The 55,004-nt window shown below is 70.1% G+C and carries 56 protein-coding genes (1 of these 56 running past the window's edge); 27 read left to right on the top strand and 29 right to left on the bottom strand.

Going from position 1 to position 55,004, the window contains the following annotated elements; translation table 11 throughout:
• Positions 1-203: 203 nt before the first annotated feature.
• From dnaE to CBQ26_RS22140, 3 genes are read right to left on the bottom strand one after another with little or no spacing between them, the layout of a single operon-like run.
• Complete coding sequence (gene dnaE / locus CBQ26_RS19020; RefSeq protein WP_088250184.1) at positions 204-4,193, bottom strand: DNA polymerase III subunit alpha; 3,990 nt, start codon at positions 4,191-4,193, stop codon at positions 204-206.
• A gap of 24 nt (positions 4,194-4,217) precedes the next feature.
• The gene (locus tag CBQ26_RS19025; RefSeq protein ID WP_088250185.1) at positions 4,218-5,108 is read right to left on the bottom strand and encodes a hypothetical protein; all 891 of its coding nucleotides are present in this window, start codon (positions 5,106-5,108) and stop codon (positions 4,218-4,220) included.
• Positions 5,101-5,760: a hypothetical protein gene (locus CBQ26_RS22140; RefSeq protein WP_172418175.1), complete on the bottom strand. Its 660-nt coding sequence runs from the start codon at positions 5,758-5,760 to the stop codon at positions 5,101-5,103. The genes CBQ26_RS19025 and CBQ26_RS22140 overlap by 8 nt, the downstream gene beginning before the upstream one ends.
• 109 nt (positions 5,761-5,869) lie before the next feature.
• On the opposite strand from CBQ26_RS22140, the gene CBQ26_RS22145 reads away from it, so the two are divergent.
• The 5 genes from CBQ26_RS22145 to CBQ26_RS19055 all read left to right on the top strand — a co-directional run bounded on the left by CBQ26_RS22145 (position 5,870) and on the right by CBQ26_RS19055 (position 10,636).
• Positions 5,870-6,475: a PAS domain-containing protein gene (locus tag CBQ26_RS22145; RefSeq protein WP_172418176.1), complete on the top strand. Its 606-nt coding sequence runs from the start codon at positions 5,870-5,872 to the stop codon at positions 6,473-6,475.
• Between the two features lie 186 nt (positions 6,476-6,661).
• Positions 6,662-8,551, top strand: a complete 1,890-nt coding sequence (gene dnaK, locus CBQ26_RS19040; RefSeq protein WP_088250188.1) for a molecular chaperone DnaK — start codon at positions 6,662-6,664, stop codon at positions 8,549-8,551.
• A 184-nt stretch (positions 8,552-8,735) separates the two neighbouring features.
• Positions 8,736-9,371, top strand: coding sequence for a nucleotide exchange factor GrpE (locus CBQ26_RS19045; RefSeq protein WP_088250242.1), 636 nt, complete (start codon positions 8,736-8,738; stop codon positions 9,369-9,371).
• 13 nt (positions 9,372-9,384) lie between these two features.
• On the top strand, positions 9,385-9,663 hold the full coding sequence (locus CBQ26_RS19050; protein ID WP_088250189.1) for a VF530 family protein: 279 nt from the start codon (positions 9,385-9,387) through the stop codon (positions 9,661-9,663).
• Positions 9,664-9,727: 64 nt separating this feature from the next.
• Complete coding sequence (locus tag CBQ26_RS19055) at positions 9,728-10,636, top strand: DnaJ C-terminal domain-containing protein (RefSeq protein ID WP_088250190.1); 909 nt, start codon at positions 9,728-9,730, stop codon at positions 10,634-10,636.
• A gap of 53 nt (positions 10,637-10,689) precedes the next feature.
• On the opposite strand, the gene CBQ26_RS19060 is transcribed toward CBQ26_RS19055, so the two are convergent.
• The 5 genes from CBQ26_RS19060 to fba all read right to left on the bottom strand — a co-directional run bounded on the left by CBQ26_RS19060 (position 10,690) and on the right by fba (position 16,906).
• Positions 10,690-11,658 carry an oxidoreductase gene (locus tag CBQ26_RS19060; protein ID WP_088250191.1) on the bottom strand — a complete coding sequence of 323 codons (969 nt, stop codon included), beginning with the start codon at positions 11,656-11,658 and terminating at the stop codon, positions 10,690-10,692.
• 109 nt (positions 11,659-11,767) lie between these two features.
• The gene (locus tag CBQ26_RS19065; RefSeq protein WP_088250192.1) at positions 11,768-12,184 is read right to left on the bottom strand and encodes a CBS domain-containing protein; all 417 of its coding nucleotides are present in this window, start codon (positions 12,182-12,184) and stop codon (positions 11,768-11,770) included.
• Between the two features lie 261 nt (positions 12,185-12,445).
• Positions 12,446-14,983: a S8 family peptidase gene (locus CBQ26_RS19070; protein WP_088250193.1), complete on the bottom strand. Its 2,538-nt coding sequence runs from the start codon at positions 14,981-14,983 to the stop codon at positions 12,446-12,448.
• Between the two features lie 101 nt (positions 14,984-15,084).
• Positions 15,085-15,771, bottom strand: a complete 687-nt coding sequence (locus CBQ26_RS19075) for a hypothetical protein (RefSeq protein WP_229844276.1) — start codon at positions 15,769-15,771, stop codon at positions 15,085-15,087.
• 217 nt (positions 15,772-15,988) lie between these two features.
• The gene (fba, locus tag CBQ26_RS19080) at positions 15,989-16,906 is read right to left on the bottom strand and encodes a class II fructose-1,6-bisphosphate aldolase (RefSeq protein WP_088250195.1); all 918 of its coding nucleotides are present in this window, start codon (positions 16,904-16,906) and stop codon (positions 15,989-15,991) included.
• 132 nt (positions 16,907-17,038) lie between these two features.
• On the opposite strand from fba, the gene CBQ26_RS19085 reads away from it, so the two are divergent.
• The 5 genes from CBQ26_RS19085 to CBQ26_RS19105 all read left to right on the top strand — a co-directional run bounded on the left by CBQ26_RS19085 (position 17,039) and on the right by CBQ26_RS19105 (position 21,870).
• Positions 17,039-18,262 (top strand): aminotransferase-like domain-containing protein, encoded by a 1,224-nt coding sequence (locus CBQ26_RS19085; protein ID WP_088250196.1) that lies wholly within the window; start codon positions 17,039-17,041, stop codon positions 18,260-18,262.
• A 240-nt stretch (positions 18,263-18,502) separates the two neighbouring features.
• The gene (locus tag CBQ26_RS19090) at positions 18,503-19,765 is read left to right on the top strand and encodes an Nramp family divalent metal transporter (protein ID WP_088250243.1); all 1,263 of its coding nucleotides are present in this window, start codon (positions 18,503-18,505) and stop codon (positions 19,763-19,765) included.
• A gap of 26 nt (positions 19,766-19,791) precedes the next feature.
• A complete protein-coding gene (gene murI, locus CBQ26_RS19095) occupies positions 19,792-20,676 on the top strand; it encodes a glutamate racemase (RefSeq protein WP_088250197.1) in 885 nt (294 codons plus the stop codon).
• A complete protein-coding gene (gene rph / locus CBQ26_RS19100; protein WP_088250198.1) occupies positions 20,673-21,434 on the top strand; it encodes a ribonuclease PH in 762 nt (253 codons plus the stop codon). The genes murI and rph overlap by 4 nt, the downstream gene beginning before the upstream one ends.
• 79 nt (positions 21,435-21,513) lie before the next feature.
• A complete protein-coding gene (locus tag CBQ26_RS19105) occupies positions 21,514-21,870 on the top strand; it encodes a DoxX family protein (RefSeq protein WP_088250199.1) in 357 nt (118 codons plus the stop codon).
• Positions 21,871-21,956: 86 nt separating this feature from the next.
• Here CBQ26_RS19105 and CBQ26_RS19110 read toward each other — a convergent pair whose 3' ends face one another.
• The 6 genes from CBQ26_RS19110 to CBQ26_RS19135 all read right to left on the bottom strand — a co-directional run bounded on the left by CBQ26_RS19110 (position 21,957) and on the right by CBQ26_RS19135 (position 26,906).
• Positions 21,957-22,892: a magnesium transporter CorA family protein gene (locus CBQ26_RS19110; protein WP_088250200.1), complete on the bottom strand. Its 936-nt coding sequence runs from the start codon at positions 22,890-22,892 to the stop codon at positions 21,957-21,959.
• A gap of 368 nt (positions 22,893-23,260) precedes the next feature.
• The gene (locus CBQ26_RS19115) at positions 23,261-23,497 is read right to left on the bottom strand and encodes a ferredoxin (RefSeq protein WP_055363590.1); all 237 of its coding nucleotides are present in this window, start codon (positions 23,495-23,497) and stop codon (positions 23,261-23,263) included.
• Between the two features lie 108 nt (positions 23,498-23,605).
• On the bottom strand, positions 23,606-24,400 hold the full coding sequence (locus CBQ26_RS19120; RefSeq protein WP_088250201.1) for an NTP transferase domain-containing protein: 795 nt from the start codon (positions 24,398-24,400) through the stop codon (positions 23,606-23,608).
• Positions 24,401-24,452: 52 nt separating this feature from the next.
• On the bottom strand, positions 24,453-25,838 hold the full coding sequence (locus tag CBQ26_RS19125) for a sensor histidine kinase (protein WP_088250202.1): 1,386 nt from the start codon (positions 25,836-25,838) through the stop codon (positions 24,453-24,455).
• Positions 25,839-25,846: 8 nt separating this feature from the next.
• Positions 25,847-26,509: a response regulator transcription factor gene (locus CBQ26_RS19130; protein ID WP_088250203.1), complete on the bottom strand. Its 663-nt coding sequence runs from the start codon at positions 26,507-26,509 to the stop codon at positions 25,847-25,849.
• Positions 26,510-26,543: 34 nt separating this feature from the next.
• On the bottom strand, positions 26,544-26,906 hold the full coding sequence (locus tag CBQ26_RS19135) for a DUF1232 domain-containing protein (protein WP_088250204.1): 363 nt from the start codon (positions 26,904-26,906) through the stop codon (positions 26,544-26,546).
• Between the two features lie 443 nt (positions 26,907-27,349).
• On the opposite strand from CBQ26_RS19135, the gene rplU reads away from it, so the two are divergent.
• The 3 genes from rplU to obgE all read left to right on the top strand — a co-directional run bounded on the left by rplU (position 27,350) and on the right by obgE (position 29,461).
• The gene (gene rplU / locus CBQ26_RS19140) at positions 27,350-27,652 is read left to right on the top strand and encodes a 50S ribosomal protein L21 (RefSeq protein ID WP_088250205.1); all 303 of its coding nucleotides are present in this window, start codon (positions 27,350-27,352) and stop codon (positions 27,650-27,652) included.
• Positions 27,653-27,666: 14 nt separating this feature from the next.
• Positions 27,667-27,939 carry a 50S ribosomal protein L27 gene (gene rpmA, locus CBQ26_RS19145; RefSeq protein ID WP_055363609.1) on the top strand — a complete coding sequence of 91 codons (273 nt, stop codon included), beginning with the start codon at positions 27,667-27,669 and terminating at the stop codon, positions 27,937-27,939.
• A gap of 181 nt (positions 27,940-28,120) precedes the next feature.
• Positions 28,121-29,461, top strand: a complete 1,341-nt coding sequence (gene obgE / locus CBQ26_RS19150) for a GTPase ObgE (RefSeq protein WP_088250206.1) — start codon at positions 28,121-28,123, stop codon at positions 29,459-29,461.
• 81 nt (positions 29,462-29,542) lie between these two features.
• Here the strand turns inward: obgE and CBQ26_RS19155 are convergent, their stop codons facing one another.
• Together CBQ26_RS19155 and CBQ26_RS19160 are read right to left on the bottom strand one after the other, a co-directional pair.
• Positions 29,543-30,034, bottom strand: coding sequence for a thioredoxin-like domain-containing protein (locus CBQ26_RS19155; RefSeq protein ID WP_088250244.1), 492 nt, complete (start codon positions 30,032-30,034; stop codon positions 29,543-29,545).
• Positions 30,035-30,108: 74 nt separating this feature from the next.
• Positions 30,109-31,563: an MBL fold metallo-hydrolase RNA specificity domain-containing protein gene (locus CBQ26_RS19160; protein WP_088250207.1), complete on the bottom strand. Its 1,455-nt coding sequence runs from the start codon at positions 31,561-31,563 to the stop codon at positions 30,109-30,111.
• Positions 31,564-31,684: 121 nt separating this feature from the next.
• Between CBQ26_RS19160 and CBQ26_RS19165 the strand changes: the two genes are divergently transcribed.
• The 3 genes from CBQ26_RS19165 (at position 31,685) to CBQ26_RS19175 (ending at position 34,187) form a co-directional block, all read left to right on the top strand.
• Entirely contained in the window at positions 31,685-32,737 is a 1,053-nt protein-coding gene (locus tag CBQ26_RS19165; protein ID WP_172418177.1) for a GGDEF domain-containing protein, read from the top strand.
• A gap of 77 nt (positions 32,738-32,814) precedes the next feature.
• Positions 32,815-33,279: a universal stress protein gene (locus CBQ26_RS19170; protein WP_088250209.1), complete on the top strand. Its 465-nt coding sequence runs from the start codon at positions 32,815-32,817 to the stop codon at positions 33,277-33,279.
• On the top strand, positions 33,276-34,187 hold the full coding sequence (locus CBQ26_RS19175) for a lactate/malate family dehydrogenase (RefSeq protein WP_088250210.1): 912 nt from the start codon (positions 33,276-33,278) through the stop codon (positions 34,185-34,187). Before CBQ26_RS19170 ends, CBQ26_RS19175 begins: the two co-directional genes overlap by 4 nt.
• On the opposite strand, the gene CBQ26_RS19180 is transcribed toward CBQ26_RS19175, so the two are convergent.
• From CBQ26_RS19180 to CBQ26_RS19190, 3 genes are all read right to left on the bottom strand, one after another.
• The gene (locus CBQ26_RS19180; RefSeq protein ID WP_143342209.1) at positions 34,159-35,334 is read right to left on the bottom strand and encodes an LptA/OstA family protein; all 1,176 of its coding nucleotides are present in this window, start codon (positions 35,332-35,334) and stop codon (positions 34,159-34,161) included. The genes CBQ26_RS19175 and CBQ26_RS19180 overlap by 29 nt on opposite strands.
• A gap of 91 nt (positions 35,335-35,425) precedes the next feature.
• Positions 35,426-36,325, bottom strand: a complete 900-nt coding sequence (locus tag CBQ26_RS19185; protein WP_373297198.1) for an LptA/OstA family protein — start codon at positions 36,323-36,325, stop codon at positions 35,426-35,428.
• 24 nt (positions 36,326-36,349) lie between these two features.
• Positions 36,350-36,961, bottom strand: coding sequence for a hypothetical protein (locus CBQ26_RS19190; RefSeq protein WP_088250212.1), 612 nt, complete (start codon positions 36,959-36,961; stop codon positions 36,350-36,352).
• Between the two features lie 91 nt (positions 36,962-37,052).
• On the opposite strand from CBQ26_RS19190, the gene CBQ26_RS19195 reads away from it, so the two are divergent.
• The 7 genes from CBQ26_RS19195 to CBQ26_RS19225 are packed head-to-tail and all read left to right on the top strand — an operon-like array spanning position 37,053 to position 41,350.
• Positions 37,053-37,823: a TatD family hydrolase gene (locus CBQ26_RS19195; protein ID WP_088250213.1), complete on the top strand. Its 771-nt coding sequence runs from the start codon at positions 37,053-37,055 to the stop codon at positions 37,821-37,823.
• Positions 37,824-37,880: 57 nt separating this feature from the next.
• Positions 37,881-38,195, top strand: coding sequence for a PadR family transcriptional regulator (locus CBQ26_RS19200; protein ID WP_088250214.1), 315 nt, complete (start codon positions 37,881-37,883; stop codon positions 38,193-38,195).
• The gene (locus tag CBQ26_RS19205; RefSeq protein ID WP_088250215.1) at positions 38,192-38,872 is read left to right on the top strand and encodes a hypothetical protein; all 681 of its coding nucleotides are present in this window, start codon (positions 38,192-38,194) and stop codon (positions 38,870-38,872) included. Before CBQ26_RS19200 ends, CBQ26_RS19205 begins: the two co-directional genes overlap by 4 nt.
• Entirely contained in the window at positions 38,869-39,477 is a 609-nt protein-coding gene (locus tag CBQ26_RS19210) for an HAAS signaling domain-containing protein (protein WP_088250216.1), read from the top strand. Before CBQ26_RS19205 ends, CBQ26_RS19210 begins: the two co-directional genes overlap by 4 nt.
• Entirely contained in the window at positions 39,474-40,049 is a 576-nt protein-coding gene (locus CBQ26_RS19215) for an HAAS signaling domain-containing protein (protein ID WP_088250217.1), read from the top strand. The genes CBQ26_RS19210 and CBQ26_RS19215 overlap by 4 nt, the downstream gene beginning before the upstream one ends.
• On the top strand, positions 40,046-40,735 hold the full coding sequence (locus tag CBQ26_RS19220) for a hypothetical protein (protein ID WP_088250218.1): 690 nt from the start codon (positions 40,046-40,048) through the stop codon (positions 40,733-40,735). Before CBQ26_RS19215 ends, CBQ26_RS19220 begins: the two co-directional genes overlap by 4 nt.
• A gap of 18 nt (positions 40,736-40,753) precedes the next feature.
• Positions 40,754-41,350, top strand: a complete 597-nt coding sequence (locus tag CBQ26_RS19225; RefSeq protein WP_229844277.1) for a nitroreductase family protein — start codon at positions 40,754-40,756, stop codon at positions 41,348-41,350.
• A 15-nt stretch (positions 41,351-41,365) separates the two neighbouring features.
• On the opposite strand, the gene CBQ26_RS19230 is transcribed toward CBQ26_RS19225, so the two are convergent.
• The 3 genes from CBQ26_RS19230 to CBQ26_RS22150 all read right to left on the bottom strand — a co-directional run bounded on the left by CBQ26_RS19230 (position 41,366) and on the right by CBQ26_RS22150 (position 43,776).
• Positions 41,366-42,412, bottom strand: a complete 1,047-nt coding sequence (locus CBQ26_RS19230; RefSeq protein WP_088250219.1) for an alpha/beta hydrolase family protein — start codon at positions 42,410-42,412, stop codon at positions 41,366-41,368.
• Positions 42,413-42,416: 4 nt separating this feature from the next.
• Positions 42,417-43,415 carry an alpha/beta hydrolase family protein gene (locus CBQ26_RS19235; RefSeq protein WP_373297199.1) on the bottom strand — a complete coding sequence of 333 codons (999 nt, stop codon included), beginning with the start codon at positions 43,413-43,415 and terminating at the stop codon, positions 42,417-42,419.
• A 97-nt stretch (positions 43,416-43,512) separates the two neighbouring features.
• On the bottom strand, positions 43,513-43,776 hold the full coding sequence (locus CBQ26_RS22150; protein ID WP_172418174.1) for a hypothetical protein: 264 nt from the start codon (positions 43,774-43,776) through the stop codon (positions 43,513-43,515).
• A 70-nt stretch (positions 43,777-43,846) separates the two neighbouring features.
• Here CBQ26_RS22150 and CBQ26_RS19240 point away from each other — a divergent pair, with 70 nt between their 5' ends.
• Together CBQ26_RS19240 and CBQ26_RS22985 are read left to right on the top strand one after the other, a co-directional pair.
• Positions 43,847-44,593, top strand: a complete 747-nt coding sequence (locus CBQ26_RS19240) for an Ig-like domain-containing protein (protein ID WP_229844278.1) — start codon at positions 43,847-43,849, stop codon at positions 44,591-44,593.
• 16 nt (positions 44,594-44,609) lie between these two features.
• On the top strand, positions 44,610-47,231 hold the full coding sequence (locus CBQ26_RS22985; protein ID WP_088250221.1) for a S8 family serine peptidase: 2,622 nt from the start codon (positions 44,610-44,612) through the stop codon (positions 47,229-47,231).
• A gap of 79 nt (positions 47,232-47,310) precedes the next feature.
• Here CBQ26_RS22985 and cmk read toward each other — a convergent pair whose 3' ends face one another.
• A complete protein-coding gene (gene cmk / locus CBQ26_RS19250) occupies positions 47,311-47,928 on the bottom strand; it encodes a (d)CMP kinase (protein WP_088250222.1) in 618 nt (205 codons plus the stop codon).
• A gap of 96 nt (positions 47,929-48,024) precedes the next feature.
• Between cmk and CBQ26_RS19255 the strand changes: the two genes are divergently transcribed.
• On the top strand, positions 48,025-48,807 hold the full coding sequence (locus CBQ26_RS19255; protein ID WP_088250223.1) for a peptidylprolyl isomerase: 783 nt from the start codon (positions 48,025-48,027) through the stop codon (positions 48,805-48,807).
• Between the two features lie 43 nt (positions 48,808-48,850).
• On the opposite strand, the gene CBQ26_RS19260 is transcribed toward CBQ26_RS19255, so the two are convergent.
• Genes CBQ26_RS19260 through CBQ26_RS19270 form a run of 3 tightly spaced genes read right to left on the bottom strand, consistent with a single transcriptional unit; the run spans position 48,851 to position 51,526 of the window.
• Positions 48,851-49,735, bottom strand: a complete 885-nt coding sequence (locus CBQ26_RS19260) for a class I SAM-dependent methyltransferase (RefSeq protein ID WP_088250224.1) — start codon at positions 49,733-49,735, stop codon at positions 48,851-48,853.
• 28 nt (positions 49,736-49,763) lie between these two features.
• Positions 49,764-50,759 (bottom strand): tRNA (guanine(46)-N(7))-methyltransferase TrmB, encoded by a 996-nt coding sequence (gene trmB, locus CBQ26_RS19265; RefSeq protein ID WP_088250225.1) that lies wholly within the window; start codon positions 50,757-50,759, stop codon positions 49,764-49,766.
• A complete protein-coding gene (locus CBQ26_RS19270; protein WP_088250226.1) occupies positions 50,756-51,526 on the bottom strand; it encodes an FAD-dependent oxidoreductase in 771 nt (256 codons plus the stop codon). The genes trmB and CBQ26_RS19270 overlap by 4 nt, the downstream gene beginning before the upstream one ends.
• Positions 51,527-51,593: 67 nt before the next feature.
• Here CBQ26_RS19270 and CBQ26_RS19275 point away from each other — a divergent pair, with 67 nt between their 5' ends.
• Entirely contained in the window at positions 51,594-52,490 is an 897-nt protein-coding gene (locus CBQ26_RS19275) for an RluA family pseudouridine synthase (protein ID WP_088250227.1), read from the top strand.
• Positions 52,491-52,499: 9 nt separating this feature from the next.
• Here the strand turns inward: CBQ26_RS19275 and CBQ26_RS19280 are convergent, their stop codons facing one another.
• The 3 genes from CBQ26_RS19280 to CBQ26_RS19290 form a co-directional block, all read right to left on the bottom strand.
• Positions 52,500-53,657 (bottom strand): ComEC/Rec2 family competence protein, encoded by a 1,158-nt coding sequence (locus tag CBQ26_RS19280; protein ID WP_143342210.1) that lies wholly within the window; start codon positions 53,655-53,657, stop codon positions 52,500-52,502.
• Complete coding sequence (locus CBQ26_RS19285) at positions 53,654-54,034, bottom strand: DUF3006 domain-containing protein (protein WP_088250228.1); 381 nt, start codon at positions 54,032-54,034, stop codon at positions 53,654-53,656. The genes CBQ26_RS19280 and CBQ26_RS19285 overlap by 4 nt, the downstream gene beginning before the upstream one ends.
• A gap of 155 nt (positions 54,035-54,189) precedes the next feature.
• A protein-coding gene (locus CBQ26_RS19290; RefSeq protein WP_172418178.1) for a GGDEF domain-containing protein crosses the window boundary here: on the bottom strand, positions 54,190-55,004 show its 3' portion. It continues 211 nt past the right edge of the window; 815 of the gene's 1,026 nt are visible here — the last part of the coding sequence; its start codon lies beyond the right edge, outside the window — the gene reads right to left on this strand; it ends in the stop codon at positions 54,190-54,192.

The following is a 55,004-nucleotide window of genomic DNA, read 5'->3' on the forward strand; positions in this document are numbered from 1 at the left end:
GGGCGTCCTTCTGCGAGGAGGGCGAAGAGTTGGGCTCTGCGGCGTTCGACGGCACAGGTACTGGCCCGGTAGAGATGCCAGAAAGTGTCAGCGTCATGCGCCAGAGGGGCGGTCAGAGGGATCTGTTTGATGCCGCAATTATAATCTATTTAATCGGAGTCCGTATGAGGGGTTGCCCGCGCAGCGGAGGGGTCCGCCCGTGATTACGCCCGCATTCCTCCGCCCTGTTTGTTCATCCAGGCGGGGGGTTTGGGGGCGAAGCGGCCGAGGATGGTCTGCTGGTCGTAGGCGAGGTACGCGTCGGCCCAGGGGAAGGTGTGGTTGAGGACGCGGATGGCCTCAGGGCTGCCCATGCCGTGGTCGAGCTGGTAGATCACGAACTGCTCGGGGGTTTCCAGGCGGAGGTAGGTGGGCATGCTGCCGGCGTGTTCGTCGAGGACGCTCTGGAATTCGCCGATGGCGTCGGGGCTGGCGGTTTCGAGGTCGATGGTGACGTACATGACTTTGGGCACCTCGGCGAGCTGGTCGATGCTGACGATCTCCTCGGCGATGGCGCGCAGGCCGCCGTCTTCCGACTCGAGTTCGACGATGACGAGGGCGGGGGTGTCGTTGATGAGTTTGTCCTGGATGCGGTCGTAGGCGCGGCTGAAGGCGACGAGTTCGGTCTGGCCGCTCTCGTCGGCGAGGATGAAGCGGGCCATCATGCCGCCACTTTTGGTGGGTTTCTTGACGACGCTCTCGATCATGCCGGCCAGGACGGCCTTGATGCGTTTGCCGGGGGCGACGTTCTGCGTCTGGAACCAGCTGTCGAGGTCGCTGATGCGGCAGCTGGCGGCTTCGCGCAGGCCTTCGTGCTGTTCGAGGGGGTGGCCGCTGATGTACAGGCCCAGGGCGTCCTTCTCGATGCTGAGGCGTTCCAGGTCGGTGTAGGGGGGGATGCCGGCGCGCAGGGGGCGTTCCTTCTTGACCTCTTCCAGGCCGAACATCATGCTCATGCCGGTCTGGGCTTTGGCGTTGATGTCGGCGGTGCCGGCGGCGTCTTCGAGGGCGTCTTCGAGGCTGTGCATGAGCTGGTTGCGTTCGCCGAACTGGTCGAAGGCGCCGCTCTTGATCAGGCTTTCGAGGGCCTTGCGGTTGCAGACCTTGTTGCCCAGGCGGGAGCAGAAGTCCGCGAGGCTCTTATAACGTCCGGCGCGTTCGCGTTCCTCGAGGATTTTCAGGACGGCGCCCTCGCCCAGGCCCTTGATGGCGTACAGCCCGAACAGGATTTCTTCGCCCTGCACGGCGAAGTCGGCGGCCGAGCGGTTGATGTCGGGCGGCAGGACGTGCACGTCCATCTTGCGGGCGTCGCTGATGTACTCGGCGACCTTGTCGCTGTCCTTGCGTTCGACGGTCAGCAGGGCGGCCATGAACTCGACGGGGTAGTTCGCCTTGAGCCACGCGGTCTGGTACGTGATCACACCGTACGCGGCCGAGTGGGACTTGTTGAAGCCGTAGTTGGCGAAGGCGTCCAGCAGGTCGAACAGGCGGTTGCCCTCATCTTTCGGTACGCCGTTGCCCTCGGCGCCCTCGACGAAGATCTGCCGCTGGCGTTTCATCTCCTCGGCGTCTTTCTTGCCCATGGCGCGGCGCAGCAGGTCGGCGCCGCCCAGGGAGAAGCCGGCGACCTCGCTGGCGATCTGCATGATCTGTTCCTGGTAGACGGGGATGCCGTACGTTTCGGCCAGGATCTTTTCCAGGTACTTGGCGCTGTTCGGGAAGCCGTCGCGGACGTAGTCCACCTCTTCGAGGCCGTGGTGGCGGCGGACGTAGGTGGGGATGTTCTCCATCGGGCCGGGGCGGTACAGGGCGGACAGCGCGATGATGTCGGCCAGTCGGCGGGGTTTGAGGCGCCTGGAGGCGTCCGCGATGCCGGCCCCTTCGAGCTGGAAGACACCCTTGGTGTCGCCGCGGCTCATCAGGTCGTAGGTGATCCGGTCGTCGAAGGGGATGGTGTCGAAGTCGATCTCGACGCCCTTGGATTCGCGCATGATCCGCTTGGCCTCGTCGAGGAAGCTCAGGGTGCGCAGGCCCAGGAAGTCCATCTTGATCAGGCCGATGTCCTCGACGGCTTTCATGTCGTACTGGCAGACCATGCCCGCGCCCGAGGTGTCGCGCATGACGGGCACGAGGTCGGTCAGTTGCGTCTTGCCGATGACGACCCCGGCGGCGTGGACGCTGGCGTGGCGGGTCAGGCCTTCGAGTTTCTGCGCGAACTCGTACGCTTCGAGCAGCTGCTGGTCCTCGGCGAGCATCTGCTGGATGTCCGGTACGCTCTCGCGGGCCTGTTCGAGGCTGTAGCTCTTGCCGAACTTGATCGGGATGAGCTTCGACACCTTGTCGACCTTGGCGTACTCCAGGCCCATGACGCGCGCCACGTCCTTCAGGCACGCCTTGGAGGCCATCGTTCCGAAGGTGGCGATCTGCGCGACCTTGTCCTCGCCGTACTTGTCCTGCACGTACTGGATGACCTCGACGCGGCGGGCGTCGTTGAAGTCGATGTCGAAGTCCGGCATGGAGATGCGGTCGGGGTTCAGGAATCGCTCGAACAGCAGCTCGAATTCCAGGGGGTCGAGGTTGGTGATGCGCATCGCGTAAGCCACGAGCGACCCGGCGCCCGAGCCACGCCCAGGCCCCACGCTGATGTCCTGATCCTTGGCCCAGTTGATGTAGTCCGCGACGATCAGGAAGTAGTCGGGGAAGCCCATGTTGTTGATGACCGACAGTTCATACTCGGCGCGGCGCAGGATCACCAGCGCGTGCCGGTGGTGGCCGCGCGTGGTTTCCTCCTGCGTGTCGGGGGTCAGTTCGATGCTGGTGTCGCTGCTGTTCTGGGCGGCGCGGCGGCAGTCCTCGTGCGCGTAGGCGGGCAGCGGCCCGGATTCCACCTCGGCCTCCATGAGTTCCAGCGCGGGGTACTTGGTGTACTTCTCGCCCGCCGCCTTGCCGCGCGCTTCCCACTCGCTGCCGCAGAAGGCCAGCAGCGTGAACAGCGTTTCCAGGTCGCAGGTCCGCGGGTCGCAGTTCCCGGCGCGGCCCAGTACCTTCTGCGCGTCCGCTCCCAGCGCGCTCAGGCTGCGGGCCGCGTAGTCGCGCAGCAGCCCTTCCGTGGCGTGCGCCGGGTAGCGTTTCACGGTGCCGCGGTACGTCTGCACGCGCAGTTCCTCGGCCATGGTGCGGCCCTCGGGGATTGGCAGGGCGGGCATCTGGTACACACGTTTCTTGCCGACCGGCAGGTCCACGTTGCACAGGTCGGCGACCAGCGCGGTGTTGTCGAAGACTTCCTCGCCCCACTCGCTCACGGGCAGGGCCGCCTGCATCTCCTCGAGGTTCTTCACGTAGAACTCGTCGCAGGGGAACTTGAAGCGGTTCTCGTCGGCCAGGGTCGCCTTCGTCTGGATGGCCAGCAGCGTCTCGTGCGCGGTCGCGTCGCTCTTCTTGACGTAGTGCCCGTCGTTCGTGGCGACCATCCCGATGCCCAGCTCGTTCGCCCAGGCTTTCAGGATGGGGTTGTTGCGTTTCTGCTCGGGCAGCCCGTGGTCCTGAATCTCGATGAAGTAGTTCTCGCCGAACAGCTCGCGGTACCACATCAGGCGTTTCTTCGCGTCGTCCTCGCGGCCCTGCAGGAGGAGTTGCTGCACCTCGCTGCCCAGGCACCCGCTGAACGCGATGACGCCCTTGTGGTGCTCGCGCAGCAGTTCGTGATCGATGCGGGGCTTGTAGTAGTAGCCTTCCGTGTACCCGCGACTGCTCAGGCGGCAGAGGTTCTGGTACCCCTCGAAATCACGGGCGAGCAGCGTCAGGTGAAAGATGCCCTTCTCGCCGTCCTGCCCGCGCGTCCGGTCGCGGCGGGTCCCCTCGCCCGGCACGACGTACGCCTCGTAGCCGATGATCGGTTTGACGCCCATCCCGGTCGCATAGTTGTAGAAGTGCACCGCGCCGTGCATGTTCCCGTGATCCGTCATGGCCAGCGCCGGGGTCTGCCCTTCCGGGGTGACCTCCTTGGCCCACTTGAGCAGGTCCTTGAGTTTCGCCGCGCCGTCCAGCAGCGAGTACTGCGTGTGCTGATGCAGGTGCGCGAACCGCTTGGGTTTGCAGCAGGAGCCGTCCGGCAGGTGAATATGGGGGGTCGCGGGATCGGCAGGGGCGGTCATTGAATCAGGATAGAGCCCCCCCGGTCACGGCGCTGTGACACCGGGACTTGACGCGCCCGGCGTCACGATCAGCACCGAATGAAACACCTGACCCCGCAGCCAGGAGGCCAGTTCAGGGGCCGGGGCCGCGCCCGATGCCGGGACCGGGTCGCGCCGGGACACGGCCGTCACCGTGAACGGCTGGACGTCGTCCTCGGTGACGCGGCGCAGCGGCACGGTCCACTGACCGCCCGTCACGCCGCCCGCCTGCCGGAAGGGCAGGTTCAGCGCGGGGGCCTCGATCGGCTGCCCGGCGTCCGTGAAGGTCAGCCGCTCGTCCTGCACCCACGCGCGCACCGTGTCCGCGAAGGACCGCCCCTGCGGGAAGTCCTGCCACGCGACCAGGCACAGCGAGTCCGGCTGCACGCTGCCCGCCGGGAAGTCCCGGCAGCTCACCCGCGTGAAGCCCAGTCTGGCGGCAGAGGTCCACTGACCGTTCGTCGTATACCGCGCCACCTGCACCCCGAGATCCCGCGAGCCCCACGCGAACATGCCCCCGACCAGCGCCACCGGCACGGCGTACAGCAGCGCGGCCCGCCACAGCGGCAGGGGCGGCAGCGCGGGCAGCGTCCGCAGTTCCGGGTGCCGCCAGAGTTGCATGGGCGCGGCAGCCTTCCCCAGGGTGCCGAAGGCCCCCCAGTAGGCGTGCGCGTACGCGCCGAAGGACAGCGCCTGCAACAGGAACCACCAGGGGAACACCTCAATGACCCGGTCCGACAGCCGCGACAGGGGACTGCTGACCATCAGCACGGCCAACCCGGTCAGCATCCCCAGCAGGAATAGCGCCTGAAGAAGCAGCGTCAGCCGCATTGGACCGGGGCGCGGGCGGAACTGCGGGCCGTCCGGCTGGATGTGGGAAGCGGTGCGCTCAGTCATCGGCGCGCTCCAGCGTGGCCTGCGCCAGGGGCAGCGCCGCGTCGGGCAGGGGCTCGGCGCGGCCCACGATCACCGGGCCGTCGTACCGCAGCGTGAACGGCACCTGCCGCAGCCCGGCCCGCAGCGTGACCCGCGCCTCCCCCATCACGCGGTCCCCCTGGCGGGTCTGGGAGAAGGTGCCGACCTCGACACGGCCCCCGGCAGCCGTGACTGCCGATTGCAGCAGTTCGGCCAGCAGGGGCGCGTCCACGTTCGCCCCGACGCACTGCGCGCCCGCGCGGGGGCAGGGCACAGGTCGCAGTTCGACGTCGCGGACGGCCCGGTCAAAGGCGGTCCGGGTCAGCTGGTCGCTGTTCTGCACCTGCCAGCGGTCGATGAGCAGGCCGCCGCCCAGCAGCAGCGCCAGGGTCGGCAGCAGGTGGAAGGGCAGCGACGCCCGCCAGTCCCGGACCGGCCGCCCGCCCCGCACGGGCCACAGGGCGTGCAGCAGCGTCCCGATGGCCGCGCCCAGGATCAGCGCCGCGCCGATCAGGCTGAACCAGGGAAAGTCCGCTGCGGGGCGCTGCACGTCGCGGAGTAGTCCGGGCAGTTGCAGGGCACCGGCGGCGCCCATCAGGGCCGCGCTGATCAGCATCTGCCGTCGTGGGTTCATGTCCTGTGATGGTACCGGGCCGGGGACCTGTGTGTGCGCTCAGGTGCGTGGCCGTTCAACGTGGAGGGACGTAAGAACCCTGCAAGGGCGGGCGGAGCACCCTGTATTCATGAGACCGGGTCAGCTGGAGTTGCGGGTGGCGTACGTGCTGTTCGCTCTGCTGATTCTGGAGTCGTTTCTGGTGGCGTGGCTGGTGCCGCGCCCGCAGGTGTTCGTGGTGGTCCTGCCGGTGCTGGTGACGCTGGGCGTGGCGGCGTGGATGGCGCCCCGGCTGGTGCGGTTGCTGCGCGGGCACCGTGAGTTGAAGGAGGCGTACGCGCAGGAGCTGCAGTTCGCGCGGCAGGTCATGGAGTCGGTCGAGCATGGGTTGACCGTGTCGGACGAGGACGGGCGGTTCGTGTACGTGAATCCGGCGTACGCGCGGATGCTGGGGTTGACGCCCGAGCAGGTGGTGGGCCGGTCGCCGTTCGAGTGGACGTTGCCGGAGGATCAGGAGCGGCTGCGGGAGGCGCGGGCGCGGCGGCTGGCGGGTGAGAGTTCGTCGTACATGACGCGGCTGCGTCGGGCGGACGGGTCGCTGGTGTCGGTGGTGATTTCGGGGTCGCCGCGCTGGCAGGGTGGGCGGATCGTGGGGAACGTGGCGGCGGTGGTGGCGGTGGGGCAGCTGGAGACGGGGGCCGCGCCGGACGGTGGGGTGGGCGGCGCGCCGTCCTGAGGGGCGCGCCGGGGAGCTGTGGGGTGGCGGGTGTGGTGGTGGGTTGGGGCATTCCTTAAACTTGAGCGTACTGCACTCAACTCTATTGACACTCCGGAACTGTGGCCCTATGATGAGCGCAGATCAGAACTGCTGCCCTCGTGGCGGCAAATCCCCACACTTCACACCATCAACACAGGAGCTCCCATGCCCAAAGCAGTCGGAATCGACCTTGGTACCACCAACTCCGTTATCTCCGTCATGGAGGGCGGCCGCCCCGAAGTCATCGTGAACGCCGAGGGCGCGCGCACCACGCCCAGCGTCGTCGCGTACAAGGGCGACGAGCGCCTCGTCGGCCAGATCGCACGCCGTCAGGCCGCCCTGAACCCGGCCGCCACGCTGTTCGAAGTCAAGCGCTTCATCGGCCGCCGCTGGGACGAGATCCGCGAGGAAGCGGGCCGCAGCCCCTTCACCGTCAAGGAAGGCCCCGGCGGCTCCGTGCGCATCGAGGTGAACGGCCAGGACCTCGCCCCCGAGCAGGTCAGCGCAGAGGTGCTGCGTAAACTCGTGAACGACGCCTCCGCCAAACTGGGCGAGAAGATCCGCGACGTGGTCATCACGGTCCCCGCATACTTCGACAACTCCCAGCGCGAGGCGACCAAGCAGGCCGGTGAGATCGCGGGCCTGAACGTGCTGCGCGTCATCAACGAACCCACCGCCGCCGCGCTCGCCTACGGCCTGGAACGCAAGGGCAACGAGACCGTACTGGTCTTCGACCTGGGGGGCGGCACCTTCGACGTGACGATCCTCGAACTGGGCGACGGCGTGTTCGAAGTGAAATCCACCAGCGGCGACACCCACCTGGGCGGCGCGGACTTCGACCAGCGCATCGTGGACTGGCTCGCCACCGAGTTCCAGAAGGACAACAACTTCGACCTGCGCAAGGACAAGCAGGCCCTGCAGCGCCTGATCGAGGCGGCCGAGAAGGCCAAGATCGAACTGAGCAACGCGACCGAAACCTCGATCAGCCTGCCGTTCATCACCTTCGACCCGGAAACCCGCACCCCCATGCACCTGGAGCGCACCCTGAGCCGCGCCAAGTTCGAGGAGATCACGGCCGACCTGCTGCGCCGCGTGCGCAAGCCCGTCGAGCAGGCCCTCGCGGACGCCAAGCTGGACGCGGGCAAGATCGACGAAGTGATCCTGGTGGGCGGCAGCACCCGCATCCCGGCCGTCAAGCGCATCGTGCAGGACCTGATCGGCAAGACCCCCAACGAGAGCGTGAACCCCGACGAGGCCGTCGCGCTGGGCGCCGCCGTGCAGGCCGGGATCATTCAGGGCGACTCCAGCCTGGGCGACATCGTGCTGGTCGACGTGACCCCGCTGACGCTGGGCGTGGAGGTCAAGGGCGGCATGATCGCCCCCATGATCACCCGCAACACCACCGTTCCCGCCAAGAAGACCGAGATCTACACCACCGCCGAGAACAACCAGCCGGGCGTGGAGATCAACGTGCTGCAGGGTGAGCGCCCCATGGCCGCCGACAACAAGAGCCTGGGCCGCTTCAAACTGGAAGGCATTCCGCCCATGCGGGCCGGTCAGGCGCAGATCGAGGTCACCTTCGACATCGACGCGAACGGCATCCTGCACGTGACCGCCAAGGAGAAGACCAGCGGCAAGGAGTCCAGTATCCGCATCGAGAACACCACCACCCTCGACAAGAGCGACGTGGAACGCATGGTGCAGGAAGCCGAGCAGAACGCCGCCGCCGACAAGCAGCGCCGCGAGAAGGTCGAGAAACGCAACAACCTTGACTCGCTGCGCGTGCAGGCCCTCGGCCAGATCGAGGAGAACGAAGGCGCCGCCGCCGACGCCAAGGACAAGCTGAAGGCCGCCGCCGACGAGGCCGAGGAAGCCGTGCGCAGCGACGACGACGCCCGCATCGAGGCCGCGCAGAAGAAGCTGGAAGAGGAACTGCGTTCCTTCATGACCGCCGCGCAGGGCCAGGGTCAGGCGCAGGGCGACGACACCGTCAACCTGGGCAAGGACAAGCAGGACGACGACGTGATCGACGCGGACTTCAAACCCGCCGAGTAACCCCCCCTTCCCTCCCGCCAGGGGAGGCGAGGAACGGGCGAGGCGGCCGCCCACCAGCACTGACATCCACGGGAGAGGACGGCCGCCACGCCTCCTCTCCCCCTTTCCTTTCACCCTTCATTCCAGCAGGAACGCCCGAGCAGCCCGTAAGCTGAGCGCAATGTTCCGCAAGAGAGGCCCCAAGATGACCGACGACCAGCACAAACCCACCGCCGAGACCACCGACACCGACCGCACGAAGACGGTTGGCGAGGACGGCCTGGACATTCCCGACACCGAAACCGACAACATGCAGGAAGACCTGGAAACCGAGTTCCCCGGCATGGACGGCCTGGACGAGGGCATGCTGGGACAGGTGCAGGAGATGATGGCGAAACTGGAACGCGCCGACGAGCTGGAAAAGGAGAACACCGAGCTGAAGGGGCGCCTGGCCCGACTGGCCGCCGACTTCGAGAACTACCGCCGCCGCACCCAGGAGGACGTGGCCGCCGCGCAGGGCCAGGGCGTCAGCCGGGCCGCCGAGGCGCTGATGCCCGTGTACGACGACATGGACCGCGCCGTGACCATGGGCGCCGCCGAGCCTGCCAAACTGATTCCCGGCATGCAGGCCGTGCAGGGAAAGATCCTGACCGTGTTCTCGGGCCTGGGCCTGGAAGTGACCGGCAAGGAAGGCGAGGCCTTCGACCCGCAGTGGCACGAGGCGCTGCAGGTCGTGCCCGGCGACGAGGACGACGTGATCGTGCAGGTGTACCAGCTGGGCTTCCGCATGGGCGACCGCCTCGTGCGCCCCGCCCGCGTCGTCGTGAGCAAGAAAGGCTGAGGGGGAAGCGGTGATGGTTGACCCAGAAGACAAGACGGCGTCGGCTGAGGCCCCCGCGGCTCCATCGACCGTCAACCGCTCACCCTCCGGTGACCCGCTGCACGGCGTGACGCTCGCCATGATCGTCGAGCGGCTGCACGACGCGTACGGCTGGGACGAACTGGCCCGCATGGTCCCGGTCCGCTGCTTTCAGTTCGATCCGAGCGTGCAGAGCAGCCTGAAGTTCCTGCGGCGCACCCCGTGGGCGCGGGCGAAGGTCGAGGCGCTGTACCGCGACCTCGTGACCACCTGAACCGCGACCACCTGCACCGTCACCACCTGAATCCACCGTCCTCATTCGCCTGAAGGAGGCGCACATGGCTTACAAGGATTACTACGACGTGCTCGGCGTCTCCCGCGGGGCGTCCGAGGCGGACATCAAGAGCGCGTACCGCCGGCTCGCCAAGCAGTACCACCCGGACAAGAACGCCGGGGACGAGAAGGCCGCCGAACGCTTCAAGGAGATCGGCGAGGCGTACGCCGTTCTCTCCGACCCCGAGAAACGGCAGGTGTTCGACCAGTTCGGGCACACCGGGCAGGTCCCGCCCGGCTACGGCGGCCCCGGTGCGGGCGGCTTCCAGGGTGGGGACTTCTCGGGTTTCGATCCGGGGCAGTTCAGTGACTTCTTCCAGGGGCTGTTCGGGCAGACCGGGCGGCGCGGCGGGCCGGGCGCGGGCTTCGCGGGCGCGCAGGTGAACTTTGAGGACCTGCTGGGCGGCGGCGGCCTGGGCGGCGGGCGGCGCTTCGTGCAGAACGTGGAAGGCGAGTTGCAGGTCACGCTGGAGGAAGCCTTCAGCGGCTCGGACGAGGTCATCAACGTGGACGGCAAGCGCCTGAGCCTGCGCGTTCCGGCAGGCACGCGCGACGGCGCCCGCCTGCGGCTGGCCGGGCAGGGACCGGGCGGCGGCGACGTACTGCTGACCATCCGCGTGCTGGAGGACGCCCGCTTCGAACTGGACGGCGACCACCTGACCACCAGCGTGGACGTGCCCGCCCCGGTCGCCGCACTCGGCGGGGACGTGACCGTGCAGACCCTGAGCGGCAAAGGGAACCTGAGCGTGCCCCCCGGCAGCAGCGGTGGGCGCCGCATGCGGCTGCGTGGGCAGGGCTGGCCGAAGAAGGACGGCACGCGCGGCGACCTGTACGTGCGCCTGAACGTCACGGTGCCCGCCACCCTGAGCGACGAGCAGAAGGAGCTGTACCGCAAACTGCGCGACCTCGGGTAAATCCATCAGCGAAACGCCCCCGACCAGACCGGCGGGGGCGTTTCTCCTGCGGGTTACTGCCCGGTCTGCTCGATCATCTGCTCACTGAGCGTCCACAGACGGCGGGCGCTGTCCGCGTCCAGGGCGTGGGGCTTGTAGCCGAACAGCGGGTTGGGGTTCGCCTCGTCCAGCGGGGTGCTCTGCTGGAGGTCCTCCAGGAACAGGCCGCCCACGCCGTCCAGTTCGGGCGCGGTGGCCGCCCAGACGCTGGTGCCCGCACCCTGCGCGGGGGTCTTGAAGGCGGGGTTGGGCACGCCGTTCTCGTCGATCCAGCCCCGGCGTTGCGCCTCGCCTTCCGGCATGTGCTTCTGCAGCCCGGTCATGATCCCGCCGGGATGGACGGCGTTCGCGGTGACGCCCTGATCGGCGTAGCGGCGGTTCAGCTCGACGGCGAACAGGGCGTTGGCGGTCTTGCTCTGGCCGTACGCCTGCCAGGGGTCGTAGGGAGTGGTCTGGAAGTTCGGGTCGTCCCAGTGAATGTCGCTGAGGCGGTGCGCGCTGCTACTGAGCGCGACGACGCGGGCGGGCGCGGCAGCCAGCAGGGCGGGCATCAGCAGCCGCGTCAGCTGGAAGTGCCCCAGGTGGTTCGTGCCGAACTGCGTCTCGAAGCCGTCGGCGGTCTGGCCCTGCGGGGTGGCCATGACGCCCGCGTTGTTGATGAGCATGTTGATCTGCGGGGCGAGCTTCAAGATTTCCGTGGCGGCCTGCCGGACCGACGCGAGTGAGGACAAATCGAGATGCAGCACATGGATTTCACTGTTCCCGGTCGCCTGGGCGAGCTCACGGGCGACCTCCTCACCCCGCGCGGTGTCGCGGACGGGCATGATCACGCGCGCCCCGGCACCCAGCAGGGCGCGGACCGTCTCGACGCCCAGCCCGGAGGCCGCGCCGGTCACGACGGCAGTCTGGCCGGTCAGGTCGGTGTCTTTCAGGAGGTCGGCGGCGTCGGCGCGGGGGGCCAGTGGGCTCTTGATCGGGGTCATGGGGACACCGTAGTCCTTCGGGCGTGCCCGAGGTCAGCGCCGGGCACACAGGATGGAGGAACGCTCAAGAGGGGGTGGGTATCCCGCTGGCTGCCCCCTCTGCCCCGGTTCAGATCGTGGGCTGACTGATGCCCTGCAGCGCCTGCTCGTCCGCGCCGCCGCTGGCGCGCGTGGCGAGGTCCGCGAGGCTCACGATCCCGACGACCTTCGCGCCGTCCGTGACGGGCAGGCGGCGCAGCTGGCGGTCCGCCATGGCCTTCGCGGCGTCCTGCACGCTGGTCTCCGCGTCCATCGTGAACACGCTGCCGGTGGCGTAGTCGGTCACGGCGCTGCCCAGGTCGTGCCCGTACGCCACGGCGCGGATGACGATGTCCCGGTCGGTGATGATGCCGCTCAGCGTGTCGCCGTCCATGATGAGCACGTTGCCGATGTCCTGCTCGCGCATCAGCGTGGCGACCTCCTTCAGGGTGGCGCGGGGGTCGGTGGTGGTCAGGTCGGTGGTCATGATGTCGCGCAGGGTGGTCATACCCTGACCGTACCCCCCGCCCCTGCGGGCTGCATGGGAGCTTCCCCAAGCCGGATGGGGAGAACCTTGAGGCAACAAGAAGGGCCGCCCACGCAGATGCGCAGGCGGCCGGAAAGGGGTGCGGTTACACGGATTCCGTTTGTTTCGCCAACAATCCGGAACTTCACCGGATTGCCGACTCCACGTCCGGAACCCGTTTCTCTCTTACTCGCATCCGCTCGGATTGAACGGGCTTTGCAGCCCATTCAATCGGAGTCCGTATTACTTCATCAGCCAGTCGAAGGTGGTCTTCATCAGGATGTTGCGGCTGTTGGGCGTCAGGCCCTCCATGCCGAAGCCCATGGTGACCGTGCGGTACTTCCCGGCGTCGTTGGCGACGATCGCCCCGGCGTTCTCACCGGCGGACTGGGCGCTGACGCGGGGACGGTTCTGGCCCTGCGCCTGGGTGTTGCCGCCCAGGATCTGGTTCAGCACGCCGCCCAGGATGTTCGCGGCCAGCCGCTCGACCAGTCCACGCGGGTCCTGCACCTTCTGCGCGGCGCGGGTGCGGTTGGGGTCCACGCGGATGCTCTGCGCGGTGATCGTTCCGGCGGTGGCGTTCGCGGTGCCCCAGGAGGCGACCACGCTGCTGCCGTTCAGGTCGGCGATCACGTCGGGGTAGTACTGGTTGGCGGCGCTGCCCTGGGCGTTCAGGGTGAAGGCGGTGCTGCCGAACGCGCCGCGCGTCACGAATTTCGCCTGACCGCTGCTGTCCGCCACGAAGCGGGTCTTCAGGGTGCCGGTGTAGAACGCACTCGTGCCGATGTCATAGCCGATGTCCTGCCCGGTGATCAGGAGGTTGCCGCCGCCCGCCACGTACTGCTGCAGCACGTTCTGGTCGGCGGGGGTGATGGTGTTCTGGTACTGCTCACCGGTCGCCCAAACGACGATGTCCGCGCGTTTGAGTTCGCTCAGGGGCACCTGCCCCTGGGTCTGGGTGTTCCACACGAAGGCCCCACCGCTGGCGGCGTTGGCCTTGATGGCGTCGCGTAGCGCGGCCGTCACGTCCGGTCCCTGGCCCATGTCGTCATCGACGAGCATGACGGTGGGTTTCTTGCCGGTGCTGGGCGCGGGGGTCGGGGCGGGCGCCGGGGTGGGCGCGGGCGTGCCGGGGCGGTCCTTGATGAAGCAGCCCTTGCGCACGCCGGGGGCGGGGTCGCGGCCCCACTCGGCGACCGTGCAGTTGAAGCCGTCGGTGCCGACGCCCGTCAGGTACTTCCCGGCGGTGCCGAACGCGGCGTCCTTCTGGCCGCTGAAGTCGCACTTGCTGCCTTCCAGGGCGCACAGCGTGTAGCCACTGGGGCCGGTGGGTGCAGGTGCGGGAGCGGGTGCAGGGGCCGGAGTGGGCGCAGGGGTCGGCGTTGGTGCAGGGGTCGGTGCAGGCGTGGGGGCGGGGGTCGGGGTGGGCGCAGGCGTCGGGGCGGGGGTGCCGCCCAGGTTCACGCCCAGTTTACCCAGCGCGCCGGGCACGCTGATCAGGCCGAAGCCCACATTGTTGTTCTTGCTGCCCGCGTTGCTGGCGCTGGTGTACAGCGCGTTCTTGATGCCGTCCACGTTCGTGCCGGGTTTCGCCGACAGCAGCAGCGCCGCCGCGCCCGCCGCGATGGGGCTGGCCTGCGAGGACCCGCTGAGCGCCCCGTACTGTCCGTTCGGGAAGGCGCTGGTGATCTCCACGCCGGGCGCGGCGATGTCGGGCTTGGTGAACACGCCCTTGATGGTGCTGTTCCAGTTCACGGGGCCGCGGCTGCTGAAGCTGGCCACCTGTCCGTCCTGGCCCACGGCGCCCACGCCGATGGCGTCGGGCAGGTTGCCGGGGCTGCCGGTGCTGGCCGAGGTCGGCCCGAAGTTGCCGATGGCGAACACCGGCACCACGCCCGCCTTGAGCATGTTCTGCACCGGCACGATGAACTCGTCGAAGGTGCCGGGAATGCCCAGACTCATGTTCACGATGTCGGCGCCGTCGTCGGTGTCGGCGTTGTTGTCCGGGTCCAGCACGTACTGCATCCCGGCAATCACCTGCGCGAAGGTACCCTCGTTGTTCGGGAGGACCAGGGCGCTGATGACCTTGGCGCTGGGGGCCACGCCGACCGTGTCGCCGACCAGCAGGCCCGCCGTGTGCGTGCCGTGGTTGGTCGTGTCGCGCGTGGCGGCGTTCTGGACGCGGTCACCGCTGGCGTTGAATTCCGCGAACGCGGCCACCTTGCCGTTCAGCTGCGGGTGGTTGGCGTCGATGCCGCTGTCCAGGTGCCCGATCTTGATGCCCTGCCCCTTGAACCCGGCGGCCCAGGCCTGCGGCGCCCCGATCTTCGCGAGGTGCCACGCCTCGCCGGGCGCGGCGGCGGCGGCGCTCAGGGCGACGGCGCGCTGCGGTTTGGGAATCTGCACCTTGAAGTTCTCGAATACGTCCGACACGAACGGCAGCACGGCCAGGGTACGGGCCTGCACTGGCGTCATGGGCAGGTAGATGCTCTGGTCCAGCCACAACGAGGTCGCCCGGCCGGAGTTGAGCGCCTGGTTCAGGAAACCGGCGGCCGGGCCGAGCTGCGCGATCTTGCCGTTCAGCTGGGCGCGCAGGTTCTTGAACTGCGCGCGGCCCTGGGCGTCGTTGGCGAACTGGAAACGCACGATCACCCCGACCTGGGTCTGGTCGCCCTTCTTCGCCCGTTCGAGCAGGGTGGGCGAGAGGCGTCCGGCGTCGGCCTGACTGAGGCCGCCCAGGGTCAGGGCCGCGCCGAGCATCATGAGGTTCCGCTTCTTCATGAGGCCCAGCCTATGCGTCCGTGCGTGACCCGCCCTGAAGGGAACGTGAGGAAGCCTTGACCTGCCGTCAGCCGGGGGTCAGGGTGGGGATAGGGGGGCCCTCAGCGGGTGTACTCGACGATCAGTTCGCCGGTATCCACCGAGCGGCGGATCATGCTGGTGCGGGTGTAGCTGAGCACCACCCGTCCGCTGGACAGTTGCAGGAGGCTCAGGGTGCCGCGCACGCCGTTGCCGCTCGTGGCGTTGCTGCCCGCGACGCGCCACTGGAAGCCGCTGCGGACGTCCAGGCCCTGGTCCGGCGCCGTGCTGGGCGTGACGCTGGTGGGGCGGGCGCTGAAGCCTTCCGGGCCGCGCATCTCGCCGGTCTTCAGGTCGATGCTGACGCCCTTCAGGACGCCGTCCATCAGCGGGCCGTCCCCGAAGGTGACCTGACTGGCGTCGCGCGTGACGGCCAGCCGGAAGGTCTTGCCGGTCGAGGCCAGGACTTCCTGGAAAACCACGTAGCGTTTGAAGTCCTCGCGGGAGATGCCCAGGCGTTCGTCGTAGGTGGGCTGCACGCCCCGCGCGGCGTTCACGATCACCTGTTGCAGCGCCTGCGGGTTCCCGCCGACGCTGGCGACCCGCAGTTGCAGTTCCAGCGTGGAGATGCTGGGCCGGCGCTCGAGCAGCGTGACGGTCTGCGCGGTGGCGGGCAGCAGCGCGGCGAGCCGGGGCTGCCAGCCGGCCGGCAACGCGGGCGGCGTGGGAGCGCTGCTGCCCAGGCTGCCGATCGACAGGCCGAGCGTCATCACTACTGCGGGGAGAGGCCAGGCCACCTTCATGCACTCGCGAGCATAGTGCGGCATGGTGAGAATTCCCCGCCGGACACCCCCCTCGTGTGTGAGGGTGGCGTCAGCGGGGAATCAGTCAGGCTCCGTGTGTTGTCGCCATCCCGGAGCCCGCGTGACCCTCACTCGCCCTGCGGCGCGGCCTGCCGGGTCTGTCGCGGGTTGGGGCGGGCCGGGTTCAGGCCTTGCCGACGCTGCCGAGCACGCGCATCTTGTGCTCGATGACCTGGCTCATGACCTCGCGGGCCGGGCCGAAGATCTTGCGAGGGTCGAATTCCTTGGCGTTGGCGGCCAGGGCCTCGCGGATGCCGACGGTGCTGGCCAGTCGCAGGTCGGTGTCCACGTTCACCTTGGCGATGCCGAAGCCCGTGGCGCGTTGCAGGTCCTCGTCGGCGATGCCGGCCGCGTCGCCGATCTCGCCGCCGGCCTTGCGGAAGCGTTCGACGATCTCCTGCGGGACGCCGCTGCTGCCGTGCGCGACGAGGGGGATTCCGGTCAGGCCGGCGATCTTCTCGATGCGGGCGTGGTCGATGAAGGGGCGGCCCTTGCCCTTGAAGGCGCCGTGGCTGGTGCCGATGGCGATGGCGAGGTAGTCGGTGCCGGTCTGCTCGATGAACTGCACGGCTTCCTCGGGGTCGGTCAGGAAGGCGTCCTTCTCGTCCACGACGATGTGTTCCTCGATGCCGCCCAGACGGCCGAGTTCGCTTTCCACGCTGATGCCCATGGCGTGCGCGGCCTCCACGACGCGTTTGGTCTCCTTGACGTTGCCCTCGAAGTCGTGGTGCGAGGCGTCGATCATGACGCTGGTGAAGCCCATCTTGATGGCCTTCAGGGCCGAGGCGTAGGAGCTGCCGTGGTCGAGGTGCAGCGCGACGGGCACGGTGGCGCGCCGGGCGAGGTCGATGACGATGTTGGCGAGGTCCTGGCCGCCGTACTTGATGGCGCCCTCGCTCATCTGCACCATGACGGGGCTGCGCAGCCGCTCGGCGGTGTGGATGATCGCCTGGGTGATCTCCATGTTGTTGGTGTTGAACGAGCCGACGCCGTACTTGCCGGCGCGGGCGGGAACCAGAATGTCATTACCGGTCACGAGCATGAGAAGACCTCCTTACAGTCGCCTTTCACTTTACCTGCCGGAACCGGCGGACGGACGGGGCCGTCCACATGTCTGGGCCGGGAACAATAGACAGGTCGGCGCGGGCGCGGGCCGGGGCGTAGCATGGCAGGCATGACCTCTTCCCCCTCCCCCACGGCTTTCGACCTGACCGGGACGCTGTCGCGCCGCGCGCAGAGCATGAACGCCAGCGCCATCCGCGAGATCCTGAAAGTCACGCAGCAGCCGGACGTGATCTCCTTCGCCGGGGGGCTGCCCGCCCCGGAACTGTTCCCGCTGGACGAGGTCCGCGCCGCGAGCAACCGCGTGCTGGACGTGTACGGCCCGGCGGCGTTGCAGTACTCGACCACCGAGGGCCACCCGCCGCTGCGCGAGTGGATCGGGGCGCAGGCGGGCATCCCGGCGCGGAACGTGCAGATCGTGACCGGCAGCCAGCAGGGCCTGGACCTGCTCGGCAAGGTCCTGATCGACGAGGGGGACGTGGTGCTGGTCGAGGCGCCCACGTACCTGGGCGCGCTGCAGTCCTTCCAGCCGTACGGGCCGCGATACGTGCAGGTCCCCACCGACGAACAGGGCATCGACGTGGACGCCCTGGAGGCCCTGCTGCCCGGCCTGAACGCCAAGCTGCTGTACGCCGTGCCGAACTTCCAGAACCCCACCGGCCGCACCCTGAGCGCCGAGCGTCGCCGCCGCCTCGTGGAACTGACGGCGCAGCACGGCGTCCTGCTGATCGAGGACGACCCTTACGGGCAGCTGCGCTTCACCGGCGAGGCGGCCCCCAGCCTGTACAGCCTGGGCCTGGACCTGCACGGAGACGCCGACCGTAACCACGTCATCTACTCCAGTTCGTTCAGCAAGACGCTGGTGCCGGGCCTGCGCGACGCGTGGGTGCAGGCGGCCGCGCCGATCATCAATAAACTGATCCAGGCGAAGCAGGGCGCGGACCTGCACACCCCGACCTTCAACCAGATGATCGTCGCGGAACTCGTGGAGGAGGTCCTGCCCCGCCAGATCGAACGGGTCCGGCAGGCGTACGGCGAACGCGCCCGCCTGATGCTGGACCGCATCCGCGCCGACTTCCCGGACGGCGTGGAGTACACCACCCCGCAGGGCGGCATGTTCCTGTGGCTGACCCTCCCGCACGGCGTGGACACCCAGGCGCTGCTGCCCCGCGCCGTGCAGCGCAAGGTCGCGTACGTGCCCGGCAGCCCCTTCTACGCACTGGGCGGCGGCCAGAACACCATGCGCCTCAGTTACAGCAACGCCACGCCCGACCAGATCACGCAGGGCATCCGCGCGCTGGGCGACACGCTGCGGGAGGCACTGGCCGAGCTGTAATACGGACTTTCATCTAAACCGGCAATAGCCCCAGGACAGCGGGGCAGCCGCACGGACGGGCAGGGTCATCCTGTCCGTCTTTCGTCTGCGGCCTTCAGCGTCCCTTCAGAAACGACATGTCCGGCGGGAGCTGAGGGGCTCGGGGTGGTAGCTTCCCCCCTGATTTCATCGTCTGCCCCTGCGCGCCCCGCCGACTTCCCGGCGCGGTGACGGCCGGGTGCGTTCCCAAAAGGAGTGCCCATGTCGGATCTCAATGGTTCCACCGATTCTCCCCCGCAGCGCTGGCAGGTGCTGGGACCGGGCCTGCTGGTCGCCGCGACCGGTGTGGGCGCCGCCGATCTCGTGGCCACGCTGGTGGCGGGTAGCAAGTACGGGTACGCGCTGCTGTGGGCGGCCGTGCTGGGCTGCGTCCTGAAGATCGTGCTGGTCGAGGGGGCCGGCCGTTACTCCCTGGCGACCGGCCGCACGATCTTCGAGGGCTGGCAGTCGCTGGGCCGCTGGACCTCGTGGTACTTCGGGCCGTACATCGTCCTGTGGGGCTTCGTGTACGGCGCGGCCGCCATGTCCGGCACGGGGCTGCCGCTGCACAGCCTGTTCCCGGCGCTCAGCGTGACGACCTGGGGCATCCTGTGTGGCCTGACCGGGTTCGCGCTGGTGTGGTGGGGCCGCTACGCGCTGTTCGAGCGGGTGATGGCGGTCATGGTGGGCCTGATGTTCGTGGCGATGGTGGGCGCGGCGGCCCTGACCCTGCCAAACCTGCCGGCCCTGCTGCGCGGGCTGGTGCCCAGCCTGCCGGACGGCAGCCTGATCAACGTCCTGAGTGTGGCGGGCGGGGTGGGCGGCACGATCACGCTGGCGGCGTACGGGTACTGGCTGCGCGAGAAGGGCTGGCACACGCCGCAGTTCATGCGGGTCATGCGGCTCGACAACAACGTGGCGTACATCGTGACCGGCCTGTTCGTGGTGTCCACCCTGATCGTGGGTGCCGAACTGCTGTACTCGTCCGGGATCGCCATCGCCAGCGGCGACAAGGGCCTGCTGTCGCTGGCGGACGTGCTGGCCGAACGTTACGGTCCCTGGGCAGGCAAGGTGTTCCTGGTAGGCTTCGCGTCGGCGGCCATGTCGTCCCTGCTGGGCGTGTGGAACGGCGTGAGCCTGATGTTCGCGGATTTCGTGGGCCGGTCGCGCGGGTTGGCGTCCGGGCACGCGGACACCCGCGTGGGCGGCCGGTACTACCGCTGGTACATCCTGTGGCTGACCTTCCCGCCGATGGTGATGATGTTCGCGGGGCAGCCCGTGGCGCTGATCCTGGCGTACGGGGTGCTGGGCGCGCTGTTCATGCCGTTCCTGGCGGTGACGCTGCTGTGGTTGCTGAACACCGACCGCACCCCAGGGGAGTGGCGCAACCGGGCCTGGAGTAACGCCGCCATGATCGTCTGTACGCTGATCTTCACGGTGCTGGCCGTCACGGAACTCGCCAAGCAGCTGGCGAAGCTGGGCTGACCGTTCAGCCCGTATCATCAGGCGCGATGAGTGACGCACCGCTTGGCGTGTTCGACAGTGGCGTGGGGGGCCTGAGTGTCCTGGCGGACCTGCGCCGGGCGTTGCCGGGCGAGGACCTGCTGTACCTGGCCGACACGGCGCACGTGCCGTACGGGGCGCGGCCGGACGACGAGATCCGGGAGCTGACGGCGCGGGCGGTGTCGGCGCTGCACGCGCGGGGTGTGAAGGGCGTGGTGGTGGCGTGCAACACGGCGTCGGCGTTCAGTCTGGGTGACCTGCGTTCGCGGTTCGACATGCCGGTGATCGGGCTGGTCCCGGCCGTGAAACCGGCGGTCCTGGCGACCCGGTCTGGGGTGGTGGGGGTGCTGGCGACGCCGGGCACGATGCGCGGGACGCTGCTGGCGGACGTGATCCGTGAGTTTGCGGACCCGGCGGGCGTGCGGGTCGTGCGGGCCGTGAGTACGGAACTGGTGCCGCTGGTCGAGGCGGGGCAGGCGGATTCGGCGCGGGCGCGTGAGGTGCTGCGCGAGGTGCTGACCCCGGTGGCGCAGGCCGGGGCGGACGGTCTGGTGCTGGGCTGCACGCACTACCCGTTCCTGGCGGGCAGTATCCGCGCCGAGTTCGGGGAGGCGTTCACGCTGCTGGACAGCGGCCCGGCGGTCGCGCGGCACACGCGGCGGGTGCTGACGGAGCGGGGGTTGCTGTCCGGGCGGGAGGCGGGCGGTCAGGAGCGGTTCCTGGTGACGGGGGACGCCGCGCGGTCGGCGCCGGTGATGGCGGCGCTGCTGGCGGCCGCTGGTATGCCCGTGGACGGCATGGTTGCGGGCGGTAGGGTCGCGGGCGGGGTCTATACTGACGGTCAAATCAACCGGGCGGCCCCGCTGCCCAGAATTGAGTCCATCCAGACATGAGCACACCATCCAAAGGCAGCATTCCCCAGCCCCTCCCGGTCCGCGAGGGCCGCACTCTTCTGGAGCCGCGCCCGCTGACCGTCAAGCGCGGTGTGAATCCGCACGCGCCGGGCAGCGCGCACCTGATCATGGGCCGGACCGAGATCATGGCGACCGTCAGCATTCAGGACAAGGCCGCGCCGCACATGCGGGGCAGCAAGGAAGGCTGGCTGACCGCCGAGTACTCCATGCTGCCGCGCGCCACGACCGACCGGCAGGCGCGTGAACGGAACCTTCAGGACGGCCGCCGTTACGAGATCCAGCGGCTGCTGGGGCGGGCGTTGCGGGCCAGCATGGACCTGCGGCACTTCCGGAACCAGACGCTGTACGTGGACTGCGACGTGCTGGTCGCGGACGGCGGGACGCGCGTGGCGAGCATCCTGGCGGGGCACGCGGCGCTGCATGACTTCTGCGACCGCCTGATCCAGAAGGGGCAGCTGACCGACTGGCCCATCGCGCACAACGTCGGCGCGATCAGCGTGGGCCTGCTGCGCGACGAGGTCCGCGTGGACCTGGATTACGCCGAGGACCGCGTGGCCCGCGCGGACCTGAACGTGGTCGCCACCGACACGGGCCTGATCATCGAGGTGCAGGGCGGCGCCGAGGACGGCGCGCTGACGCAGGAGGAGTACGTGCGGCTGCTGTCCACCGGGGCGTTCGCGGTGCAGGGCGTCATGGCGGACCTGACGCGGCAACTATCGGTCATTCAGGGCATGTGAACGCCGCGCGACGCCCGACCAACCGGGGCGGGGCGGGCGGCTGCGGTAGACTCCGGGACAAGTTCCAAGGAGGTTACCCATGAGCGTGACGAGATTCATCGGGCGGGCGCTGCTCGCGAGCATCTTCATCAAGAACGGCCTGGACCACCTGCAGAACCCGGACCCCATCGTGCGAGCCGCGCGCGGGGCCGAGGTGCCGGAACCGGAACTGGCCGTCAAGGTGAACAGCGGCGTCATGGTGGGCGCCGGGGCGCTTCTCGCGCTGGGCCTGGCCCCACGCGCGGCCAGCGTGGCCCTGGCGACCAGTCTGGTGCCCACCACGGTCATCGGTCACCCCTTCTGGGACAAGGACGGTAAGGAACGCGCGCAGCAGCAGGGGCAGTTCCTGAAGAACCTCGCGCTGTTCGGCGCGCTGCTGTACGTCAGCAAAGATTGACAAGAGAAGCAGGTTGAACGTTGATGGTTGATGGAGGGTCGCCCCATCCATCAACCATCTCCTGTTCACCATCAACCCATCAACCCCTACAGCACGCGCAGGCGGTAGAAGAGGGCCGCGAGGGTGCCGGCCAGCGCGAGGGCCAGTCCCAGCACGATCCACATGCCTTCCGGGTTTTCCTGGAAGGGCAGGGGGACGTTCATGCCGAAGATGCTGGTCACCAGGGTCGGAATGGCGACCAGGATGGTGGTGACGGTCAGGACCTTCACGACCTGATTGACGTTGTTGCTGATGACGCTGGCGAAGGCGCCGGCCATGCTGGTCAGGATGTTGCTGGCGATGGAGGCCATCTCGATCGCCTGGAGGTTCTCGATCAGCACGTCGTCGAGCAGGTCGCTGTCCTCCTCGTACATCTCGAAGATGCGGTCGCGTTTGACGCGTTCCATCATGGCCTCGTTCGCTTTCAGGCCGGTCAGGAAGTACACGAGGCTCTTTTCGAGTTTCAGCAGGTTCAGCAGTTCGCGGTTCTGCTGGCTGTTCTCCAGTTTGTCCTCGATGGCGTCCACGCGTTTGTTGATCTGCCGCACGTCGATCAGGAATCTCTGGGCGTTGCGCAGGAACAGTTGCAGCGTCAGGCGGTTTTTCTTGCTGGTGCTGACGCGCCGCACCAGGCCGCCCAGCACGTCCTTCACGACCGGGTTTTCCGGCAGGGCGCACACGGTCACGACGCAGTGGTCGGTGTGCAGGATGCCCAGCGGGACCGTGTCGTAGGGAATGTCGCTCTCCTCGGGCAGGCGGTAGCTGGTCTGCATGATGATCAGCAGTTGCCCGTCCTCCCGCTCGAAGCGGGAGCGTTCGTCCGGGTCGAGCGGGTAGGACAGGTAGTCGAGGTCCAGGCCGGTCTCGCGGGCGACGCGGGCGAGTTCCTCGGCGGTCGGGTCGGCGGCGTTGATCCAGCAGCCGTCGGTGTAGCCGTCCGTGCGGGTGAGTTTCCCGCCGATGCTGCGGTAGTACGTCAGCATGCGGCGGCTCGGGGGGGGTGGGGCATGGCGCGTCCTCCAGGGGGAGCGTGAGGGCCGGCCTCGGCCACTCGGGGTGGTCGGGCGGGACTGGGCGGTTCGGCGTCCAGCGGTTCGGGGTTCACGGTCACCTCCTGCGGGCGCGGCTGGCCTGTGGCGTCGGCGCGCCGGTCATGCTAGCCCTGGCAGGGCGGTCCGGGCAAGGCAGCGGTCAGGGGCGCCTGATACGGACTCGGATTGTCGGCGAGGCAGGCGGCAATCCGTCTGGGAGACAGACGAAAACCCCCACCACGCGGGTGAGGGTTTCGGGGATGAGGACTGGGCGCGGGCTCCACTTGCAGCCGGGCCGGGCGTGATCGGGCCGGTGTGGCTTACAGGCCGAAGTAGACGCGGTTCTTGGCGATGAAGTCTTCCTCGCCGCCGGGCACGTCCTCTTCCGGGAAGATGGCGCTGACGGGGCAGGCGGGCACGCACGCGCCGCAGTCGATGCACTCGTCGGGGTGGATCAGGAACTGGTCGCCGCCGTCGTAGATACATTCCACCGGGCAGACTTCGGTGCAGGCCTGGTCCTTGACGCCAATGCAGGGGCTTACGATCACGTGAGGCATGAGGAACAGTATGCACACCCGCCCCCTTCCCCGCAAGGGCAGAACAGACAGGTTTTTTGACGTTCAGGCGCGCAAAACCGACCCGGCGGGTCAGGATTGGGACGCGGTTCAGGTTCCGGCGCCCGGTCGCCCGGTCAGTTGCGCCTCGGCCAGCGTGAGGTCCGCGTCCTTGTCCACGTCGGTGCCGACCGCCGCGTGCGGGGTGATCAGCGCCCGCGCCGGCACGCCCAGCAGCGCCGACACCTTCGCCTCCAGCGCCGCCACGCTCAGGCGGCCCGTCACGAGGCGCAGCAGCACACCCGGCCCGATCAGGCCCGCGAGTTTCAGGGGGGCCTTGCGCGCCGCGAGAACCTCACGCAGCCTCGGCAGGAACTGGCCGATCAGGGCCGGGTCCAGCAGGAACAGGTTCCCGCCCGTGAAGGTCCCGTCACGCAGGCGCGCGTAGGTGCGTTTCACGCCGGGGTACGCGGCCTCGCACACCTCGCGGCGCACCACCGGGTACACCAGCCCCGCCCCGGCAGGCGCGTCGTCCAGCACGCTGCGGACCTCGCTGTCGCGCAGCATCGGCACGTCCGCCGTGACGACCAGGACCCGCTCGCCGGGTTGCAGACCGGCGGCGCGCAGGGCGTCCACACCGGCCTCCAGGTTGCTGAGCAGCGTGCCGTGGTCCGTGACCCGCTCGTCGATCAGGTCGTCCAGTTCGGGCGTGGTCGGCCCGACGTACGCGACCCGCCCCACCCGGCCGCTGCCGCGCAGGGCGCGCAGGACGTGCAGCGCCATCGGTTCGCCCGCCACGGGAATCAGGGGTTTGACCTTCACGCCGTGCGCCGCCGCGAACGGATCGCCGGGGTCACCGCCGCCCAGCACCACGGCGCTCCAGGGCGTTGCATCCGTTTGCGTCATTGCCGCCCAGGGTAGCAGACCGCGCCGCCCGCTGCCCACGCCCCCCCGCCGCTCAGGCCGGCAGGTGCAGCGCCGCCGTGAACCCCTGCCCCGGCGCGCTGCGCAGTTCCAGCGTGCCGCCGTGCAGCTGCGCGACGTGCCGGGCCAGCGCCAGCCCCAGCCCGTGCCCGCCCACCCCCGAAGCGTCGGCCGCGCGGCTGGCGTCCGGGCGGTAGAAGGCCTCGCCCAGCCGCGCGAGCGTGGCGGCGTCCACGCCGGGGCCGTCGTCCTGCACCGTCACGGTCGCGCCGCCCGGCCCGCCCTGCACGGTGACGGTCACGGTCGCCTGCGGGGCGTGCCGCACGGCGTTCGTGGTCAGGTTCCAGATCGCCTGCCCCAGCAGCACCCGGTCGCCCGCCACGGTGACCGGCCCGCCCGCCACGAGGTCCACGTCCGCCATGGGGTCCAGTTCACGGGCGCGGTCCACGGCGTCCGCCGCGAGGTCCAGCAGCGGCACCGGCGCGCGCTGCGCGGCCCCCGGATCGCGGGCCAGCAGCAGCAGGTGGTTGGCCAGCGTGGACAGCCGCGTGATGTCCGTCCCGATCTCACGCAGGTCCGCCCGGTACCGCGCGGCGTCCCGGTCGCGGGCCAGGGTGCCCTCCACCCGCGCCGTCAGGGCCGCCAGCGGCGAGCGCAGGTCGTGCGCCGCCGCCCGCAGGAACCCCTGCTCGCGGTCACGGGCGTCCGCCAGCCGCGCGAAGCTCTGTTGCAGCGTCAGGGCCAGCCGCGCCAGTTCGTCCCCGTCACCCGCGCCGGGCAGCGGCACGCGCAGGTCGCCGCCCTCCCCCACCGACCGCGCCGCGTTCTCCAGGGTCCGCACCGGCCGCAGCAGCCGGCCCGCCACGACCCACCCGACCAGCAGCGAGAACAGCAGCGCCAGCGGCAACAGCCACACCAGCGCCCGCACGAAGGCCTGCCGCGCCTCGGCCAGCGAGCGGGCGTCCACCGCCACCTGCAACGCGGCGTCCCCCCGCAGGGGCCGCACCAGGATCAGGTGCGCGCCGTCCGCGCTCAGGTACCCGCCAGGACCGGCCCGCAGGGTCAGCGGCACGCCCGCCGGGAAGGACGCCGTGCCCACCGACACCAGTTCCGGGCCGCGCGCCGCCACCACCCGCAGGTCCACGCCCCGGCGGTCCACGGCGCCCGCCACGCGCTCCAGATCACGCTGCGACACGGTCGCCACGCCCAGCAGCGCGCCCACCAGATCCTCCCGCCCCGGCCGCAGCAGCCCCTCCACGCGGCCCTGCACGGCCTCCACGACGCTCAGCAGCCGCGCCTCCTGAGCCTGCCGCAGGAACCCGTTCACGGACCAGAACAGCCCGGCCGCGACCAGCGCCACCGCCAGTCCGGTCGCCAGCGCCGCCCACACCGCCAGCCGCGCCCGCAGGGTCAGCCGCACGCCGCGCCTCAGCGTTCCACGCGGTACCCGCGCCCACGCTCGGAACTGATCGCCTCGGGCGCCAGTTTGCGCCGCACGTACCGCACGTACACGTCCACGATCCGCGCCTCACCGCCGAACTCCGGGCCCCACACCCGGTCGATCAGGTCCTCGCGCGTGAACCACCGCTCGGGCGACAGTGCCAGCGCCTCCAGCAGCGCGTACTCGCGGCCCGTCACGGCCACCTCGGCGCCGTCCCAGGCAACCGTGCGCGCCACCGTGTCCAGCGTCCCGCGCCCCGCCGCGAACGTCACGCGCGGCGCGCCCGCTCCCCGCTCGCGGCGCGACAGGGCCCGCAGCGTCGCCAGCAGTTCCGGCATCGCGAACGGCTTGACCAGATAGGCGTCCCCGCCCAGGTCCAGGCCCTGCACACGGTCACTCAGTTCCCCGCGCGCCGTCAGGAACAGCACGGCCGAATCCACGCCCTGCTCGCGCAGTTCACGCGCCACCTGAAAGCCGTCCATGCCGGGCAGCATCACGTCCAGCACCACCAGCGGGAATTCACCCAGCGCCGCCGCCTCCAGCCCCTCCGGGCCGGTCTGCGCCCACGTGACGGCGTACCCGGCCTCGCGCAGCGCCCCCAGGGTCGGCTGCGCGATCCGGGCGTCGTCCTCCACGAGCAGCAGTCTCATGCGGCCCAGTGTACGCGCGGCGGTTAATGGGTGGTTAGCCGCTCACGGCGCGCCACAGCAGCCAGCCGCCCAGGGCCATGAGCAGCAGCAGCGCCGCGATCCCGGTGGGGATCAGCCAGGGCAGGCGGCGCTGCACGCGCAGGCTGCGACCGCGCGCCTGGGTCAGGACGGGTTCGGGCAGGGTGCGGGCGGCCAGGGCCAGCAGGGTCGGGACGATCAGGACGTCGTCGGCCAGACCCAGCACCGGGGTCAGGTCCGGCAGCAGGTCCAGCGGCAGCAGGGCGTAGGCGACGGCCAGGGCCGCCATGAGTTTCGCGCCTGCGGGCGTGCGGCGGTCCCCGAGGGCGAACAGCAGCGCCAGCGAGTCGCGCCAGCCGGAACGGATACGTGCGATCACACCCCCGGTACGCGGCGGGGCCGGCGGGCGTTGCGGGCCGCCCCGGCCGGACCGGGGGTACCCGGCGGGGGGGGACGGTGGTATGCTGGGGGGGTCCGCTGTGTCCGCGCCCCCGACCGGGGCCGGCGCGGCGCTGGAGGTCAGGCAGACAGTCGGCTCGCCCTGCGAGTCCACGTGTACCGCGAGGACACGTTCACGGAAGACGGGAACACGCACGCAACTCACACCGCTCCGGGCCGCGTCACGCGCGCCGGAACCCGGCTGTGAACTGCCTGACTCCCTGCCTTCCGTCGCCTGAGTTCCGGACGGCCGGGTGTGTTCCCGTGTGTTTCACCCCCGGCCTGTGGTACAGTTCTTGCTTGGTGACCCGCCTGTGCGGGTGCGCGACAAGGTCCAAGCCGTCCGGGGCAGCGATTCCCGGCCGCGCGGCAGGAGGAATCACAATGTTTGCAATCATTCAGACCGGCGGGAAGCAGTACCGCGTTCAGGAAGGCGACGTGATCCGCGTCGAGAGCCTGAAAGGCGAAGCGGGCGACAAGCTCGACCTGGCCCCTCTCTTCGTGGGCGGCGACAAGGCCCTGTTCGGCGACGCCGTCAGCAAGTTCGTCGTGAACGCCGAAGTGGTCGAGCACGGCCGCGGCGAGAAGATCTACATCCGTAAGTACAAGAGCGGCGTGCAGTACCGCCGCCGCACTGGCCACCGCCAGGACTACACGGCCATCAAGATTCTGGGCATCAAGGGCTAAGGGAGGACACCGACATGGCACACAAGAAAGGCGTAGGTTCGTCCAAGAACGGACGTGACAGCCAGCCCAAGTACCTGGGCGTGAAGAAATTCGGCGGCGAGCAGGTGCTGGCCGGGAACATCCTGGTCCGCCAGCGCGGCACCAAGTTCAAGGCCGGCCCGAACGTGGGCATGGGCCGCGACCACACGCTGTTCGCCCTGGAGCACGGCAAGGTCGTGTTCACCAACCGTGGCGCGAAGGGCCGCTTCATCAGCATCGAAGTGCCGACCGAACTCGCCGCTGACTGATTCCCGGTCGCGGGTTTTCAGGCAGTTCAGCGCCCTGCCCCGGTGAAGGGTGGGGCGCTTTTTTACGGTCTGCCGGGTCCCTGACCTGCGCGGGCCGTGGCCGCAGGGCCACAATGAATCATGCAGGGTGAGGACGGTGCCGCGCGGCACGCACCTTGCCCCGAAGGGAGAGGTGAGTGCAGTGGCGTTTCGTGACGTTCTGAATATCGAGGTGGCCGCCGGCAACGGCGGGGACGGCAGCATGTCCTTCCACCGCGCGAAGTACATGGAGAAGGGCGGCCCGGACGGCGGGCACGGCGGCAAGGGCGGCAGCATCGTCCTGCGCGCCATCGAGGGCGTCGAGTCGCTGGAGCGGCTGCTGGGCCGCCGCAAGTTCAAGGGTCCGAACGGCGCGTACGGCGAGGGTCGCCTGCGTCAGGGGGCCGACGGCGAGGACATCTACATCGACGTGCCGGTCGGCACCACCGCCTTCGACGAGGAGACCGGGAAGGTCATCGCGGACCTCGTGCGGGTCGGGCAGGAGAAGGTCATCGCGCGCGGCGGTCTGGGCGGGCGCGGGAACAGCACCTTCACCAGCAGCACCCGTCAGGCCCCGCGGTTCGCGGAACTGGGCACGCCGGGGCAGAAGCGCCGCGTGCGCTTGGAACTGCGCCTGATCGCGGACGTGGGCCTCGTGGGCTACCCGAACGCCGGCAAGAGCAGCCTGCTGGCGGCCCTGTCGCGCGCCAACCCGGCCATCGCGGACTACCCGTTCACGACCCTGTCGCCCATCCTGGGCGTCGTGGACCGCCTGGACGCGCACGGCAGCCCGCTCGACGAACGCCTGACCCTGGCGGACATTCCGGGCATCATCGAGGGCGCCAGCGAGGGTAAGGGCCTGGGCCTGGAGTTCCTGCGCCACATCAGCCGCACGCGCGTGCTGGTGTACGTGCTGGACGTGACCCGCGACCCCATGGGCGAACTGGCGCAGTTGCAGTCCGAACTGCGGTCATACGACCCGACCCTGCTGGAGCAGGTGGCGCTGGTCGCGCTGAACAAGGTGGAACTGGTCGACGAGGACCTGGCCGTGATGGTCGAGGACGAACTGATCGGGTCGGGCCTGCCGGTGCTGCGCGTGAGCGCCAAGGAAGGCCAGGGCATCCCGGAACTGCGCGAGTCGCTGTTCCAGCTGCTGCCGGACCGGGAACTGTGGGCGCAGACGCACGCGCTGGACATCGAGTCCGACGTGGTGCGCGAGGAACCCCTGCGGATCGAGTTCCGCATCGACCCGGCCGCGCAGGGCGTGGGCATCATCAACGACGGCCAGCCGGAACGGGTCTGGAAGGTCATCGGCGGGGGCTTCGAGGAACGCATCGTGCGCTTCTCGCGGTACCTGGAGGAAGCCTCGGAGTACCTGGGGAACGTCTTCAAACGCCAGGGCCTGTACAACGCCCTGAAACGCGCCGGGGCACGCGAGGGCGACACGGTCGAGATCGGGCCGCACCGCTTCGAGTACTTCGACGAGGACGAGAACAAGGGCTGAGCCCGTTCAGAAGGTAGAGAAAGGGGCCGGGGACAGATTGCGCTGTTCCCGGCCCCTTCCCTGTGGGGTCGCGGCCTGCCCTCAGCGGGTGCCGCTGTAGGCGCCGCTGCACGCCGCGCCGCGTTCAGGGGCGGTGGCGCCCTGCTCGTACTTGTCGAGGAAGGCTTTCAGGCGGGCGTCGTCGGGGCTGTCCACCTTCAGCTGCGCGCCCCAGGCGCTCATGGCGACCGGGGTGTCCAGGCCCTCGTAGGGACTGAGGAGGGTGTAGGGGCGGCCCTCGACCAGTTTCTTCAGGGTGTCCAGGCCGGCGGCGTCCAGGTCCGGGCGGTACGTGACCCAGACGGCGCCGTGCTCCAGGCTGTGCACCACGTACTCGTTGTACAGCGGGCGGTCGTACACGCCGCAGTTCTGCCAGCTGGCGTTGTGCGGGCCGCCGGCCGGGGGGCTCTCGGCGTAGATCAGGGAGCCGCTGCGGTGGTCACCGGCGGGGTACTTGAAGGTCTGGACGCCCTCGATGCCCTTGGAACCGCAGGCGGTCAGGGCGAGCAGCAGCAGCGGCAGCGCACGTTTCATGAGGTCACAGAGTACCGCGCGGGGACCGGCGCTGCCCAGGGTCATCCGGACCCCGGCGTAGGCTGGTCAGTCCGTCACTCGTCGCCGTGACCGCCGGCGCGGGGCGGCGCGGTGAAGCCTGCCGGGCGGCCGTCCGGGAAGCCGGGGCCGGTCAGGTCCACCGGCTGCCGGTCGGGGACCAGGTCGCCTTTCAGGCCGCGTTCCGCGAGGACCGGCAGGAAGGACTCCATGACGTCCGGTTCGCCGTGTACCAGCCAGACGTGCGGGGTGCCGGCGGTCGCCAGGAAGGCCAGCAGGTCGTCCTGGTCGGCGTGCGCGGAGAACCCGCCGATGGTGTACACGTGGGCGCGCACGGCGATTTCCTCGCCCATGACGCGCACGTGGTCGGCGCCGGTCACGATGCGTCCGCCGAGGCTGCTGGGCGACTGGTACGACACGCTGATCAGGCTGGTGCTGGGTTTCCAGAGGTGATGCTTGAGGTGATGCTGGATGCGGCCGCCGGTCATCATGCCGTTCCCGGCGAGGATGATGGCCGGGCCGTCGTAGCGGTTGATGCGCTGCGATTCGGCGCTGGTGGGCACGACGTGCAGCGTGCCGGGCCGGAAGGGGTCCTCGCCGGCCTGGAGGGCGTCGCGGACGGCCGGGATCAGCTCGTCGCCGTACTCGAAGTACTCGTGCGTGGCGCGGGCGGCCATGGGGGAATCCAGGAAGACCGGGATGCGCGGGACCTCGCCGGCGTCCATCAGGTTCTTGATGGTGTGCAGGATCGTCTGGGTGCGTTCGATGGCGAAACTGGGAATCAGGATCTTGCCGCCCTGCCGCACGGCGCCGCGCAGCGCGTCGCGGAACTCGGCGAGCGTGGCGGCCCAGGGGCGGTGGGTACGGTTGGCGTAGGTGCTTTCCAGGACCACGGCGTCGGCGGGGGGTGGCGGCGTGAAGTCCAGTTGCAGGCCGCTCTCGCGGTTGCCGAGGTCGCCGCTCATGATCACGCGGGCGTCGCCGCTCTCGATCAGCAGGTACGCGCTGCCCAGGATGTGCCCGGCACGGTGCGGCGTGACGCGCAGTCCGGCCACGCGGGTCGTCTCGCCGAAGCGCAGCGCGGGGCGCAGCAGCGCCAGGGCGCGGTGGACGTCCTCCTCGTCGTACAGCGGGGGCGGCACCTGCTCGTCGGGAATGCCCTGGCGGCGGGCGCGGCGCAGGTCGTGCCGGTAGCCGTCCACCTGAAGGCGGGCGGAGTCCAGCAGGACCGTCTCGGCCAGCGCGGCGGTCGGTTCGGTGCAGTGGACGGGTCCCCGGTACCCGAGTTTCACCAGCAGCGGCAGTCTTCCCACGTGGTCGAGGTGCGCGTGCGTGAGGATCACGCCGTCCAGGCCCGCCGCGTCGAACGGCAGCGGCTCGCGGTTGCGGGCCTCCAGGTCGTCGTTGCCCTGGAACAGGCCGCAGTCGATCAGCACGCGCCGCTCGCCGACCGTCAGGAGGTGCATGCTGCCGGTGACCGTGAGGGCCGCCCCGAAACTCTGGAGTTGCATGAAGCAGTGTACCGCTGCCCGGCCGCCGCCCCGGCCACCCCCGGAACGGCCCCCTGTGGGGGTGCGCCCGGAGCGGCGGCGCGTGACAGAGTTGTGCCGCCCGCCCCCCGATCATGGGGGCGTGACGGACTGGAAGACCCCCGTGCAGGATGCGGAAACCGTGCGGCGCCGGGCCTACGTGCTCGCGGCGCTCGTGTCGGCGGCCGCGCACGTGGGCATCCTGGTCATGAAGGTGCCGCGCGGCGAGTGGCAGGACCTGCCGTCGTTCCTGACCGGGCTGGCCGTGTCGCTGCTGATCCTGTGGGCGCTGCTCTGGAGGCGGCTGCCGGTCACGCGGCTGAACCTGCCGGTGGCGGGCGCCGTGACCCTGGCGACCGTGGCGGAGTTCGTGCCGCTGGTATCGGCCCCGGCGGTCGGCACGCAGGCGTACCTGACCTTCACGGCGACCGTGGCGCTGTGGTTCGGGCTGCTGCCGATCCGGCTGGCGGCCGGGCTGTCCGGCGCGGCCTACGCGCTGTTCGCGGCGCTGGTCCTGACCCGCCCCGCGCCGGACGTGACGCTGCTGACGTACCTGGCGTGCGTGACCATCGTGGTGGGCATGGTCGCCAGTTTCGGGCAGCGCGTCGTCACGCACCAGCAGCAGGCGGCGGCGTTCGAGCAGGAGTCCCTGACGGACCCGCTGACGCAACTCCCGAACCGGCGGGCGCTGCTGGCGCAACTGCGGACCCTGTGGCCCGACGCCGGGCCGCGCCGGGCGGAATTTGCGCTCGTCATGCTGGACCTCGACCGCTTCAAGAGCGTGAACGACCACCTGGGTCACACGACCGGCGATCAGGTGCTGCGCGGGACCGGCCTGGCCCTGCGCGCCCTGATCGGCGCGGGGCTCCCGGCGGGCACGCTGCTGGCCCGCTGGGGCGGCGAGGAATTCATGCTGCTGCTGCCCGGCGTGGACGCACAGGAGGCGTACGGCGTGACGGAGCGGCTGAGCGGCGCGGTCCTGCCGCTCCAGGCGCACCTGCCGGCCCTGACCTTCAGTGGTGGGGCGGCCCTGTCGCACGAGGTCGCCAGCCTGGACGACCTGCTGGCGCTGGTGGACCTGCGTCTGCACGCGGCGAAGGCGGCGGGGCGGGCGCAGGTGCGCTGGGACGCCCGCGCGGGCGTCCCGCTGCGCTGAGCGGCTCGCGACCGGCCGCCTTCATGAGGCGTTCATGTTCCGGCCGGGCCACCGGGAGCGGGGTGTACGTTCAGGGCATGACCCAGCACGAACAGGCAGCGACCGGCCACTTTCAACGCATCCTGGTGGGCGTGGACTTCTCGGAGTCGTCCGCGCACGCGCTGGGCGTGGCCCGCACCCGTTTCCCCGGCGCGACCCTGCGACTGGTCCACGTGACCGACGCCCGCGTGACCGCCGCCCCCGACCTGATGGGCGGCGTGAGCGCCGCCATGCCCGACCCCACCCTGCTGCACACCCTGGAGGACGCCGACGCCGCCCGCATGACGCAGCTCGCCCGCCCGGACGAGGAAACCGAACTGATGGTCGGTGACCCCGTGACCGGCGTGCTGGACGCCGCCGTCCGCTGGGGCGCGGACCTGATCGTGGTGGGCACGCACGCGCAGGGCGCCCTTGAGCACTTCTTCCTGGGCAGCACCGCCGAGAAGATCGTGGCGCGCAGCCGCATCCCGGTCCTGACGGTGCGCCGCGAGGAACGCGCGTGAAGGTCGGGGTGGTGGGCGCGGGACTGGTCGGCGCGACCGCCGCGTACGCCCTGACGCTGCGCGGCTCGTGCAGCGAGGTGATCCTGACCGACCAGAACAGCGACCGCGCCCGCGCCGAGGCGCAGGACATCGCGCACGCCGCGCCGGTCAGTCACGGCGTGCGCGTCGGCAGCGGGCCGGTGGCGGACCTGCGGGGCAGCGCAGTCGTGATCGTCGCGGCCGGCGCGAACCAGAAACCCGGCGAGTCCCGCCTGGACCTGCTCCAGAAGAACGCCGCCATCTTCCGCGAGCTGATCCCGCAGGTGGTGGCGGCCGCGCCCGGCGCGACGCTGCTGATCGCCACGAACCCGGTGGACGTCCTGACCGACCTGACCGCCAGACTGGCACCCGGCGCGTCCGTGATGGGGTCCGGGACGGTGCTGGACAGCGCCCGCTTCCGGCACCTGATTGCCGAGCACGCCGGGGTGGACGGCACGCACGTCCACGGCTACGTGCTGGGCGAGCACGGCGACAGCGAGGTCCTGGCCTGGAGTACCGCCAGCGTGGCGGGCCTGCCGGTCGCGGACTTCATGGCGGCGCGCGGCCGTGAGTGGACGCCGGAGATCCGCGCGCAGATCGACGCGGACACGCGCGGCGCGGCGGCGCAGATCATCGGCGGGAAGCACGCCACGTACTACGGGATCGGCGCGGCGCTGGCCCGCATCACCGAACGTGTCCTGGGCGACCGGCGCGGCATCCTGACCGTCAGCGCCCCCACCCCGGAATTCGGCGTGAGCCTGAGCCTGCCGCGCGTGGTGGGCCGGGGCGGCGTGGTGGACACCATCTCGCCCGCGCTGACCGGGCCGGAACGGCAGGCGCTGGAACGCAGCGCCGCCGTGCTCAGGGACGCGCTGGCAGCGCTGGACTGACCGGCCCCGGACTGACCGGCCCCGGACTGACCGGCGCTGGACCGGCAGGCGCTGGACCGGCAGGCGCTGGGTTTGTGGGCGCCGGGCTGGTGGGTCCTGGGCTGTTGGATCCAGGGCTGCCGGGCGCCGGGTCCGAGTCCGTGAATTCCCCGGTGATCGTGCCCCCCTCGGCCTTCATGGCGTACACCTCGTTGCGGTCGAGGTCGTACACGATCACCCCGGCGCGCAGGGTGTCGCCGCCCTGCACGCTCTCGGCCGGCTGGGCCGCCGTGCCGTACAGGCGGGCCACGTTGCGGGTGTCGTCGTACTCGACCCGCGCGGCGCGGCTGACCCGCCCACCCGCCGAGTTGAACACCACGTTCCCGACCAGGGTGGTCTTCTCGTCGTCCACGCTGACCTCGATGCGGTCACTCTGACCGGTCAGGGGATCAGTGTCGCTGCGGCGCGTGAACTTAATTGGCCCGTCGATGCGCGCCACGCCGTCGGCGCTGTCGTACAGCAGTTTCTGACCGCGCAGTTCCGTGCGGCCCTGCGTGACGATCACGGTGTCCGGCGCGGGTCTGGGCGTGGCCTGCACCTCGCAGCGGGTCAGGCGGTCGGTGGTGTCGGGCGGCACCTCCTCGCGCTCCAGGAAGCGGCCGCTGCCGGCGCTGGCCTCCACGCGGCCGTCACTGCCGTCCTGCCCGTCTTTCGGGGCGTTCTGCGTGACCACCGCCAGCGGCACCCGGATCACGTTCTTGTCGATGGTGATCTGCACGCCGCCCGCGCCGGTCTCGCTGAACACCGCCAGGGTCGGCGCGCCCTCCGGGTCGTCCGGGAGCGGCTGGCACAGCGCGAACACGCCCGTCGTGTCGTCCGTGCCGGTCTTGACGATCACGATGCGGCGGTCCTTGCCGTCCTTCTCGCTGCGGCGCACCAGGGTCAGGCTGGACTGCTCGGCACTGGCCTCCGGCGCGGCGTCCGGCGCCACATCCGGCCCGACCTCCGGCTCTGTGTCCGGGGGCGACGGCTGCGGCGCCGTCCCGGCAGGAACCGCCTGGGCGGGCGGGCTGGGGTCAGCCTGCTGCGCCCGCCCGCCCGGCACCGCGCCCGTGACCGCCAAGAGCGCGGTCAGGAGGACAGTGACGGTCAGGCGGGTGCGGGGCATGCGCGCAGTGTATACGGGTTCCGTCTGCTTCTCTCCCACTCGCTTCGCTCGGATTGAACGGGCTTTGCAGCCCATTCAATCGGAGTCCGTATTACTTCTCGCCGCGCAGCTTGAACTGCTCGGTCGGAATCTTGTACGCCGAGTTCAGGGCGCGCACGCGGCCGAGGTCGGTGCGCTGCTCCAGGTAGCCGCTGGCGGGGGCCTTGACGGTCACCTTGCTCTTGCTGTCCACGCTGACGGCGTTCCCGACCACGTACGCCACGTTCTTGCGGTCGTCGTAGTACACGGCGTCGCCGGTGGTGGTGGTGGTGCCCTGCACGAGTTTCACGCCGCCACGCACGTACAGCGTCTTGGTCTTGGTGAGCGCGCGGACTTCCTGGCCGGTGATGACCAGTTCCTTCTGGTTGCCTTTGGCGGCGCGGGTCAGGCTGGGTTTGCCGGTCAGCTGGGCCAGTTCGCGGTCCTCGTCGAACACCAGTTTGTCGGCCTGTCCGTTCTGCGTGCCGGTGGAGAGGGTCACGCCGCCCGTGCTGGTGGACACGTTGTTGTCCACGTCCAGGCTCATCTGCGCAGCCCTGATGGTCACGGTGTCGCCGTCCTCTTTCTTCTCGGGGACGAAGGTGGCGCTGGCGTTGCCGCTCAGGACGCCCTGCCCGGTCGTCTCGTCGTACGCGAGGGCCGTGCCGGCGGCGCTCAGGCGGCCGCGCGTGACCTTGACGGCGCCGGTGAAGTTCGCGGTGCGTCTGCCTTTCGCCTCGATCAGCGGCGTGCCCTTGGGCGCGGCCAGCACGGCCTGCGAGGCCTCGATGTTCAGGGTGCTGACCTTCGCCTTCACGGGGCTGCCGGTGAAGGTCAGGGGGCCGTTGCGCACGTCACCGCGCGGGCCGCCCTGGATGGTGATCAGGCGGTTGGTGGCGTCGGCCTGCGCCAGCACGGGCGCGGCGACGGTCAGGAGGGCCAGCAGGGACAGGGTCTTGGTACGGTTCATCATGGGACTCCTTGGGGGTTGGTGGGATCAGGCGCCGGGAACGCGCCGGCCGTTCTCGCAGCGTTCCTTGCCGTCCAGGTCGTATTGCCAGGTCGAGTTGGCGTTGTCTGAGTCCTCGATGTTGAAGTCGAAGCTCATGCGGAGTTTCTCGACGTGCCCGGTCATGAGCGGCGAGTCGAGTTCCGCGACCGGGGCGCTGAAGCCGCTGCCCTGCTCGATCTTCACGGGCGTCTGCTCGGTGCCGGTCAGGTCGATGTCGGCACACTGCTGCACCAGCGTGATGCGCGCCTGACGGGTCGTCATGTTGTCCTGCCCGTCGATGGTCAGGTCCGGGGCGCTCAGGGTGGCGTCCAGCGTCTGGCGGCCCGTCAGGCGGCCCGAGGCGTCCCGCTCGCGCAGCAACCGCTGACCCTGGCCCAGGTCGGTCAGGCGCGTCTCGCTGATCAGCGGGTCGTTCGTGACCTGCCCCGCCCGGAACTGCCACACGGCGTCCGGGTCGCGCGACGGGTACAGCGTGAGCTGCACGCCGGACAGCACGGCGCCGGTGGGCACGGTCGCGCGGTTCGCGCCGGGCAGCAGCGCGAAGATCAGGGCGAACCCCAGGATGCCCGTCAGGGCGTACAGGCCGAGTTTCTGCACGGGCGCACTCTAGCGCGCCCCTCTCATGAGAGTGGTGGGGATCGGGTGGGATACCTCGGGAGATCGTTCCGGCGACGTTACCCTGGGCGGCATGATCGACTCTCACACCCACCTCGACTACATCGACGATCCGGCGGGCGCGCGCGGCGAGCTGGGCCTGAGTGCCATGGTCTGCATCGGCGCGAGCCCCCAGCACGCCCGGAACGCCGTGGCGCTGGCCGAGCAGTTTGAAGACGTGTACGCCACGGTCGGCCTGCACCCCACCGACACGGACGAGGACAGCCCGGAGGCCCGCACGCAGATCGAGGCCCTGACCGGGCACCCGCGCGTGGTCGGCATCGGCGAGAGCGGCCTGGACGACTACTGGGACGACACGAAACGCGCCGCGCAGGTGTCGGCCTTCGAGTGGCAGCTGGACCTCGCGCGCCGCAGCGGGAAGGTGCTGGTCATCCACACGCGGGATAAGGCCGGGCAGGACAGCGCGCACCGGGGCGTGATGGATGTGCTGCGCGCGTGGCCGGACGTGCCGGTGATCCTGCACTGCTTCAGCGGGCACCCGGAACTGCTGCGCTTTGGCCTGGAACGCGGCGAGCACACGTACTTCGGCTTCGCGGGAAACACCACCTACAAGAACGCGCAGGAGATCCAGGCAGCCGCCCGCGACCTGCCCCTGACGCGGATGCTGCTGGAAACCGACGCGCCGTTCCTGGCCCCCGTGCCCAAGCGCGGCAAGCCCAACCGGCCCGGCTACGTGCGCCACACGCTGGAGTTCATCGCAGCCCTGCGCGGCCTGGACCCTGCCGAACTGGAGGCCGCGACCGACGCGAACACCCGCCGCGCCTACGGGCTGCCGCTGGCCTGACGGTCGGGCACAATACCTCGACTTGAGATGCATCCAAATCGGAGGTATCGTGCGAGCATGAACGCCCGCGAGCAACTCCGCATGCTCATCCTGGCCGTCCTGGACCGCCAGCCCGAACACGGCTACGCCATCGCCCAGGCCATCAACACCCGCAGCGAAGGCCTCCTGCGCGCCCGCGAAGGCACCCTCTACCCCGCCCTGCACGCCCTCGAAGCCGAGGGGCTCATCGAAAGCCATGAACACGAGGTCGCCGGCCGCACCCGCCGCGAATACCGCCTGACCGACAAGGGCCGCGCCGCCCTGGCCCGCACCCGCCGCGACTGGCAGGCCCAGGTCGGCGCCGTGCAGGCCGTGCTGGGAGGGAACGCATGACCGGCGAACTCCGCAGCCTGCTCAGCCCCCGCCTCCAGCCTCCCCGGACCGTCGCGGAGTGGCTGGAAGTCGCCACCGACGGCCTGACCCCCGAAGCCGCTCACCGCGTCCGCCACGACTACCTGAACCACCTTCAGGACACCCTCGCAGCCCAGCCTGACCTGACCCACACCGACATCCTGCGCCGCTGGGGCTCCGCGCACACCGCCAACCGCGAACTGCGGCGCACCCACCTGACCGTCCGGGACGCCCGCCGCCTGCCCCCCCGCCACCTCAGCCTGGGCGGCAGCCTGTGGTCCGCGTCCGCCCCGGTGGCTGGCCTGACGGTCGCCGCACTGCCGGACCTGCGGCGCGGCGAAGCCGTCACCCCCTTCCTGCTGAGCGTGGGCATCCTGACCGCACTGGCCCTGCTGCGCTGGTGGGTGCTGTCCCGACCGCTGCCCCCCACCCGCCGCACCGCTGCGTACTGGCTGACCGAGCCCCTCGGCGGCGCCCTCATGGCCGGTCTGGTGGCCGCCCTGTGGTTCCTGCACACCGGCACCCTGACCCCCGACCGACTGATGGCCTGGACCCGCGAACCCGCCTCCTGGGTTGCCCTGAGCTTCTTATCCTTGCACATCTGGCGACTCTCGCTCGCCGTGAACGCCAGCCGCAAACTCGGCGCGGAGACAGCGTGACCCTGCACGACTGGCTGACCGTGGCCCTCCGCAATCTCGCCCCCGCCGCACAGGAGCGCATGACCGCCGAGTACCGCGCCCATGTGCAGGACGCCATGATGGGCGGGCTGACCGAACCGGAAGCCGTCGCCACCCTGGGCGACCCCGCGCAGGTGAACCGCGCGCTGCGGCGCACCCAGTTGACGGTGCAGGACGAGCGGTGGTTGCGGCACCTGACCTCGCCGGGAACGCGCACGCGCCGCGAGTCACGCCGGGTGCTGTGGCTCCTGCCGCTGTGCCTGCCCGCCTGCGCCTTCATCTTTCAGCTGATCTTCGGGCTGTACGTGAGCTGGTCGTGGCTGACTGCGACCGCTGTGGTGGGTGCGGTTACTCTGGTCCTACTGGCCGATCTGCGCATGGGCGACACCCTGCAGGCGGGCCTCCGCTCGTCCCGGCGTGGCATGACCCTGTTTGCGGCGCTGCTGCTCGCGTTGCTGCTCGCCCCGTGGCCCGCACCCCTGTCGCTGCCCGCGCAGTTGTCCCTGCTGGCCGGACTGGCGCTGCTCGCGCTGGCAGCGTGGCGACTGTCCAGCCTGCCGCGCAAACTCACGGATGTGCCGACGTGACCCTGTACGACTGGCTGAACGTCGCGCTGCGCGACCTCGCCCCCGCCGCACAGGAGCGTATGACCGCCGAGTACCACGCACACGTTCAGGACGCCATGACAGGTGGACTGACCGAACCGGAAGCCGTCGCTACCCTGGGCGACCCCGCGCAGGTGAACCGCGCACTGCGGCGCACGTACGCCACAGATCAGGAATTGAGGAACGGGCAGGGTCCGAAGGTGTGGTGGCTCATGCTGCTGCTGGTCGCGGGGTACGGGCTATCCGCGCTGTGGTTTGAACAGGCTGTCGAAGCTGTTGCAGCGGCCACCGCCCTCGTGCTGGCCTGCCTGGCATGGGTGCTCGTACGAAGCGAACCACGGCCGGTCAGGAATCTCCTGCTGGCCACGACCGGACCGTGGCTCTTCAACTTCACCTTATGGCTGGGCTGGAGCGTGCAGGCGTGGCTGGGTGATCCGCCCTCCTTCGGGGCCATCCTATGGCTGCTGACAGTCCTATGGGTGGTATGGCTGGTCGACACCATGCAACAGGCCCGCCGGATGCGGCGCACCCTGACCCTCGGGGGCCGGGCGTGACTCCGGCTGATCTGAACGCGGATCTGGCCGCCTATCTGGATGAGGTGACGGCGCCGTTCCCGGAGGATTCGGCGGCGCGCATCCGGGCGGACCTGACCGGGCATGTGCTGGAGGCCGTGGCGCCGGGTGAGCCGGACGCTGCGGCCATCCGGGAGGCGCTGGCGGCCCTGGGTCCGGCGGCCGAGGTGCGGGCGGCGCTGGAGGGGCAGTTCTTCACGCGGGCGGACGTGGCGTGGCTGGAGCGGGACGGGCAGGTGCGGCGCCTGCTGACGGATGGCGTGAAAGCTTCCGGGCCGCTGTGGCGGGCAACCCTGGGAATCCTGGGCGGCGTGGGCCTGTTGACGTGGCTGATCTGCGGCTGGCCGGGAATCCCCGCGCTGATCGGGTCACGGAGCTTCACGTGGGCGGTGCCTGCGCTGCTGGCTCTGGAACTGGTGCTGTTGGAGTCCGTGCGGCGGTTGATCCTGCGGCAGCCCGCACGGTCCGCAGCGGTGTTGCACCGCATGTATGGCACGCTGTTGGCCCCGTTGGGATTCGCGCTGAGTCTGCCGGTGTTCGCGCCGGATGTGGTGACGGAACCGCTTCTGCTGGCGGCGGCTCTGGGCGCGGCGCTGCTGTGGGCGTACCTGACGCGTCCGCGTGAGGCGCTGACCCTGGCCGGGAAAGCGTGGCGGGGTGCGCGGTGAGGACGGCATAGTGGGGGCATGACGACGCTGGACGCTACCTTTCCCCCCGCTGCCCTGACGGTGCTGGACGTGATCCGTGCGCGCCGCACGGTGGATATCGGTCTGCTGAAACCCGACGCGGTGCCGCGTGAGGTGACCGAGGCGATTCTGGAGGCGGGGATCTGGGCGCCGAATCACGGGCGTACCGAGCCGTGGCGCTTCACGGTGTTCACGGGTGAGGGGCGCGCGAGGCTGGCGGAGGTGTTCGCGCAGGCGTACGCGGCGGGCACCGCGCCGGACCGTGAGGACGAATCGGCGCTGGAGTCGCAGCGGGCGCGGGCGTGGCGGGCGCCGCTGTGGATCAGCCTGGAACTACACATGCCCGAGAAGCCGAAGATGCCCGAGTGGGAGGAGCAGGCGGCGCTGGCGTGCGCGGCGCAGAACATGTGGCTGGCGGCGACGGCGTTCGGGCTGGTCGGGAAGTGGGTGAGCGGGCCGGTGATGGTCAGTCCGGTGGCGGCGCAGGCGCTGGGCGCGCCGAAACTGCTGGGGTTGCTGGTGCTGGGCTACCCGGCGGCCGAGCGGCACGCGGCGACCCGCGCGCCTCTGGCGGACAAGGTCACCTGGGTGGAGTGACGGGCGGCATCCGGGTTACAGGTTGTCCCTGAAGAACTGCACGCTGCGGTTCAGGGCGGTGCGGAGGTTGCGGGACAGGTTGTGGTCGTCGCCCTCGTAGCGGTACGCCTCGACGCCCTGCCCAGCGTTGCGCAGGTCGTCGGCGAGGTTCTTCTGGAACGAGTACGGCACGTCGGCGTCGTTCGTGCCGTGGTGCAGCTGGATGGGCCGGCCGTTCAGTTCCCGCAGGTAGGCGTTGGGGCTCAGGAGGCGCAGGTAGCGGCGGTTCAGGGCGTCCAGCGTGCGCTTCTCGCCGGGGGGTGGGTTCCAGTCGGTGGACAGCACGTCGTAGCTGGCGATCACGCCCGCCCACAGTGAGGCGGCTTTCAGGCGGGGGTCCACGATCATGGCTTTCAGGCTCAGCTGGCCGCCCATGGAGTGCCCCCACAGGCCCAGGCGGTCGGGGTTCACGCGCGGGTCGCGCCGGAGGCTGGCGGCGGCGTTCAGGACGTCCACGGTGTAGCCGGGGTCGTTGTAGCCGCCGCGCGCCTCTCCCTCGCTGCTGCCGTGCCCCCGGTAGTCGCTTTTCAGGGTGACGAAGCCCGCGCGGGCAAAGGCGTCCTGGTACGCCACGTAGCGTTCGGTGGTGCGGTACTCGGCGGGCGGGATATACCCGTGGTTGAACACGATGGCGGGCCACCCGTCCTTCGGCGGTGTGCCGCGCGGCACGGTCAGCAGCGCGTTGATCCGAAGGCCCTCGGACTGGTAGCTGACCACCTGCCGGGTGTAATTGCTGCCCGGCGCCAGGGTCTGCCGCACCGTCAGGGCGCTGCCGGGGTACTCGCGGGCCTTGAGGGCCTGGATGCTGACCGGGTTGCGGGCCACGGCGGCCTTCAGGGCGGTGTCACCGAAGTCCGGGAGGCGGCTGTCCCCTTGCGGCGGCGCCTCTCCGGGCGCGGCGGGCGTGCCCGTGACCGGCGGGTTCCAGGGCAGGCGGAACGGCAGCGATTCCGGCTGCGTGACTGCCACGAACGCCGCCCCGAGGATCAGCGCGAACAGTACAAGGTTGATCAGGCGGCGCACAGGGTTACAGCCGCTCCCGGAAGAACTGCACGCTGCGGTCCAGGGCCGTGCGGAGGTTCCCGGACAGGTTGTGGTTGTCGCCGGGGTACACGTAGTTGCCGCCCAGTTTCCCCAGCGGGCGCAGCTGCGCGGCCAGGGCCGTGTGGAAGGCGACGGGGACGTCCTCGTCGTTCGTGCCGATGTGCAGCTGTACCGGGCCGCCCAGGTCACGCAGGTACGTGTTCGCGCTGAGTTTGTTCCAGAAGGTGGGGTTCTCGCGGGGCGTGCCGTATTTCTCGACGGCCCGCTTGCGCAGGTTCAGCACGGCGCTGGGAATGCTGGCCGGGACGGGCGCGCGGCGCGTCCAGCTGTTCATCAGCTGGTCGTAGTCCCCGACCACGCCCGCCCAGATCACGCCCGCTTTCACGCCGGGGTCGATGGCCATGGCCCGCAGGCTCAGGAAGCCGCCCATGGAGTGGCCCCACATGCCGATCCGGGCCGGGTTCACGCGCGGGTCGCGTTTCAGGCTGCCCAGGGCGTTCATCACGTCGGTCGTGTAGCCCGGCGCGTAGTACCCGCCGAGCGCCTCGCCCTGCGAACTACCGTGCCCCCGGTAATCGCTTTTCAGCGTGATGAACCCGGCCCGCGCGAAGGCGTCCTGGTACGCCACGTAGCGTTCGGTCGTGCGGTACACCTTCGGGGGCACGTACCCGTGATTGAACACGATGGCGGGCCACCCGCCCTTCGGGGGCGTGCCGCGCGGCACGGTCAGCAGCGCATTGATCCGCAGGCCCTCGGACTGGTAACTCACGACCTGCCGGCTGTAGTTGCTCCCTGCCGCCAGGGTCTGCCGGACCGTCAGCGCGCTGCCCGGATACCCGCCCTTCTGGAAGGTCTGCCGGGCCGCCGGGATGCTCATCTGCGCGGCGTCCACGCGGGCCAGTGCCGCCGCAGACTGCGCGGACGCCAGGGAGGACGGCGCGGCCAGACACACGGCCAGGAGGGCAAGACGCGGCGGGTTCATACCCCTGAACGTAGAGCGATCGGGCGCCGCGCACTGCGGCTGAGCCGACCTTCTGCCCTTCAGGTTTTTCCCAGTCGCCCCTCATGGGCGCGCGGGCTCAGCGGCTCAGGTCGTAGGAGGTCAGCGTGGTGAACGGGGCGACACTCAGAAGCAGCAGGGCAGGCAGAACGGAACGCATGACCTCCAGGGTACTGGAGTCCGTGGCGAGGCGGGTGTGCGGCGACCCGGCTGGCCCGCCAACTGACCTGAAATCCAACTGAGAAAGGGCTGAAGTGGCCTTGTGGTGAGGCTCCATGAGCGTTATATTTGTTTTCCATAGCAACACAAACCCTGATTCCACATCAGGTGCCTGCACGGTCACGTCCGCCGGATTCCCTCCGCAGTTCGCCTTCCTCAAGGCGCACGTGCCCCACAGGTATCAAGGAGTTCCCATGAAGCGATTTGGTGCCCTTCCACTCCTCGCACTGACCGGCGCACTCCTCACGGCGTGCACGACTTCTGTCGGCGATATAGCCATTCCGGCCCTGACCGTCACGGTTGCTCCCAACCCGCTCGTGAGCGCCGGACCCGTCGCGTTCAAAGCCACCGCCACCGACCAGAGCGGCATCAGCAAGGTCGAGTTCTACGACAACGGCACGCTGGTCAGCACCGATACCTCCGCACCCTACGAGGCCAGCAAGAGCTACACCTTCGCGGACAACGGCAGCCGCACCATCATGGTCAAGGCGTATGACGGCAGCGGCAACGTCGCGACGAAAACCGCTCCCCTGACCGTCGCCATCGCCGACCGCAACGAACCGAACGACAGCGTGGCCGCCGCCACGGCCCTCACGGTGGGCACGCCGGTCAAGGGTGCCGTCGCGGCGCAGGGCCGGGATTACGACTACTTCAAGTTCACGGCCAAGGCCGGCGACCCGCTGAAACTGACGGTCAAGACCGGCAGCGTGGACCCCAAGAGCACCCTGGATCCCTACGTGATGATCCTGATGCCCGACGGCAAGACCGTGCTGGAGAAGGATGACGACGGCGGCAGCGCCATGGAGTCCGAAATCCGCTTCAACGTCCCGGTCGACGGCACGTACACGGTCGTCCTGACCAGCTTCAACATCCACAACGACGCGACCGCCACCGACGATCTGGCCACCAACACCTACGAGCTGCTGCTCAGCCGCCGCTGAACCCCAGGAGAACCCCGTGAAGAACACTGTCAAATCCCTGTCCCTGCTCAGCCTGGCCCTGGTGCTGGGCGCGTGCGGCAACAGCAGCACCGTCTCTACCCCCGTCACCTCTGGCGTGAAAGCGCCGCAGTTCACGGCCGTGCCCGGCAAGTGGTTCGTGGAACTCGAGGGCGACCCCACGGCCCTGAGCGTCCAGAGCGTCGGGGCGCAGCAGGCCGTGTTCCGCGCCCAGGCGGCCGCCAGCGGCATCCGCTACCAGGAAGTCATGAGCTTCGATACGCTGTTCAACGGCTTCTCGGTGCAGGCCGAAGAGGCGGAAGTGAACCGCCTGTCGCTGCTGCCCGGCGTGCGCGCCGTCTACCCGGTCGAGCAGGTGGAGCGTCCGGTCGTGCAGCGCGACCTGCTCTCCAGCCTGAACCCGGACATGATGACCGCCGTCAGCATGACCGGCGCCGACATCGCCCAGAACGAACTGGGCCTGACCGGTAAGGGCGTGAAGGTCGCCGTGATGGACACCGGCATCGACCTCGAGCACCCCGCCTTCAAGAACCGCGTGGTGGCCGGGTACGACTTCGTGGGTGACGCCTTCGGGACGGGCGGCAACTTCACGCCCAAACCCGACGACAACCCCGACGACTGCGGCGGTCACGGCACGCACGTGGCGGGCATCGTGGGTGGCGCCGACGCGGCCGCGAAGTTCAAGGGCGTGGCCCCCGACGTGACCTTCGGGGCGTACAAGGTGTTCGGCTGTGACGGCTCGACCAGCAGCGACATCATGATCGCCGCCATGGAACGCGCCTACAAGGACGGGATGCACATCCTGAACATGAGCATCGGCGCCTCGTACCAGTGGCCCGAGTACCCGAGCGCCAAGGTCGCCAGCCGCCTCGTGAAGCAGGGCATGGTCGTGACCGTCTCGGCCGGCAACAGCGGCACCAACGGCCAGTGGGCCACCGGCGCGCCCAGCCTGGGCGAGAACGTGATCGCCACCGCGTCGGTGGACAACACCCGCATCGACCTGAGCAGCTTCACGCTCAGCGACGGTTCGAAGGTCGGCTTCTACGCCGCCACCGGCTCGCCCGTGCCGACCAAGGGCACGACCTTCCAGGTCGCCAAGAAGCCCAGCAGCACGCCCACCACCACCAACGACGGCTGCACCGCCAGCGGCGGCTTCGCGGCTGGCAGCCTGACCGGCAAGGCCGCCCTGATCCGCCGTGGCAGCTGCACCTTCTACGAGAAGGCCAAGAACGCCCAGGATGCCGGCGCCACCGCCGTGATCCTGTACAACAACGTGGCCGGGTACATCAACCCCACGGTGACCGGCACGCCCGCCATCACCATTCCGGTCGTGTCCATCAGCGCCGCCGACGGCGCGAAGATCGACGGGCTGATCGCCACGGGCGCCAGCTTCACCTTCGACGGCGGCACCCTGAGCATCGAGAACCCGACCTCCAGCACCCTGAGCAGCTTCACCAGCTACGGCATGTCGCCCGACCTGGAACTGAAACCCGACCTCGCCGCGCCCGGCGGCTCGATCAAGAGCGCCTACCCGCTCACGGTGGAGCCCGGCGGCTACGCGGTCCTGAGCGGCACCTCCATGGCCGCCCCGCACGCGGCGGGCGTCGCCGCGCTGATGCTGCAGGCCTACCCCACCATGAAGGCCAAGGACATGCGCGCCCGCCTGATGAACACCGCCAGCCTGCGCAAGTTCCGCGCCGCCAGCGGCGTGACGACCTTCAACGACTACGTGCAGCGCCAGGGCGCCGGCATGATCGACGTGATCGCCGCGCACAACGCCACGGTCAGCGCCACCCCCAGCAAACTCAGCCTGGGTGAGAGCGACACCTTCGCCACCCGCAGCAAGGTGGTCGTCCTGAAGAACACCGGCGCGACCCGCGAAGTCTTCACCGTGAAGCACGCACCGGCCCTGACGGTGGCCGGCACCACGCTGGCCCCGGCCGCCAGCACCGCCGCCGCCAAGATGACCGTGAACGGCACCGACGTGGACGCCGGCAGCCTGATGATCGAGGTCGCGCCCTTCAGCGAGGTCGAGCTGAACGTGACCGTCACCCCGCCCGCCAGCGCTCCCGACAAGGCGCAGTACGGCGGCTACCTGAGCCTGCAGAGCAAGACGACCAGCAGCCTGGTCGTGCCCTACAGCGGCTTCAAGGGCGACTACCAGAGCATCGAGGTGCTGGGACGCGTCAACATCGGCGGCGCGAGCTACGACTTCCCCGTGCTGTACGACGCCAAGGAAGACGTGTTCTTCGAGGAGAACGAGGCCGTGACCACCCTGCCCGACTTCACCATGGCCGCCGACGACCAGCCCAGCGTGCTGGCCCAGCTCTCGCACCAGGCGCAGCGCATCACGCTGGAACTGCTCGACGGCAACGGCAACGTGATCGAGCAGCTCGGCAACTACCCCTACGTGGGCCGCAACGCCACGAACGTGTACGTGGACAGCACCAGCGACGCCTGGGACGCCTTCGGGTGGGACGGCAAGCTCAAGGGCGGCAGCAACGCCCCCAACGGCACGTACCAGCTGCGCCTGAAGGTCCTCAAGGCGCTGGGCGACGAGAGCAACCCCAAGCACACCGAGACGTACACCAGCCAGAAGTTCACCGTCAAGCGCCCCTGAGCGCCTGACCACCCGAGCCCAACGAAACGCCGCCCCGCAGACTGGGGCGGCGTTTTCCATTCGGATCAGTGCAGTCGGTTCAGCGCAGTCGGGTCAGGATGGTGTCGATCACGCCCTGCAGGTCCAGTGGGCCGGTGTCGATGACCAGTGCGTCGGGGGCGGGGGCGCTCTGGACGGTGTCGAGTTCGTCGCGGCGTTGCAGGTCGGCCTCGATGGCGGGCACGTCTTCCGGGCGTTCGCGGGCGCGGCGCTCGGCGCGGATGCGGGCGCTGGCGGTCAGGTAGAACTTGTGCGGCGCGTGCGGGAACACGTTGGTGCCCATGTCGCGGCCCTCGGCGACGAAGGGTTCGGGCAGGGCGCGCAGCTGGGCGTCCACCCATTCACGCACCTCCGGCAGGGCGGCCACGACGCTGACTCCCCGGTCCACGCGGGTCGAGTGCAGGTCGTCGGTGAGGTCACGCTCACCCTGCCAGACGCGGTTCCCGCCGGCCAGGGGTTCCAGGCGGACCGGGTGGGTGCCCAGCAGTTTCAGCAGGCCGGGGGCGCCGCGCAGGTCCAGGTCCGCTTCCAGGCCCAGCAGGGTCGCAGCGCGGTACAGCAGGCCGCTGCTCACGTACGGCACGCCGAGTGCCTGCGCGACTCCCGAGGACACGCTGGATTTTCCGCTGGCCGCCACGCCGTCAATGGTCACGATCATCAAGAGGGCAGTGTAGCGCGGCCGCGCCATCCGCGCCCCGACCTCATCCTTCTGCGTGACGCGCGGCGCGTCCGGGCCGCTACACTGGAGGGAACGATGAAACACGCTGCCCTGATCCTGACCGCGCTTCTCGCACTGACCGCCTGCCAGCAGAAGGACGACGCGACCACGACCGACACGAAGACGGACACGGCCGCGACGGACACCGCCACCGACACCCCGGCGACCGAGACGCCGGCCACGGACACGAAGGCGGACGCCGCTCCGGCCGTCACCGAGCCCGGCCCGGTCCCCGCCGGGTACACCGAGGTGCCGTTCCTGACGACCGAACCCAAGCGCGAGTTCGAGAGCGAGCCGGACATGGCCCTCACCGAGGGCAAGGACTACTACGCGCTGCTGGACACCAGCCGCGGTCAGATCCTGGTGGACCTGTACGAGCAGGAGACGCCGGTCACGGTGAACAACTTCGTGTTCCTGGCGCGCAACCACTACTTCGACGGCATCCGTTTCCACCGCGTGATCGACGGGTTCATGGCGCAGACCGGCGACCCCAAGAGCGTGGACGACAGCAAGAAGGCCGAGTGGGGCACCGGCGACCCCGGTTACAAGTTCGCGGACGAGTTCCGGCAGAAGCTGACCTTCGACAGCGGCGGCATTCTCGCCATGGCGAACAGCGGCCCCGCCACGAACGGCAGCCAGTTCTTCATCACGTTCGAACCGACCGAGTTCCTGAACGGCAAGCACACCATCTTCGGGAAGGTCGTGACCGGCGACGACACCCTGCCGAAACTGACCCGCACCATGGACCAGAGCAACGCCGAGATCGAGGGCGCCACCGCCGACGAGATCCTCAGCGTGCGGATTCTGACCAAGGGCTGAACCGCGTTGCCGGCGGCGCGCTTCCCGTCCGGGGGCGCGCCGTCTACAGTTCCAGGCCGGTGGGCGTGGCGGCGCGGGCCGGAATGGCGGTCAGCAGGACCTCGTACTTGCCAGTCACGAACACCTTGAAGTCGTGTTTCTGGAGGCCACGCCGGGCGTTCGTCACGTCGGCGGCGAGCAGGCTCAGGTCCGGACGGGCGTAGTTGCGCATCCGCGCGCCGTACGAGAGGGTGCCGTCCCGGTAGCGGGCGTTCGGGTACCCGAGGATCACTCCGCCGCCCGGCGTCAGGTGGTGGCGGCGCAGCGTGGAGAGCAGCACGTCCTGCGTGACGCCGGGGCTCTGGAGCAGACTCAGGGCCAGGATCAGGTCGAAGCGGCCCAGTTCTGGTGGCAGGGCATTCACATCGGCCACGTGGATGGTCGCCTGGGGCCAGCGGTCGCGGGCGGCCTGCGCGGCGGCCGGGTCGAGCTCCACGCCCACCACCGTCAGCGCGCGGTCCGGGAAGGCCAGCGGCAGGGCGGCCAGTTCATGCCCGGCGTTCAGGCCCAGCGCCAGCACCCGCCCGCCCTGGGGGGGGTTCACGCGGCGCAGCGCCTCGACGAACGTCGCCAGGAAGACGGGGTCCTCCAGCTTGTTCACCCGCGCCCAGTCGCCGTCCGGGCCGTACCCGGCGTGATCCGGGTCGCGGGCCGGGGCATGGGCCCGCAGGGTCAGGCGCACCCGCCCCTCCCCTGCCCGGTCCGGGGTCAGGAGGTGCGCGCCGAGCAGGTCCGCGAGGTCCGTCCAGGTGCTCCAGGGGCGGTGGATGCCGTGCGGGGTCCCCTCGCCCGCGTACAGGCCCAGGCCTGCGTCGGGGTCGGGCACCTCGAAGGTCACCTCGCCCGCCGCGCGCAGAGTGTCACGCACGGCGGGCAGGAGGACGCTCATGGGTTCAGTCGTGAAGCGCACCGGCCGGTCAGTACCCGTGGTGCTTGACGACCGCGCCCTGACCTTCGAGCCAGCGGGTGACGACGCCCACGGCGGCCTTCACGCCGGTCGTGATGATCGGGCCGCCGAACTTGGCGAGGCGCACGAGGTGCGTGCCGTCCTCGCGGGCAGTGATGCCGATCAGGACCTCCTGGGTCAGTTCGCCCTCCACGACGTGCGCCAGGACGACCCAGCCGTCGCGGCGCAGACCGGCGTACAGGTCGAGCAGGATGACGGTCCAGGCGCCGCCTTCCTCCGCATTGCGGCTGCCGGGGTTGCGTTCGGTGCGTTTCTCGAAGGTCTGGGGACCAAAGGTGTCGGGCAGGGTCAGGACGGCGTGGGGCACGGTGGTGGGGTCCTCCGGGTAGGGCGTGGTCGGCCCGTGCGGGACGGGCGTGTGGGCGGTGGGGATGAAACGGGCGTGGTTGACGCCCAGGCCGAGGTCACGCCATTTCAGGGCGTACTTGGTTTCCAGCGCGGCGGCGGGGGGATCGGTGCGTTCGACGCACATGACGCCGCTGGCCCCGGCCTGTTCGCACGCGAACTCGAAGTACTCGTCGTGGTCGGTGGTGAGCAGGATCATCCCGCCGGGTTTCAGGCGGCTGGCGGCGAGCTGGAAGAACGGGACGCGCAGGAGGCGGTGGTCGGTGTGGCCGGCCTTGGGCCAGGGGTCGGGGAAGTTCACGACGATCAGGTCCAGCCCCGCGTGCGGGATGACGGACCGCACGAGCACGTCGGCGGGCATCTTCGTGAGGATCGCGTTGTCCAGGCCCGCGTCCCGCAGGCGGCGGTGCGCCTTCAGGAGCGACACGCCGGAGAGTTCCACGCCGAGGTAATTGGGCGCCTGGGGGAAGGTCGCGGCGTGGTGCGGCCAGAAGCGCCCGTCCCCGAATCCGACCTCCAGCACCCAGGGGCGGTCCGGGGTGTCCGGGTACAGGCGCGCGGCGCTGTCGGGGAACCGGAAGTCGCCGAGGCGGGCGATCATGCGCGCCCCCCGTTCAGGTCGGCCTGTAGGTCGTCGGCGAGGCGGGCCGCGTCGCGCAGCACGCTGTCATACGTGTGCTCGCCGGACGTGCACTGCCCCAGCATCCGCACGCGCTCCAGACGGTTTACGCGGAAGCCGTCGAGTTCGGTGGGGGCGGGCGTCAGGAAGCGCACGTCGTAGGGCGGTTCGACGCCCTCACCCTCGGCGCGGCGTTCCGCCCCGATCAGCCAGATGCCGCTGGCGGTCAGGTCGTCCGCCAGGAAGTCGTACGCGACCTCGCTGAGGCGCCCGGCCTCGTCCATGGTGTCCCCCACCAGCAGGCGGCCCTTCAGGAACGCCCCGACCGCCAGCACGCCCAGCCGCGCGTGCAGTTTCGGCCCCTCCCAGGTGGAGAGCACGATCTGGCCGCCTCCATCGGGCACAGTCTCCTCGTCCAGCGCCGTGACGGTGCTCTGGAGCAGGTGAATCCCGGCCGTCTCCTCCACGCGGGCCTTCAGGTGGCGGTGGAAGGTCCAGCCGTCCGTGTCGGGGTGCAGCGCGGCGCGCACCTCCTCGAACAGGCTGCCCTGTGGGAACGTCACGCCCGCCGTGGTCGGCTGGTACAGGTTCCCCAGGTGATCGAGCGCCTGCGACACCAGCAGCACGTCCAGTCCCGCGCGGGCCAGCCGCCACGCCAGTTCCGTCCCGGCCAGCCCGGCCCCGACCACGGCCACGTCGTACAGGTGCCCCGGTTGCGGGCGACTTCTCGGAGAAACAGGACCAAACATCACCCTCCAGTGTACGGTTTCGGAGGAAGTCGAACGCGAAACGGCCGCACCCTTTACCCTGTCCCCCATGTCCGACGACGTCCCCTCGAACAGTGGTTTCGCGTTCCGGTCGCAGGTGCGCGCGGGCGGCGAGCGGGTGCTGGCGTTCCTGACGCGCGAGTACCGGCACTCGGACGCAGAGACGTGGGCGGCGCGGCTGGCGGCGGGTGAGGTGGAGGTACGGGGCGTGCAGGCACGCGGGGACGAGGTGCTGCGCGCCGGGGACGTGGTCGTGTGGCACCGCCCGCCGTGGCGGGAGGAGGCGGCCCCGCTGGACTACGCCGTGCTGCTGGAGGACGACGCGCTGGTGGCGGTCAGCAAGCCGTCGGGTCTGCCGACGCTGCCGGGCGCGGGCTTCCTGACGCACACGCTGCTGACGCAGGTGAGGTTGCGCTATCCGGGGGCCAGTCCGCTGCACCGGCTGGGGCGCGGCACGAGCGGCGCGGTGCTGTTCGCCCGGACCGGCGAGGCGGGCGCGGCGCTGTCCCGCGCGTGGCGGGAGCACGAGGTGGGCAAGGTGTACCGCGCGCTGGGTGCGGGCGTGCCGGAGTGGGACACGCTGGACATCCGCACGCCCATCGGGCCGGTGCCGCACCCGCGCCTGGGGACGGTATTCGCGGCCAGCGCGGACGGCAAGGCGTCACGCAGCGTGGCCCACGTCCGCGAACGCCGCGCCGGGCAGACACTGTTCGACGTGGCCATCCACACCGGGCGACCCCACCAGATCCGCATCCACCTCGCCGCCGCCGGACACCCGCTGGTCGGCGACCCGCTGTACGGGCCGGGCGGCCTGCCGCTGCCAGGGCTGCCGGGCCTGCCGGGCGACCTGGGGTACCGGCTGCACGCCTGGACGCTGCACTTCCGGCACCCGGTCACGGGAGCGGCGGTGCGGGTGGAGGCCCCGCCGCCCCCCGACCTGCGCTGACAGCGGCGTTCAGCGTTCGGTGTCGGCGGTGTACGTGCCGTCCGCGCGGCCCTCGAAGGTGACGGTGCCGTGGCGGTCCGTGCGGTACACGCGCGCGCCGGTCTGCCGGTACAGCCGCAGCGTCTGCGCGGTCGGGTGGCCGTAACTGTTCTCCCCGACGCTGATGACCACGTTCTCGGGGCGGACGTTCGCCAGCCACGCGGCGCTGTCGCCGTTGCTGGCGCCGTGGTGAATGCTCTTGTACAGCTGGAAGGGGCCGCGCAGGTCCGCGCGTTCCTGCGCGAGCCAGCCCTCGGTTTCCTCGGTTTCGCTGTCGCCGGTCAGCAGGGCGCGGAACTCCCCGAACTGCACGGCCAGCCCGACGCTGTTCAGGTTCTGGTCGTCCGGCATGCCGGGGGGCGGCGCGATGACGCGCAGTTTCACGCTGCCCAGGTTCACGGTCTGGTTGCTGGCCTTCGTGAACGTGGCGTCCACGGCCTGCAGGGCCCGGACCAGCCGCTCCCAGGTCTGGGTGGTGCCGCCCAGGCCGTTGTTGATGAACACGCGGGGCTTCAGCGCGGCGGCCGGCACGAGGCCCGCGATGTGGTCGGCGTCCGCGTGCGAGGCGATCATCAGGTCCAGGCGCGTCACGCCGTGTTTCTCCAGTTGCGCGTTCAGGCGCTCGGCGCTGCGGCCCCCGTCGACCAGGGCCGTCTTGCCCTCGGGGCTGCGGATCAGGATGGCGTCCCCCTGCCCCACGTCCAGGAAGCGGATGGTGACGGTCCCGCCGGCCGGTGCGGGCGCCGCGCCGGTGCCGGGGGCGTCGCCGCCGGGCGCGGCGTCCTGCTGGCGGATCCAGCCGCACGCGGCGAGGCTGCCGGTCACGACCAGGATCAGCAGGCCCAGCAGGTCCGAGGCGCCCGGTCCGCTGCGGGCTTTCGCGCGGCCCCGGCGGCCCGGCGCGGCCCGGCCGGGGGCCGCGCGGGTCGCGCCGGGCTCGCCGGCTGCCGCGCCCCTGCCGCCGGGGGATCTGCTGGCAGTGGTCTTACTGGCGGTAGTTTTACTGGCCGCTGTCTTGGCAGCCGGGGTTCTGGTCTTGCTGGCCGGGGCCTTGCGGGCCGGGGACGCGGCCTTGCCGGTCGCGGCGTCTGGTTTGCGGGGGGCGGGGTCGGGTTTCTTGGGGCTCACAGGGTGATGTCTCCGTCGTCGTTCAGGGGCAGGTCGGCGCGGCCGGCCGCGTTCAGGGTGTCCAGGGTCGCCTGGGCGGCGCGGCGGCGCGCGGCGGTCTCGTCGGGCAGGAGGCTCAGGGTCACGCCGTCCGGGCCGTCCGTGACGGCCAGCAGGTCGCCGCCGCGCACGCCGGGCGGCAGGTCGCTCAGGGGCCGGACGACGGTGCGGCCGTCCGGGAGTTCCAGGCGGGCGACCGGGCCGCGCGGGGTGTCTTCCAGGCCGTCGACCGTCCAGCGTTCGGCGGGGACGTCCGGCGTGGCGGCGTGGCCGGCGGGTGTCGTCCCGGACCCCTCCGGCGCCGATTCTGTCTCGGGACGAACAGGTTCAGGCTTCACGCCCACAGCGTAGCGCACCGGGCGCGGTGGGTGCCGCCCGGACCTTCACGCCGGCGGGTCGGACGGACTCCGTCTGTTTCATTGACAGCCCACTTCTCTCCCTGGGGCTCTGCCCGGATTGAACAGCTCTGCAGGCCATTCCACCGGAGTCCGGTTCAGCCAGTCTCGATCAGGTGCAGCCGGCGGCGTTTGGCCTCGTACATCTGCGAGTCCGCCTCGCGGATCCAGTCGCTCATGGAGTAACTGGGGTGCGCCTGCGCCAGCCCGATGTTCAGGTGCGGCGGCGCGGCGGTCGTCCAGGGGTGGGCGCGCACGTCCTCCAGCCACTCCAGCAGGGTCAGGCGGGCGCCGTCACGGTCGCCGGGCAGCAGCACCGCGAACTCGTCGCCGCCCAGCCGGAACACATGCGCCCCGTGCCCCGCGAGGCGGCGCAGCAGCGTGCCCACCCCGGTCAGGACCTCGTCCCCGACCGCGTGCCCGAACCGGTCGTTGATGGCCTTGAAGTCCTGCAGGTCCATGATCGCCAGCGTGAAGCGCTCGCCGCCACTCTGCGCGGCGTTCAGGGCCGCCTCGCCCCGCTGCGTGAACCGGCGGCGATTCCACAGGCCCGTCAGGGGGTCCGTGTGCGCCTCCTGATCCACCCGTTCGTGCAGCGCGGCGTTCTCCAGGGCGATGCTCAGGTGCACGGCCAGCAATTCCAGGAATTCCAGGTCCTCGGGCGTGAAGGCGTTCAGCACGTAACTCTGCACGGACAGCACCCCCGTGACCTCCCCGGCGTGCAGCGGCACGCCCATCCACGACAGGGTGTGCGGCAGGTCCGACCGGAAGTGCAGGCGCGCCACGCCCAGCCGCTCGCGTTCCAGGTAGGTGGGCAGGTCGTTCTCCAGGCGGATCGTGCCGCGCAGCACCCGTTCCAGCAGCCCGTCCGGCCGGGGCGGGATGCGCTGCTCGGAGACGTTGTCGCCCTCCA

It is taken from the genome of Deinococcus indicus (assembly GCF_002198095.1).
Taxonomy (GTDB): domain Bacteria; phylum Deinococcota; class Deinococci; order Deinococcales; family Deinococcaceae; genus Deinococcus; species Deinococcus caeni.

Bases quoted from the DNA above. Each gene is read 5' to 3' on its own strand.
- CBQ26_RS19065 (WP_088250192.1), bottom strand. From the start codon at position 12,184: ATGACCACCCTGCGCGACATCATGACCACCGACCTGACCACCACCGAC.
- dnaK (WP_088250188.1), top strand. From the start codon at position 6,662: ATGCCCAAAGCAGTCGGAATCGACCTTGGTACCACCAACTCCGTTATC.
- CBQ26_RS19160 (WP_088250207.1), bottom strand. From the start codon at position 31,563: ATGCAACTCCAGAGTTTCGGGGCGGCCCTCACGGTCACCGGCAGCATG.
- CBQ26_RS19115 (WP_055363590.1), bottom strand. From the start codon at position 23,497: ATGCCTCACGTGATCGTAAGCCCCTGCATTGGCGTCAAGGACCAGGCC.
- CBQ26_RS19155 (WP_088250244.1), bottom strand. From the start codon at position 30,034: ATGAAACGTGCGCTGCCGCTGCTGCTGCTCGCCCTGACCGCCTGCGGT.
- CBQ26_RS19025 (WP_088250185.1), bottom strand. From the start codon at position 5,108: ATGACTGAGCGCACCGCTTCCCACATCCAGCCGGACGGCCCGCAGTTC.
- CBQ26_RS19070 (WP_088250193.1), bottom strand. From the start codon at position 14,983: ATGAAGAAGCGGAACCTCATGATGCTCGGCGCGGCCCTGACCCTGGGC.
- CBQ26_RS19120 (WP_088250201.1), bottom strand. From the start codon at position 24,400: ATGACGCAAACGGATGCAACGCCCTGGAGCGCCGTGGTGCTGGGCGGC.
- CBQ26_RS19195 (WP_088250213.1), top strand. From the start codon at position 37,053: ATGATCGACTCTCACACCCACCTCGACTACATCGACGATCCGGCGGGC.
- CBQ26_RS19235 (WP_373297199.1), bottom strand. From the start codon at position 43,415: ATGAACCCGCCGCGTCTTGCCCTCCTGGCCGTGTGTCTGGCCGCGCCG.
- CBQ26_RS19275 (WP_088250227.1), top strand. From the start codon at position 51,594: ATGTCCGACGACGTCCCCTCGAACAGTGGTTTCGCGTTCCGGTCGCAG.
- cmk (WP_088250222.1), bottom strand. From the start codon at position 47,928: ATGATCGTGACCATTGACGGCGTGGCGGCCAGCGGAAAATCCAGCGTG.
- CBQ26_RS22140 (WP_172418175.1), bottom strand. From the start codon at position 5,760: ATGAACCCACGACGGCAGATGCTGATCAGCGCGGCCCTGATGGGCGCC.
- trmB (WP_088250225.1), bottom strand. From the start codon at position 50,759: ATGATCGCCCGCCTCGGCGACTTCCGGTTCCCCGACAGCGCCGCGCGC.
- rplU (WP_088250205.1), top strand. From the start codon at position 27,350: ATGTTTGCAATCATTCAGACCGGCGGGAAGCAGTACCGCGTTCAGGAA.
- CBQ26_RS19200 (WP_088250214.1), top strand. From the start codon at position 37,881: ATGAACGCCCGCGAGCAACTCCGCATGCTCATCCTGGCCGTCCTGGAC.
- CBQ26_RS19075 (WP_229844276.1), bottom strand. From the start codon at position 15,771: ATGACGCTCGGCCTGTCGATCGGCAGCCTGGGCAGCAGCGCTCCCACG.
- CBQ26_RS19045 (WP_088250242.1), top strand. From the start codon at position 8,736: ATGACCGACGACCAGCACAAACCCACCGCCGAGACCACCGACACCGAC.
- CBQ26_RS22145 (WP_172418176.1), top strand. From the start codon at position 5,870: ATGAGACCGGGTCAGCTGGAGTTGCGGGTGGCGTACGTGCTGTTCGCT.
- CBQ26_RS19225 (WP_229844277.1), top strand. From the start codon at position 40,754: ATGACGACGCTGGACGCTACCTTTCCCCCCGCTGCCCTGACGGTGCTG.
- CBQ26_RS19055 (WP_088250190.1), top strand. From the start codon at position 9,728: ATGGCTTACAAGGATTACTACGACGTGCTCGGCGTCTCCCGCGGGGCG.
- CBQ26_RS19060 (WP_088250191.1), bottom strand. From the start codon at position 11,658: ATGACCCCGATCAAGAGCCCACTGGCCCCCCGCGCCGACGCCGCCGAC.
- rpmA (WP_055363609.1), top strand. From the start codon at position 27,667: ATGGCACACAAGAAAGGCGTAGGTTCGTCCAAGAACGGACGTGACAGC.
- CBQ26_RS19260 (WP_088250224.1), bottom strand. From the start codon at position 49,735: ATGAGCGTCCTCCTGCCCGCCGTGCGTGACACTCTGCGCGCGGCGGGC.
- CBQ26_RS19255 (WP_088250223.1), top strand. From the start codon at position 48,025: ATGAAACACGCTGCCCTGATCCTGACCGCGCTTCTCGCACTGACCGCC.
- fba (WP_088250195.1), bottom strand. From the start codon at position 16,906: ATGCTCGTGACCGGTAATGACATTCTGGTTCCCGCCCGCGCCGGCAAG.
- CBQ26_RS19050 (WP_088250189.1), top strand. From the start codon at position 9,385: ATGGTTGACCCAGAAGACAAGACGGCGTCGGCTGAGGCCCCCGCGGCT.
- dnaE (WP_088250184.1), bottom strand. From the start codon at position 4,193: ATGACCGCCCCTGCCGATCCCGCGACCCCCCATATTCACCTGCCGGAC.
- CBQ26_RS19110 (WP_088250200.1), bottom strand. From the start codon at position 22,892: ATGCTGACGTACTACCGCAGCATCGGCGGGAAACTCACCCGCACGGAC.
- CBQ26_RS19205 (WP_088250215.1), top strand. From the start codon at position 38,192: ATGACCGGCGAACTCCGCAGCCTGCTCAGCCCCCGCCTCCAGCCTCCC.
- rph (WP_088250198.1), top strand. From the start codon at position 20,673: ATGAGCACACCATCCAAAGGCAGCATTCCCCAGCCCCTCCCGGTCCGC.
- CBQ26_RS19085 (WP_088250196.1), top strand. From the start codon at position 17,039: ATGACCTCTTCCCCCTCCCCCACGGCTTTCGACCTGACCGGGACGCTG.
- CBQ26_RS19240 (WP_229844278.1), top strand. From the start codon at position 43,847: ATGAAGCGATTTGGTGCCCTTCCACTCCTCGCACTGACCGGCGCACTC.
- CBQ26_RS19270 (WP_088250226.1), bottom strand. From the start codon at position 51,526: ATGTTTGGTCCTGTTTCTCCGAGAAGTCGCCCGCAACCGGGGCACCTG.
- CBQ26_RS19180 (WP_143342209.1), bottom strand. From the start codon at position 35,334: ATGCCCCGCACCCGCCTGACCGTCACTGTCCTCCTGACCGCGCTCTTG.
- CBQ26_RS19170 (WP_088250209.1), top strand. From the start codon at position 32,815: ATGACCCAGCACGAACAGGCAGCGACCGGCCACTTTCAACGCATCCTG.
- CBQ26_RS19185 (WP_373297198.1), bottom strand. From the start codon at position 36,325: ATGATGAACCGTACCAAGACCCTGTCCCTGCTGGCCCTCCTGACCGTC.
- CBQ26_RS19105 (WP_088250199.1), top strand. From the start codon at position 21,514: ATGAGCGTGACGAGATTCATCGGGCGGGCGCTGCTCGCGAGCATCTTC.
- CBQ26_RS19130 (WP_088250203.1), bottom strand. From the start codon at position 26,509: ATGAGACTGCTGCTCGTGGAGGACGACGCCCGGATCGCGCAGCCGACC.
- CBQ26_RS19090 (WP_088250243.1), top strand. From the start codon at position 18,503: ATGTCGGATCTCAATGGTTCCACCGATTCTCCCCCGCAGCGCTGGCAG.
- murI (WP_088250197.1), top strand. From the start codon at position 19,792: ATGAGTGACGCACCGCTTGGCGTGTTCGACAGTGGCGTGGGGGGCCTG.